The 57054-nt window shown below is 59.7% G+C and carries 52 protein-coding genes (1 of these 52 only partly in view); 39 read left to right on the forward strand and 13 right to left on the reverse strand.

Annotated elements, in window-relative coordinates; all coding sequences use genetic code 11:
* From glmU to FHS78_RS09510, 4 genes are all read left to right on the forward strand, one after another.
* A protein-coding gene (gene glmU / locus FHS78_RS09495; protein ID WP_167093548.1) for a bifunctional UDP-N-acetylglucosamine diphosphorylase/glucosamine-1-phosphate N-acetyltransferase GlmU crosses the window boundary here: on the forward strand, nucleotides 1–439 show its end. 923 nt of this gene lie to the left of the window's left edge; 439 of the gene's 1362 nt are visible here — the last part of the coding sequence; the start codon falls outside the window, past its left edge; it ends in the stop codon at nucleotides 437–439.
* A gap of 3 nt (nucleotides 440–442) precedes the next feature.
* Complete coding sequence (gene glmS, locus FHS78_RS09500) at nucleotides 443–2266, forward strand: glutamine--fructose-6-phosphate transaminase (isomerizing) (protein ID WP_167093550.1); 1824 nt, start codon at nucleotides 443–445, stop codon at nucleotides 2264–2266.
* 103 nt (nucleotides 2267–2369) lie between these two features.
* Nucleotides 2370–3356 (forward strand): UDP-glucose 4-epimerase GalE, encoded by a 987-nt coding sequence (gene galE / locus FHS78_RS09505; protein ID WP_167093552.1) that lies wholly within the window; start codon nucleotides 2370–2372, stop codon nucleotides 3354–3356.
* A gap of 254 nt (nucleotides 3357–3610) precedes the next feature.
* Nucleotides 3611–4714, forward strand: coding sequence for a glycosyltransferase family 4 protein (locus tag FHS78_RS09510; protein ID WP_167093554.1), 1104 nt, complete (start codon nucleotides 3611–3613; stop codon nucleotides 4712–4714).
* An 83-nt stretch (nucleotides 4715–4797) separates the two neighbouring features.
* Here the strand turns inward: FHS78_RS09510 and FHS78_RS09515 are convergent, their stop codons facing one another.
* On the reverse strand, nucleotides 4798–5304 hold the full coding sequence (locus FHS78_RS09515; protein ID WP_167093555.1) for a transcriptional activator RfaH: 507 nt from the start codon (nucleotides 5302–5304) through the stop codon (nucleotides 4798–4800).
* A 383-nt stretch (nucleotides 5305–5687) separates the two neighbouring features.
* Between FHS78_RS09515 and FHS78_RS09520 the strand changes: the two genes are divergently transcribed.
* The 22 genes from FHS78_RS09520 (at nucleotide 5688) to rfbA (ending at nucleotide 27194) form a co-directional block, all read left to right on the forward strand.
* Nucleotides 5688–6050, forward strand: coding sequence for a MarR family EPS-associated transcriptional regulator (locus FHS78_RS09520; protein ID WP_167093557.1), 363 nt, complete (start codon nucleotides 5688–5690; stop codon nucleotides 6048–6050).
* A gap of 24 nt (nucleotides 6051–6074) precedes the next feature.
* Nucleotides 6075–7088, forward strand: a complete 1014-nt coding sequence (locus FHS78_RS09525) for a GDP-mannose 4,6-dehydratase (protein ID WP_167093559.1) — start codon at nucleotides 6075–6077, stop codon at nucleotides 7086–7088.
* A 4-nt stretch (nucleotides 7089–7092) separates the two neighbouring features.
* Entirely contained in the window at nucleotides 7093–8367 is a 1275-nt protein-coding gene (gene tviB, locus FHS78_RS09530) for a Vi polysaccharide biosynthesis UDP-N-acetylglucosamine C-6 dehydrogenase TviB (protein ID WP_167093561.1), read from the forward strand.
* Nucleotides 8367–8921, forward strand: coding sequence for a GNAT family N-acetyltransferase (locus FHS78_RS09535; RefSeq protein ID WP_167093563.1), 555 nt, complete (start codon nucleotides 8367–8369; stop codon nucleotides 8919–8921). Before tviB ends, FHS78_RS09535 begins: the two co-directional genes overlap by 1 nt.
* On the forward strand, nucleotides 8918–9679 hold the full coding sequence (locus tag FHS78_RS09540) for a WxcM-like domain-containing protein (protein WP_167093565.1): 762 nt from the start codon (nucleotides 8918–8920) through the stop codon (nucleotides 9677–9679). Before FHS78_RS09535 ends, FHS78_RS09540 begins: the two co-directional genes overlap by 4 nt.
* Nucleotides 9676–10773 carry a DegT/DnrJ/EryC1/StrS family aminotransferase gene (locus FHS78_RS09545; RefSeq protein WP_167093567.1) on the forward strand — a complete coding sequence of 366 codons (1098 nt, stop codon included), beginning with the start codon at nucleotides 9676–9678 and terminating at the stop codon, nucleotides 10771–10773. Before FHS78_RS09540 ends, FHS78_RS09545 begins: the two co-directional genes overlap by 4 nt.
* Nucleotides 10763–11653 carry a sulfotransferase family protein gene (locus tag FHS78_RS09550; protein WP_167093569.1) on the forward strand — a complete coding sequence of 297 codons (891 nt, stop codon included), beginning with the start codon at nucleotides 10763–10765 and terminating at the stop codon, nucleotides 11651–11653. The genes FHS78_RS09545 and FHS78_RS09550 overlap by 11 nt, the downstream gene beginning before the upstream one ends.
* A complete protein-coding gene (locus FHS78_RS09555; protein WP_343041950.1) occupies nucleotides 11650–13167 on the forward strand; it encodes an O-antigen translocase in 1518 nt (505 codons plus the stop codon). The genes FHS78_RS09550 and FHS78_RS09555 overlap by 4 nt, the downstream gene beginning before the upstream one ends.
* Nucleotides 13164–13310 (forward strand): hypothetical protein, encoded by a 147-nt coding sequence (locus FHS78_RS09560; protein ID WP_167093571.1) that lies wholly within the window; start codon nucleotides 13164–13166, stop codon nucleotides 13308–13310. Before FHS78_RS09555 ends, FHS78_RS09560 begins: the two co-directional genes overlap by 4 nt.
* 957 nt (nucleotides 13311–14267) lie before the next feature.
* Nucleotides 14268–14516 carry a hypothetical protein gene (locus tag FHS78_RS09565; protein WP_167093573.1) on the forward strand — a complete coding sequence of 83 codons (249 nt, stop codon included), beginning with the start codon at nucleotides 14268–14270 and terminating at the stop codon, nucleotides 14514–14516.
* The gene (locus FHS78_RS09570; RefSeq protein ID WP_167093575.1) at nucleotides 14509–15588 is read left to right on the forward strand and encodes a glycosyltransferase family 2 protein; all 1080 of its coding nucleotides are present in this window, start codon (nucleotides 14509–14511) and stop codon (nucleotides 15586–15588) included. Before FHS78_RS09565 ends, FHS78_RS09570 begins: the two co-directional genes overlap by 8 nt.
* 185 nt (nucleotides 15589–15773) lie before the next feature.
* Entirely contained in the window at nucleotides 15774–16220 is a 447-nt protein-coding gene (locus tag FHS78_RS19595; RefSeq protein WP_167093577.1) for an acyltransferase, read from the forward strand.
* Complete coding sequence (locus FHS78_RS09580) at nucleotides 16213–17208, forward strand: glycosyltransferase (RefSeq protein ID WP_167093579.1); 996 nt, start codon at nucleotides 16213–16215, stop codon at nucleotides 17206–17208. Before FHS78_RS19595 ends, FHS78_RS09580 begins: the two co-directional genes overlap by 8 nt.
* A 38-nt stretch (nucleotides 17209–17246) precedes the next feature.
* Nucleotides 17247–19226 carry an asparagine synthase (glutamine-hydrolyzing) gene (gene asnB / locus FHS78_RS09585; RefSeq protein WP_167093581.1) on the forward strand — a complete coding sequence of 660 codons (1980 nt, stop codon included), beginning with the start codon at nucleotides 17247–17249 and terminating at the stop codon, nucleotides 19224–19226.
* The gene (locus FHS78_RS09590; protein WP_205305267.1) at nucleotides 19226–20554 is read left to right on the forward strand and encodes a glycosyltransferase; all 1329 of its coding nucleotides are present in this window, start codon (nucleotides 19226–19228) and stop codon (nucleotides 20552–20554) included. Before asnB ends, FHS78_RS09590 begins: the two co-directional genes overlap by 1 nt.
* A gap of 39 nt (nucleotides 20555–20593) precedes the next feature.
* On the forward strand, nucleotides 20594–21679 hold the full coding sequence (locus tag FHS78_RS09595; RefSeq protein WP_167093583.1) for an NAD-dependent epimerase/dehydratase family protein: 1086 nt from the start codon (nucleotides 20594–20596) through the stop codon (nucleotides 21677–21679).
* Nucleotides 21676–22590, forward strand: a complete 915-nt coding sequence (locus tag FHS78_RS09600; protein ID WP_167093585.1) for a glycosyltransferase family 2 protein — start codon at nucleotides 21676–21678, stop codon at nucleotides 22588–22590. The genes FHS78_RS09595 and FHS78_RS09600 overlap by 4 nt, the downstream gene beginning before the upstream one ends.
* Before the next feature lie 159 nt (nucleotides 22591–22749).
* The gene (locus tag FHS78_RS09605; RefSeq protein WP_167093587.1) at nucleotides 22750–23820 is read left to right on the forward strand and encodes an EpsG family protein; all 1071 of its coding nucleotides are present in this window, start codon (nucleotides 22750–22752) and stop codon (nucleotides 23818–23820) included.
* A 36-nt stretch (nucleotides 23821–23856) separates the two neighbouring features.
* A complete protein-coding gene (gene rfbC / locus FHS78_RS09610) occupies nucleotides 23857–24411 on the forward strand; it encodes a dTDP-4-dehydrorhamnose 3,5-epimerase (protein ID WP_167093589.1) in 555 nt (184 codons plus the stop codon).
* A gap of 10 nt (nucleotides 24412–24421) precedes the next feature.
* Nucleotides 24422–25474 carry a dTDP-glucose 4,6-dehydratase gene (gene rfbB, locus FHS78_RS09615; RefSeq protein ID WP_167093591.1) on the forward strand — a complete coding sequence of 351 codons (1053 nt, stop codon included), beginning with the start codon at nucleotides 24422–24424 and terminating at the stop codon, nucleotides 25472–25474.
* Nucleotides 25471–26325: a dTDP-4-dehydrorhamnose reductase gene (gene rfbD, locus FHS78_RS09620; RefSeq protein ID WP_167093593.1), complete on the forward strand. Its 855-nt coding sequence runs from the start codon at nucleotides 25471–25473 to the stop codon at nucleotides 26323–26325. The genes rfbB and rfbD overlap by 4 nt, the downstream gene beginning before the upstream one ends.
* Entirely contained in the window at nucleotides 26322–27194 is an 873-nt protein-coding gene (gene rfbA, locus FHS78_RS09625; protein WP_167093595.1) for a glucose-1-phosphate thymidylyltransferase RfbA, read from the forward strand. Before rfbD ends, rfbA begins: the two co-directional genes overlap by 4 nt.
* 403 nt (nucleotides 27195–27597) lie before the next feature.
* On the opposite strand, the gene FHS78_RS09630 is transcribed toward rfbA, so the two are convergent.
* The 7 genes from FHS78_RS09630 to phnC form a co-directional block, all read right to left on the reverse strand.
* A complete protein-coding gene (locus tag FHS78_RS09630; RefSeq protein ID WP_167093597.1) occupies nucleotides 27598–28917 on the reverse strand; it encodes a UDP-glucose dehydrogenase family protein in 1320 nt (439 codons plus the stop codon).
* Between the two features lie 205 nt (nucleotides 28918–29122).
* Nucleotides 29123–30013, reverse strand: coding sequence for a UTP--glucose-1-phosphate uridylyltransferase GalU (gene galU / locus FHS78_RS09635; RefSeq protein ID WP_167093599.1), 891 nt, complete (start codon nucleotides 30011–30013; stop codon nucleotides 29123–29125).
* A gap of 154 nt (nucleotides 30014–30167) precedes the next feature.
* Entirely contained in the window at nucleotides 30168–31028 is an 861-nt protein-coding gene (locus tag FHS78_RS09640) for a LysR family transcriptional regulator (RefSeq protein ID WP_167093601.1), read from the reverse strand.
* A 3-nt stretch (nucleotides 31029–31031) separates the two neighbouring features.
* Complete coding sequence (locus FHS78_RS09645; protein WP_167093603.1) at nucleotides 31032–32048, reverse strand: NAD(P)-dependent oxidoreductase; 1017 nt, start codon at nucleotides 32046–32048, stop codon at nucleotides 31032–31034.
* A 40-nt stretch (nucleotides 32049–32088) separates the two neighbouring features.
* Nucleotides 32089–32904, reverse strand: a complete 816-nt coding sequence (gene phnE, locus FHS78_RS09650; RefSeq protein ID WP_167093605.1) for a phosphonate ABC transporter, permease protein PhnE — start codon at nucleotides 32902–32904, stop codon at nucleotides 32089–32091.
* Between the two features lie 65 nt (nucleotides 32905–32969).
* Entirely contained in the window at nucleotides 32970–33821 is an 852-nt protein-coding gene (gene phnD / locus FHS78_RS09655) for a phosphate/phosphite/phosphonate ABC transporter substrate-binding protein (protein ID WP_167093698.1), read from the reverse strand.
* Between the two features lie 15 nt (nucleotides 33822–33836).
* Nucleotides 33837–34643 carry a phosphonate ABC transporter ATP-binding protein gene (gene phnC, locus FHS78_RS09660; RefSeq protein ID WP_425500295.1) on the reverse strand — a complete coding sequence of 269 codons (807 nt, stop codon included), beginning with the start codon at nucleotides 34641–34643 and terminating at the stop codon, nucleotides 33837–33839.
* 249 nt (nucleotides 34644–34892) lie between these two features.
* Here phnC and FHS78_RS09665 point away from each other — a divergent pair, with 249 nt between their 5' ends.
* The 8 genes from FHS78_RS09665 (at nucleotide 34893) to FHS78_RS09700 (ending at nucleotide 45698) form a co-directional block, all read left to right on the forward strand.
* Nucleotides 34893–36323 carry a mannose-1-phosphate guanylyltransferase/mannose-6-phosphate isomerase gene (locus FHS78_RS09665; RefSeq protein WP_167093607.1) on the forward strand — a complete coding sequence of 477 codons (1431 nt, stop codon included), beginning with the start codon at nucleotides 34893–34895 and terminating at the stop codon, nucleotides 36321–36323.
* A gap of 186 nt (nucleotides 36324–36509) precedes the next feature.
* Complete coding sequence (locus FHS78_RS09670) at nucleotides 36510–37013, forward strand: hypothetical protein (RefSeq protein WP_167093609.1); 504 nt, start codon at nucleotides 36510–36512, stop codon at nucleotides 37011–37013.
* Between the two features lie 590 nt (nucleotides 37014–37603).
* Nucleotides 37604–39106: a plasmid recombination protein gene (locus FHS78_RS09675; RefSeq protein ID WP_167093611.1), complete on the forward strand. Its 1503-nt coding sequence runs from the start codon at nucleotides 37604–37606 to the stop codon at nucleotides 39104–39106.
* Between the two features lie 46 nt (nucleotides 39107–39152).
* Entirely contained in the window at nucleotides 39153–40106 is a 954-nt protein-coding gene (locus FHS78_RS09680) for a plasmid recombination protein (RefSeq protein WP_167093613.1), read from the forward strand.
* A 297-nt stretch (nucleotides 40107–40403) separates the two neighbouring features.
* Nucleotides 40404–41852: an AAA family ATPase gene (locus FHS78_RS09685; RefSeq protein ID WP_167093614.1), complete on the forward strand. Its 1449-nt coding sequence runs from the start codon at nucleotides 40404–40406 to the stop codon at nucleotides 41850–41852.
* Nucleotides 41853–42122: 270 nt separating this feature from the next.
* Nucleotides 42123–42980 carry a hypothetical protein gene (locus FHS78_RS09690; protein ID WP_167093616.1) on the forward strand — a complete coding sequence of 286 codons (858 nt, stop codon included), beginning with the start codon at nucleotides 42123–42125 and terminating at the stop codon, nucleotides 42978–42980.
* A 62-nt stretch (nucleotides 42981–43042) separates the two neighbouring features.
* On the forward strand, nucleotides 43043–45052 hold the full coding sequence (locus FHS78_RS09695; RefSeq protein WP_343041955.1) for a DUF1302 domain-containing protein: 2010 nt from the start codon (nucleotides 43043–43045) through the stop codon (nucleotides 45050–45052).
* Between the two features lie 268 nt (nucleotides 45053–45320).
* Entirely contained in the window at nucleotides 45321–45698 is a 378-nt protein-coding gene (locus FHS78_RS09700) for a hypothetical protein (protein WP_167093620.1), read from the forward strand.
* Here the strand turns inward: FHS78_RS09700 and FHS78_RS09705 are convergent.
* Nucleotides 45653–46531 (reverse strand): metal-dependent hydrolase, encoded by an 879-nt coding sequence (locus FHS78_RS09705; RefSeq protein ID WP_167093622.1) that lies wholly within the window; start codon nucleotides 46529–46531, stop codon nucleotides 45653–45655. The two genes, FHS78_RS09700 and FHS78_RS09705, sit on opposite strands and share 46 nt — an antisense overlap.
* Nucleotides 46532–46718: 187 nt before the next feature.
* Here FHS78_RS09705 and FHS78_RS09710 point away from each other — a divergent pair, with 187 nt between their 5' ends.
* Both FHS78_RS09710 and FHS78_RS09715 read left to right on the forward strand, forming a co-directional pair.
* On the forward strand, nucleotides 46719–47852 hold the full coding sequence (locus FHS78_RS09710) for an FAD-dependent oxidoreductase (RefSeq protein WP_167093624.1): 1134 nt from the start codon (nucleotides 46719–46721) through the stop codon (nucleotides 47850–47852).
* 156 nt (nucleotides 47853–48008) lie between these two features.
* Complete coding sequence (locus FHS78_RS09715; RefSeq protein WP_167093626.1) at nucleotides 48009–48389, forward strand: VanZ family protein; 381 nt, start codon at nucleotides 48009–48011, stop codon at nucleotides 48387–48389.
* Nucleotides 48390–48942: 553 nt separating this feature from the next.
* Here FHS78_RS09715 and FHS78_RS09720 read toward each other — a convergent pair.
* Complete coding sequence (locus FHS78_RS09720) at nucleotides 48943–49578, reverse strand: hypothetical protein (protein WP_167093628.1); 636 nt, start codon at nucleotides 49576–49578, stop codon at nucleotides 48943–48945.
* 253 nt (nucleotides 49579–49831) lie between these two features.
* Between FHS78_RS09720 and FHS78_RS09725 the strand changes: the two genes are divergently transcribed.
* Nucleotides 49832–49984, forward strand: a complete 153-nt coding sequence (locus FHS78_RS09725; RefSeq protein ID WP_167093630.1) for a hypothetical protein — start codon at nucleotides 49832–49834, stop codon at nucleotides 49982–49984.
* A 367-nt stretch (nucleotides 49985–50351) separates the two neighbouring features.
* Here the strand turns inward: FHS78_RS09725 and FHS78_RS09730 are convergent, their stop codons facing one another.
* Nucleotides 50352–50645, reverse strand: a complete 294-nt coding sequence (locus FHS78_RS09730; RefSeq protein WP_167093632.1) for a hypothetical protein — start codon at nucleotides 50643–50645, stop codon at nucleotides 50352–50354.
* 590 nt (nucleotides 50646–51235) lie between these two features.
* Here FHS78_RS09730 and FHS78_RS09735 point away from each other — a divergent pair.
* The gene (locus tag FHS78_RS09735) at nucleotides 51236–52891 is read left to right on the forward strand and encodes a hypothetical protein (protein ID WP_167093634.1); all 1656 of its coding nucleotides are present in this window, start codon (nucleotides 51236–51238) and stop codon (nucleotides 52889–52891) included.
* A gap of 27 nt (nucleotides 52892–52918) precedes the next feature.
* On the opposite strand, the gene wbaP is transcribed toward FHS78_RS09735, so the two are convergent.
* Complete coding sequence (gene wbaP / locus FHS78_RS09740) at nucleotides 52919–54493, reverse strand: undecaprenyl-phosphate galactose phosphotransferase WbaP (RefSeq protein WP_167093636.1); 1575 nt, start codon at nucleotides 54491–54493, stop codon at nucleotides 52919–52921.
* A gap of 262 nt (nucleotides 54494–54755) precedes the next feature.
* Here wbaP and FHS78_RS09745 point away from each other — a divergent pair, with 262 nt between their 5' ends.
* Nucleotides 54756–55472, forward strand: a complete 717-nt coding sequence (locus tag FHS78_RS09745; RefSeq protein WP_167093638.1) for an SDR family NAD(P)-dependent oxidoreductase — start codon at nucleotides 54756–54758, stop codon at nucleotides 55470–55472.
* Between the two features lie 7 nt (nucleotides 55473–55479).
* Here the strand turns inward: FHS78_RS09745 and FHS78_RS09750 are convergent, their stop codons facing one another.
* Complete coding sequence (locus FHS78_RS09750; RefSeq protein ID WP_167093640.1) at nucleotides 55480–57009, reverse strand: sensor histidine kinase; 1530 nt, start codon at nucleotides 57007–57009, stop codon at nucleotides 55480–55482.
* Between the last annotated feature and the right edge of the window lie 45 nt (nucleotides 57010–57054).

Raw genomic sequence — 57054 nt, forward strand, 5'->3', positions numbered from 1 at the left:
TGCCGATGCAGAAATCGGTCCGTTTGCACGTATTCGTCCGGGATCTTCCATCGGCACGGGCGCCAAGATCGGCAATTTCGTGGAAACGAAAAAGGCCGAGATCGAAGAAGGCGCGAAGGTCAGTCACCTGTCCTATATCGGCGACGCGCGTGTCGGCGCTCATGCCAATATCGGTGCGGGCACAATCACCTGCAACTACGACGGCTACAACAAGTTCTTCACCGATATCGGGGCCGGGGCGTTTGTCGGCTCCAACTCTGCGCTGGTCGCACCGGTGAAAATCGGCGACGGGGCCTATCTCGGATCGGGCAGCGTCATCACCAAGGACGTTACGCCGGATGCGCTCGCCTTTACGCGGCCAAAACAAATCGAGAAGTCCGGATGGGCCGCCACATTCCGTGCAAAGAATGAATCTCCCGACAAAAATACGAAGGACTGAGCTATGTGCGGCATTGTCGGGATCATTGGAAAACAGGATGTTGCGCCGGTCATACTCGAGGCCCTGAAGCGTCTCGAGTATCGCGGCTATGACAGTGCAGGCATCGCAACGCTCGACAACGGTCAGCTCACACGGCGCCGTGCGGAAGGCAAGCTCTTCAACCTCGAAACAGCGCTTACAGCCCAGCCCCTTCATGGAGAGCTCGGTATCGGCCATACGAGATGGGCAACTCATGGTGCGCCGACCGAAAACAACGCGCATCCACATGTGACCGACCGGGCTGCTATCGTCCATAACGGGATCATCGAAAACTTTCGCGAATTGCGGCAGATGCTGCTGGAGAAGGGGTTTTCTTTCTCTACCGATACCGATTCCGAAATCATCGCCCATCTGGTGACCGATCATCTGAACCGGGGTAAGGATCCCCGGAAGGCCGCTGCCGATGCGTTACGCGAGCTGGAAGGCGCATTTGCCGTTGCCATCATTTTCTCCGGCGAGGAGGATTTGATGATCGGTGCGCGGAGGGGTAGCCCGCTTGCCGTCGGCTATGGCGACAATGCGATGTATCTCGGTTCGGACGCGTTTGCGCTGGCCCCGATGACGAACCGCGTCTCCTTTCTGGAAGAGGGGGATCGCGTCGAACTTAGCCGCACAGGCGCTGTCGTTTACGACGCGGCGGACCAGCTCGTAGAACGTCCCGTCAAGATCACCGATGTTTCCGCCGCGCTGGTGGACAAGGGAAATCATCGTCATTTCATGGCGAAGGAAATCTTCGAGCAGCCTGAAGTGATCGGTCATACGCTGTCTGAATATCTCGATCTGGTGAACGAAAAGCTTCATCTGCCGGATTTGCCGGTCGACCTTGCCACGGCACCGCGCATCACGATCATCGCCTGCGGGACAGCGTTTTATGCCGGGCTCGTCGCTAAATACTGGTTCGAAAAGCTTGCGCGCATTTCGGTAGAGGTCGATATCGCGTCGGAGTTCCGCTATCGCGAAGCCGCATTGCCGGAAGGCGGGCTCGCGATTTTCATTTCGCAGTCCGGTGAAACCGCCGACACGCTGGCCGCGCTTCATTACTGTAAATCGCAGGGCCAGAAGACTCTGTCCGTCGTCAATGTGGTGGAGTCGAGTATTGCGCGCGCATCGGATGTCATCCTGCCGACTTTTGCCGGGCCGGAAATCGGAGTGGCTTCGACCAAGGCCTTCACTTGCCAGCTCGCCACGCTGGTCGTGCTCGCGGTTAGGGCTGCCATCGCACGCGGACAAATCGATACGGAAGAAGAACGCCGGATCGTTCATACACTGATCGAAACGCCGAGACATGTCGCGGAGGCGCTCGGAGCCGACGACGCCATCCGGGACCTGAGTGTCGATCTCGCGAAGGCGCGCGACGTGCTCTATCTCGGGCGAGGCCATAATTATCCGATTGCCCTTGAGGGGGCGCTCAAGCTCAAGGAAATCTCATATATCCATGCCGAGGGCTACGCTGCGGGTGAGCTCAAGCACGGCCCCATCGCTCTCATCGACGAGAACGTGCCCGTGATCGTGATCGCGCCGATGGACCAGCTCTATGAGAAAACAGTGTCCAACATGCACGAAGTCATCGCGCGCGGCGGCAGGGTGCTTTTGATCGGCGACAAGGCCGGGATCGACCATGCGGGCGAAGGATTGTGGGAATCGATAGAGATTCCGTCGGTCGATCCCCTGATCGCTCCTATTATCAACGCCATTCCGGTGCAGCTCTTGGCCTATCACACGGCCGTTTCCAAAGGCACCGATGTCGATCAGCCGCGAAATCTGGCAAAATCCGTCACAGTAGAATGAGGTATAAGAGCTTGTGCTGGGTTCGGGATCATCATCGGTTTGAAGCTTCACAAGCTCTATTTTGGAGTGTCTCTGGTATGGAAATTGAAGCCGAGGGTAGTGCGTGACGACACTTGTAACAGGTGGTGCCGGCTATATCGGCAGCCATGCGGTGATTGAGCTCTTGGAGGCAGGTGAAGAGGTCATTGTGCTCGACAACTTCTCCACTGGCTTCGAATGGTCAGTGCACCCTGATGCTCGCGTCGTTCAAGGCGATGTTGCAGACCGGGCCTTGCTGGACCGTCTGCTTGCTAAGTCTGCCATTGATGCGGTCCTGCATTTTGCCGGTTCTATAGTGGTGCCTGAATCGGTAGAGAAACCACTTGAATACTATTCCAACAACACCACCAAATCCCGCGATTTGATCGCAGCATGTGTCGATTACGACGTGCGGCATTTCATTTTCTCCTCGACCGCCGCCGTCTATGGAACACCTTCTGCGACCCTAGTTACCGAACGCGAGCAGCCGCATCCGCAATCGCCCTATGGACGCTCAAAACTCATGACCGAGTGGATGCTAGCTGATACGGCATTTGCGCACCCGATGCGATTCGTCGCCTTGCGCTATTTCAACGTGGCCGGAGCAGATCCCAGGGGGCGCACAGGGCAGTCAACGGCTAATGCTACACATTTGATCAAGGTGGCTTGCGAGACGGCCCTCGGCCAGCGCGGCCATATCGATATTTTTGGTACGGACTATCCCACTCATGATGGGACCTGTATTCGGGACTACATCCATGTAGCCGACCTTGCCGCTGCGCATCGTCAGGCGCTCGACTATTTGCGCTCGGGCGGCGAATCCCTGATTGCAAATTGCGGCTATGGACACGGATTTTCGGTTCGGCAGGTTCTGGCCGCCGTGGAGCGTGTTTCGGGTAGAACGCTGGACATAAGAGAGGGACCAAGAAGGGCCGGCGATGTTACCGAGATTGTCGCTGACCCGAAACTTGTTAAGGACAGGCTCGGATGGACGCCGGCTTTTGATGATTTGGACCGTATCGTTTTTCATGCGCTTTCTTGGGAAGAAAAGCTTGATGCTCGAAACACTTGAATAGTACCAAAAGCGGCCGGGTCATCGGGGTCGACAGGGAACTGTTCTGTCGATGCCGGTCGAGATTTTTCGTAGCAGGCTTTTCTGGCAACGGGTTTGAGAATTTGAGCTGCTATCTTTAATTGCGGTGTGTCCATCGGGTTTTGGAGGCACTCTAATCCTCTCCAAAAAGGTACGAAGGAGGCCCGCCGCAAAGCGTATAATCCTTGATTTGGTAAAATCATCTGTAGGCTGATTGACTTATGCATATCCTTATGACGGCGAATGCAGCCTGGAATATCTGGAACTTTCGGAAAGCGGTTGTGCAGAATCTGATTTCTGAAGGGCATGACGTGACCATACTTTCACCGGCGGATGACAGCGTCGCTGATCTGGAAGCTATTGGATGCAGGTTTATGCCGCTCGAGATGAGCGTTAAGGGGCTGAACCCGATAAGCGATCTGGCGCTTATGCGCCGATTCAGGCGCGTCTTCAGGGTTGCGCGTCCTGACGTCGTATTAAGCTACACAATAAAGAACAACATATACGGTGCGTTTGCTGCACGTCTTGCTGGTATCCCGTTTGTGCCCAACGTAACAGGGCTTGGTACCGCTTTTCTTTCCGGAGGTTGGCTCCAAGGGATTGCCGAAGCGCTCTATCGAACTGCTTTCAGTCGATTATCTGTCGTCTTTTTTCAGAATGAGGATGACCGGGATTTATTTCTCGGGCGACGCCTCATAAGTTCGGATCAGGCTCATCTCCTGCCAGGTTCCGGCATCGATCTCGCTCATTTCAACGCGGTTCCTCTGCCGCCGGCAGAGGAGGGCGTTTCCTTTTTGCTGATCGCTCGGCTTCTGCGTGACAAGGGGGTTGTCGAGTTCGTGGAAGCGGCAAGAAAGATAAAAGCGAGTCGACCCGATGTGAGCTTTCGGCTTTTGGGGGCGGCCGGATCCCAGAACCGATCAGCAATTGATAGAGCGACTGTTCAAAACTGGCAGGAAGAGGGAGTTATTGAATATCTTGGAACCACAAAGGACGTAAGGCCATTTATCGAAGCGTCAACGTGCATCGTGCTTCCGTCCTATCGGGAGGGAGCGCCAAGGACGTTAATCGAAGCCGCATCGATGGCTCGTCCTGTGATCGCCACCGATGTGCCTGGCTGTCGAGCGGTTGTGGAGCATGGCGAAACCGGCTTTTTATGCGTGGTCCGAAGTTCGGAAAGCCTGGCGCGTATGATGGAGCGGTTTCTCGGGCTCTCCCGCGAGGCACGTGTCGCGATGGGGCAGGCCGGTCGCAATAAGATGGAGCGCGAGTTTGACAAACATCTTGTCGTCGAAGCCTACCGCAATGCCATTTTGAAAACTGTGCAGTTGCGGTGACAATTGACCTGCCACTGAACTTTCCCCCAGGAGGGATTAGAGTTTCGGCATATTACCTGACAGGCCGATGACGTTCCCTTGCCTCATGCAGGCCTCAACGCGTTCGCCGCAATGGTCGTCCGCGTGTTGCCACCCATTACCTCCATGAGGATCCAGATCCGCTGGTCGGATTCCAGCGTTTCTATTGTGGTGATCATCTCTGCGAACGGGCCTTTCGTCACGCGAACCAGATCGCCTTCTTGCAGCTTTGCTGTTGACTGAAACAGGCCCGTCGCGTCGCAGCGCGCCATCAGCTCGGAGATCAGGGGCGACGGGACTTCCGCGGGCTCTCTGCCGAAGCTTACGAGGCGTGTTATGCCGTGGGTTGCATTGATTGCGGGCCAGCGTGCGTCCTTCTTGTCGAATGCCACAAAAATATATCCGGGGAAGAGTGGTGCCGGGGCTGTGACGAATTTTCCCCGGACCCGTCGTGTCTTCTCCTCCCTTGGAAGAAAGGAGCGGAAGCCTTGTTGCCGGAGATTGCGTTCGGCAATCCGTGCGCTGTTCGCCTTGTGCTGGGCGACAAACCAGTTTTCACCTTGCGATTGCATGGTTCCCCCGTTGCTTGTTGATCTCGCCGTTTGAACAGGGCGACGGCCTTTTCTTCTGGCTAGGACTATCGGCGCACCTCGATTTGGAGTTTGCGATCGCAATTAAGTCTGATGGTCTATTTCAATATTTTAATATTTTAAAAATCTTCACCTAAGACTATGAAGTATTTATGATCTCCTTCCTTCGAATTGGTCCTGCTCACCAAGATCCCACTCTCAAAAATCTTAACCATGGACTTGAATAGTGGCTTCTCAGGCACGTCGAGATATGGTAACGCTCATACTTGAGCAATTATGGATATATGTGGGCACATTGTAAATCATTCTTCAGGGGCCCCGCCGGGGGACTCCTTGTGCGGTAGCTATGGGTGAACCGTCCTTCCATGGTTGACCGGTCCGACACAGAAGATGCGCAGTTCCGAATTCTGCGCTTGCTTGAAAACAATCCGGAACTCTCCCAGCGCGAACTTGCAAATGCTGTCGGCATCAGCAACGGCAGCGTGCACTATCTTCTCAAAGCATTGGTTGAGAAGGGTCTTTTGAAGTTCTCGAATTTTTCCTCATCACGGGACAAGCGACGCTACGCCTATGTATTGACGCCTCAGGGACTTGCGCAGAAGGCGGTCCTCACAAGACGCTTTTTGACTCGGAAGCTCGATGAATATGAGGCGCTCAAGGCAGAAATAAGGGCCTTGGAAAAAGAAATAGTGTCCGACCCTGTTGGCGACACGAAGAGCGGAGACTGAGTTGAAAAAAGGGGATGTCCTCGAATGACGCGCAAGGTCCTTGTGACCGGAACGGCCGGATTCATCGGCTATCACCTCGCCAAGCTGTTGCTCGCAGAAGGCTTTCGGGTTCATGGCTATGACGGGATGACGGATTACTACGATGTCACTCTGAAGCAGAAGCGCCACTCCATGCTGCTGCAGCACCCGAACTTCTCGGCAGACGAAGGGATGCTGGAAGATGTCGTATTGCTGGACAGGGTTGCGGACGAATTTTCTCCCGATATTATCGTCCACCTCGCCGCTCAGGCTGGCGTCCGCTACAGTCTGGAGAACCCCCGGACCTATATTGACGCGAATGTTGTTGGCACCTTCAACGTGATGGAGGCAGCTCGCCGGCTGAACGTACAACATCTTCTCATGGCCTCGACCAGTTCAGTGTATGGGGCGAATGAGAGTATGCCGTTCACTGAGACGGAGAAGGCCGACACGCAGCTGACGATCTATGCGGCGACTAAGAAGGCCAATGAAAGCATGGGCCATGCCTATGCCCATCTGTGGAACCTGCCCACCACGATGTTCCGTTTCTTTACGGTCTATGGCCCCTGGGGGCGGCCCGACCTCGCGCTGTACAAATTCGTCGATGCGATCCTCGATGATCGGCCCATCGATATCTACAACCATGGCGACATGTACCGCGACTTCACCTATGTCGATGATCTCGTGCGCGGCATTCGCCTGCTCATCGACTCGGTGCCCGAACGACCCGAGGATGGTGTGGTGCCCGGGGGAGACAGCCTGTCGCCAGTTGCCCCCTTCCGCGTCGTAAATATTGGCAATTCCGACAAAGTGCGGCTGCTCGACTTTGTCGACGCAATTGAGGAGAGCCTCGGGAAAAAGGCGATCCGCAACTACATGCCGATGCAGATGGGCGACGTGCCCGCCACCTGGGCGGATGCCACGCTGCTGCAAAGGCTGACAGGGTATCGCCCGCAGACAGATTTCAGGGACGGGATTGCACGGTTCGTCGATTGGTTCCGCGATTACTATGGGAAGTGATTGAATGGCTCTGTCTCACGACACCATCGCCGTCATCGGCCTTGGCTATGTCGGACTGCCGCTGGCGGTCGAATTCGGCAAGCAGCGAGCCGTCATCGGCTTTGACATCAACGCAGCCCGCATCGCCGAACTGCGCGCGGGCAGCGACCAGACGCGCGAGGTCTCGCCAGATGAGCTGGCCGAGGCGCGACACCTGACCCTGACAGCGGACCCTGGCGATCTGGCTGCTGCCACGATTTTCATCGTCACCGTCCCCACGCCGATCGACGCGCACAAGCGGCCCGATCTGACCCCGCTCATCAAGGCATCCGAGACCGTGGGGCGTGCGCTTAAGAGGGGCGACACCGTCATTTACGAAAGCACAGTCTATCCCGGTGCAACGGAGGAGGATTGCGTGCCTGTCCTCGAACGCGGCTCGGGTCTGATCTACAACGTCGATTTTTTCTGTGGCTACAGCCCCGAACGGATCAACCCCGGAGATAAGACACACCGGCTGACCACGATCCGTAAGGTCACGTCCGGCTCCACCCCCGAGGTCGCCGAGATGGTCGATGCCCTCTATGCCGGTATAATTACCGCCGGCACCTACAAGGCCGAAAGTATCCGCGTGGCCGAGGCAGCCAAGGTGATCGAGAACACGCAACGCGATCTCAACATTGCCTTGGTCAACGAACTTGCCATCATTTTCAACCGCATGGGCCTTGATACCGACGCGGTGCTGCGCGCGGCGGGGACCAAGTGGAACTTCCTCCCCTTCCGGCCCGGCCTTGTCGGTGGTCACTGCATCGGCGTGGACCCCTATTACCTCACCCACAAGGCCGAGGCTCTGGGGTATCATCCGCAGGTGATCCTTGCCGGACGGCGGATCAATGACGGGATGGGCGCCTACGTGGCGGGCCAGATGGTCAAGGCCATGCTGAAACGGCGCATCCAGGTGGATGGCGCGCGGGTGCTGGTGCTGGGGCTGACCTTCAAGGAAAACTGCCCCGACCTGCGCAACACCCGCGTCGTTGATGTGGTGGCGGAGCTGCGAGATTATGGCGTGCAGGTGGATGTGCACGACCCTTGGGTCGATTCGGAAGAGGCCCGCGCCAATTACGCGCTGGATCTGGTGGCCAACCCCGAGGCCGGCACCTATGACGGCATCGTTTTGGCAGTCGCGCATGACGCGTTCTGCGACAAGGGCAGTGAGGTGCTGCGCCGCTATGGCCGGGACGCCGCCGTATTCTGTGACCTGAAAAGCGTCTTCGCGCCGCTAGACAGCGATCTGAGGCTGTGATGGTTTCCGAGACCCTAGCCCGGGTCGAGGGCCCGAACCTAACGCTGCGCTTGATCCAGCCCGAGGATGCGGAATATGTCCACGGCCTGCGCACCGACCCGGCCTACAACCGCCATTTGTCCGAGGTGCGTGGCACGGTCGAGGACCAGCGCCGCTGGATCGAAGCCTACAAGGCGCGCGAGGCCGCGCTGAGCGAGCTGTACTACGTGATCGAACGCAAGGACGGCACTCGCTGCGGCGTGGTGCGCCTCTATGACATTGTGACCGACAGCTTTATCTGGGGCAGCTGGATCCTCGATCAGAACAAGACGCCGAAGGCGGCGCTGGAAAGTGCGGTGCTATCCTTCGGCATCGGTTTCGACGGTCTTGAACGATCCTTGGCGTATGTCGATGTACGGATCAGCAACGCGAAGGCCTATGCGTTCTACGTTAGATTTGGCATGACCGAGATCTGCCGTGACGACCGCGACATCTGTTTTACCTACCCGCGTCAGCGCTTTGAAGCCGACCACGCCGGATATTTGGCAATCCTTGAAGGGGGGGCTGAGGGATGATCGATAACACCCTGGATTGCATTATCCCGGATAGCGCGAAAATTGCGGAAGGGGTGACACTCGGCCCTAGGGTCGTCCTTGCCGGAGACGGAGTTGTGCTGGGACAAAATGCACGCATCGACGCGGCTGCCGTGATCGGTGCTGAGGTGACAATCGGACAGGGGGCATGGGTCAAGGCAGGCGCGGTCGTTCTTCGGTCTGTTCCGCCAAACGCCATCGTCGAAGGAAATCCCGCCCAAGTCGCAGGCTATCTTGACGGCGATGGCGCATGGCGGAAGCCAGATCCGAAACATGTCGATTTTCACAGCTTCAAACATTTGGCGCGTCCCTCCAAAGTCGAACTGGGTGTTGGCGCTTCCACACTGTTTCTTATGCGGCGCATCACCGATGCGCGGGGGGCGCTGACTGTCGGCGAAGTACCGAACGAGGTGCCGTTTTCTCCTGTCCGCTACTTTGTGGTGTTCGATGTTCCTTCGATGGAGCTTCGGGGTGAACACGCCCACAAGCAGTGCCAGCAATTCCTGATATGCCTGCACGGTTCCTGTCGTGTGCTGCTCGATGATGGCTATAATCGCTGCGAGGTCACCCTCGACAGTCCGGACATGGGGGTGTTCATGCCGGCAATGATCTGGGGCACGCAGTATCGCTACAGCTCGGACGCGGTTCTGCTGGTTTTCGCCTCCCGGACATATGAGCCGGACGACTATCTTAGAACCTACGACGATTTTCTCGCAGAGCTCGAAGGGCGCAAGGCATGACTATCCCCTTCCTAGACCTTGGCGCGGCCTATCGCGAACTCAAGACGGAGATTGATGCCGCGATCCATCGCGTTCTCGACTCGGGCTGGTACATCCTCGGCCCCGAGGTCGAAGCTTTCGAGGCAGAGTGGGCGGCCTATTGCGAGGCGGATCATGCAGTGGGGGTCGCCAATGGTCTGGACGCGCTGATCCTTGCACTCCGTTCGCTGGATGTAGGCCCGGGCGACGAGGTAATCGTACCCTCGAACACCTACATCGCCACGTGGCTTGCTGTGACGGCAGTGGGCGCGAGGCCAATACCAGTCGAGCCCGATCCGGCCACCCACAACATCGACCCGACTGGCATCGCGGAGATGATCACTCCGTCAACGAAGGTCATCCTACCTGTTCACCTCTACGGCCAGCCAACCGATCTTGACCCGATCCTCGCGCTTGCGCGCAGCCGCGGGATCGCGGTGGTCGAGGATGCCGCCCAGGCCCATGGTGCGTGCTACAAAGGGCGGCGCATCGGTGCGCATGGCGATGTGGTTTGCTGGAGCTTCTATCCCGGCAAGAACCTCGGCGCGTTGGGGGATGGCGGGGCGGTGACGACCAATCGAGCCGATCTGTCCGACCGCATCCGCGTACTGCGCAACTATGGCAGCCGAGTGAAATACGTAAACGAGGTCCAGGGCGAGAACTCGCGCCTCGACCCGATCCAGGCAGCGGTGCTGCGGGCCAAGCTGCCCCACCTCGACGCCTGGACCGAGCGACGGCTTGCGATCGCCGAGGCATATGCGGACGGCCTCGCGGGTCTCGGTCTCATCCTGCCGAATGTGCCGAACTGGGCCGACCCCGCCTGGCACCTCTATGTGGTGCGCACCAAGAACCGTGCGGCGCTTCAGAAGCGTCTCGCCGCAGTCGGCGTCGGTACGCTGATCCACTACCCGATCCCTCCGCACATGCAGGCGGCTTATGCCGATCTCGGCCTTGCGCCCGAAGCTCTGCCGATCGCTCGCGACCTCGCCGAGGAAGTGCTGAGCCTGCCGATAGGACCGCAACTCGACCTGCCGGCGGCGCAGAAGGTCATTGCCGGACTAGTCGATGCCCTCTGATTATCTCTGCAACCTTGTCGTGCCCGGCGCAGCTAAGAGCGGCACCTCGTCGCTGCACGACTATCTCGGCGCACATCCGATGATAGCCATGAGCGCAGAGAAGGAACCGCACCATTTTTGTCGCGACGACCGCTATGCCCGCGGCGCCCAGGCCCACAACGCCTTGTTCACTTCAGTCCCTAGACTTCGCTACTATGGCGAAAGTTCCACCGGCTACCTGCCGTGGCCGGTCGCGGCCCAGCGTGTCGCGCACGACCTCGACGATCCGAAGGCGCTCATCGTGCTGCGGCATCCGGTTGCGCGCACGTTCTCTCACTACCGCTGGCGTTACCGCCTTGGCCTGGAGCGCCGCAGCTTCCTCGAAGCGCTGCACGCCGACGGATTCGGCTACGACCCCGACCGACCGGACCGGTTCGGCTACATGGCGTATCTCGAATTCTCGCAATATGCTCGCCAAGTCGAAGCCTGGGAGGTTGCGCTGGGCGCCTCCAACTGCCTGCTGATCTCCGCCGGAGATCTCCAATCCGACCATGCCAGCACGATGGCGCGCTGCTTCGGTTTTCTCGGCCTTCCCCCGCTCGAGGACGTTGCTGCTCGCCCGGACGGTGCGCCTCGCAGCAACGTGACCGCCGTGCAGGGGCGCCGTCCACCCAAGGCGATGGCCGCGCTGGCGCGTGTCCTGCCGAAGGGGCTCAAGGATATGAGGCTCTACAAGAGCCTCAAGCTGGGGGCGCTCCGCGTCGGCGCGCCGGTGCCACCGGCCATGATGACAGATGAAGAGCGCACCTTCGTCGAAACCGCGCTCGCCGACGACATCGCCTGGTTCGAGGCCAAGTTCGGGGCTCGCAACGGAGTGTCGAAAGAGATGGTCGACACGTGACCGAAACTCCTGCCCACAGCTACCGCACCCTCCTGCGCTCGTCCTCGATCATGGGCGCGGCCTCTATGCTCAACATCCTGTCGGGCCTGGTCAAGATGAAGGTCGCTGCCCTTCTGCTCGGCCCCGCCGGCGTCGGCCTGATCGGGATTTACCAGAACCTGATGCAAACCGCTTCGACCGTCTCGGCGCTCGGGTTCAACAATATCGGCACCCGCCAGGTGGCCTCGGCCAGTGCTGCCGGCGAAGACGACGCCCTCCTGCTAGTGCGTCAGGCGCTGCTGTGGGGGACAGTCGGACTGGCGCTCATTGGCGCCGGCGTCGTCTGGCTCACCAGCCCGTGGATCGCGCGCCGCATCCTCGACGATCCGGGCGCTGCGGGCGACGTCGCCTGGCTCGGGCTCGGTGTCGCGCTGACCGTCGCGGCCGGGTCGCAGACCGCCTATCTCACCGGGCTCAGGCGGATCGGCGACGTCGCGCGGGTGAACGTGCTGTCCGGCGTGGCCGCCGCCACGTTGGGCATTCTCGCGATCTGGCTCTGGGGCCACCCCGGCGTGCTAGTGTTGGTGCTGATGGTGCCGACCACCGGCTTTCTCGCCGGGCACTGGTTCGTGTCGCGGCTCGAACAGCCGGCGGGCCGCCAGCCGACCGCCGCTGAACTCGCGGGCGAATGGCGCAAACTGGCCCTGCTCGGCGCCGCTTTTATGTTGAGCGCGCTGGCTATGACGGTCGCGCAGCTCGCCGTGCGCAGCCTCGTGCAGCACCGGCTCGGCGTTGACGCGCTCGGGCAGTTCCAAGCCTCGTGGTCAATCGGGATGATCTATCTCACCTTGATCCTCGGCGCGATGGCTACCGACTATTACCCGAGGCTCGCCGGCGCCATCGCCGACCACGCGAGCGCCGCCCGGATCGTCAACGAACAGACCGAGGTCGCTCTCCTGCTGATCGGTCCGGTGCTGCTGGCGATGCTGTCGCTCGCACCCTGGGTAATCCATCTGCTCTATTCCGCCGAGTTCGCGACCGCGTCCGGCATCCTGCGCTGGCAGATTCTGGGCGACATCCTCAAGGTCGTGACCTGGCCGCTCGGCTTCGTCGTCTTGTCGATGGGTGCGGGGCGAGTCTTCATCCTGAGTCAGTCGCTGGGCGCCCTGGCTATGGTCGGGGTCACCTGGGCCGCCCTGCCGCTGATGGGCGTCACCGCCACCGGCGTGGCCTTCATCGCGATGTATGCAGTAATCCTGCCGATCAATTTCGTCGCCGCGCGGGTCTGGCTCGCGTTCCGCTGGACGCCCACAGTGCTGATCCAAGTCTGTGTCCTCACGCTGGCCGCCGTCCTCGTGACCGTTCTCGCCCGCCGCTCCGATATGCTCGCAGCCGCCGTGGGTGTCCCGCTGTCGCTCGGCTTCGGGATCCACGCCCTGACGCGGCTCGCGAAGATGGCAGGCCTTGGCGGCAGGGTCGGCAAGATCGCCGAAGCGAGCAACCGGTTCTTCAAGCGCATCGGACTGGTCAGATGACCGACCGCCCTTCCCCCGACACCCGCCCGCGCGTCACTCTCGGGGTGTTCGTCTTCCACCAGGAGGCGATCGTCTGCCAGGCGATCGAGAACGCCTTCGCCCAGACCTATGCGTGGCTCGATATCATACTGTCCGACGATTAGTCGAACGAAGGGACCTTCGCGATCATGCAGCAAATGACGGATGCAAACCGTGGGCCGCGCAAGGTCATCGCACGGCGCAACGATTTCAACCTCGGCACCGCGCTGCACGTACAGTCGGCGTTCAGCGCCTCGTCCGGCCGGCTGTTCGTGATCGCGGCCGGCGACGACGTCTCGACGCCCGACTGGCTAACCCGAGGGCGCGGTGCATTCCGGTCGCGAAAGTTTCTGCCACGGCCAGAAACTCACGCGGCTTCCGGCAAAACCCTACCACTTCTTCGATTGCCTTCTAGAAGGTTACTCCCGTGCCTACTGGCTTCCCGCGGCCCAACGTGCGCCTATACGCGTGGGGTTTTCGAGCATTTCGGCCCGTTGAGCGGCGGCAGCATCATCAAGGATAATCCGTTGCGGCTTCGCGCTGCGCTGATCGGTGAGTTTGTCGCCTGCGATCAACTGCTGGTGGCCAGCGCATGCGCGACGACAATACCGGCCCGGCTACACGAGCGCGTTGCCGGCGGCGCTGAAACCGGTTCATCCAGAGCAAGGCGACCGCGTTCCGGACGATGCAGAAGGACCTCGCCAACGGCACGGCAGAGATCGACCCAGCTTTGCAGCAGAGGATTGAGCGGCGCCCGCGCTGCTGTTCGACGAACAAACCGAGGTCGCGCTCCTTCTCTGTGCTCCGGTCCTCGTTGCGACGTTGGGCTGCGCGCCCTATGCGATCCGCCTGCTCTATTCGGCCGGGTTCGAGCCGGCGGTCGAAATCCTGCGCTGGCTACTCCTCGGCGACCTGCTCGGGGTGATGGGCTGGCCTTTGGGCTTCGTCATCCTCATCGCGGGGGCGGGCAAGACCTTTGTCCTGACCGATTCGCTAGGGATCGGCGTCATAGTCTTGGGCGTCTGGGTCGGCCTGCCGATGCTTGGGGTCACGGGACCGGAGTGGCGTTTTTGGCGCTTTACATGGCCTATCTGCCCCTCGTCTGGTGGTTCGGAGGCCGCATCGGTTTTGCGTGGAGCCGGGCGGTCAAGGTGCAGGCGCTGTCGGTGGAGGCAGCGGCGCGGCAATCGGATCTGGGTGGGGCTGCGGCGGGCCTGGTTCTGGGCGGTGCGCTCGGGCTCTGGTCACTGGTGCAGCTTGCGTCTCGAACGACAGCGGGCGGTAAGCTCGGTCGGATTGCGACTGTGGGAGAGAGGGAAAAGGATGGATAACACCGAAATCCTGAAGACATACGGCAACATCGGCTTGCCCGATGGGACAGAGAATCGCCCCCTCGTGACCTTTGTGGTCTTTGCCTACAATCAAGAGAAATACATCTGCGAGGCGGTAGAGGGCGCGTTTGCCCAGCGATATTCGCCGCTCGAGATCATCCTGTCGGACGATTGTTCCAGCGACCGCACCTTCGAGATAATGGAGGAAATGGCGGAGGCATATAAGGGGCCGCACAAAGTCAGAGTGAGGCGGAACGCTTTTAACCTTGGAACAGCTTTGCACGTGCAGTCAGCGTTTGTGGTCTCTACGGGAAAGCTGTTTGTCGTCGCTGCTGGCGATGATATCTCGATTGACAATCGCGTGTCGGTTCTGGTTGATGCTTGGGTCTCCGCCGGTAGCCCTGAAGGTGCAGTCCATTCTGGGCGTGAGCTCTTCCGCAATGATCAGACCATCAAGACCGTGCCAGCCAACCACCACCGCTATTCCGATATTGTGTTGGACGGCTATGCGCACGGCTATTGGCTGCCCGCTGCGGCACCGACTTGCGCCTATACACGGGGTGTGTTTGAGCGCTTTGCCCCATTGATCGGGGGCTCGATCATCGAAGACGCGCCGTTGCAGCTGAGAGCGGCCTTGCTGGGCACGTTACTCCCATGCGACGAAGCACTCGTGCGCACACGCTTGCATGATGACAATTCCGGCACTGGATATGACATCAGCCAACCCGCCCGTTGGAATCGTTTCATTCAGAGCAAGGTCATCGCGTTCCGCACAATGCAAAGAGACCTTGCAAACTGGCAAGGGCAGATTGATCCAGCTCTGCGTCAGCGGATTGAACGTCAGGTCCTCGCCGTCCTGCATTCAACTTCGGGGCTAATGCTACCCGAAACACGCTCTGTTGGCCCGCTCGAACGGAGCCTTCTCGCATTGCGAATGGCGACGGCGCTCGCAGTCGCAAGCAATCTTCGGCTGCGCGTCGAATATGCACTGAGTTTTTTAGGGTTCGAGGCTCATGTGCGCCTCAAGAACTACATTCGGCAGCTATCAAAACCAAAAACCACGCAGTTCTGACACAGAGCGGTGTGCTGATTTGTCGTGCCGTGACAATAATGGCCTAGTGATCGATCTCTCAAACCATTGTCTTTGAATGCCTGAAAAAATAACACATCTGACTTCCAGTGTACGCGACGGGTGTTTGTTTATGACGTTTTTGACAATACCGACACCGGGCGCCCCGAACTCCAGTAGGTGCTAGAATGATTAGGAAAATCCGACACATTCTTCTTCAACTGAAGGGCAGGTATACCTTCGGCAAGAAGGTCGGGATTTTAGGAGATTTCACTGTCGTGAATCCCCAAAAAGTGACCATTGGCAACCATTGCGGGGTTAACCACGGCGTCTTCATTCTCGGTCATCACAAGGTGGAAATCGGCTCCTATGTGGTGCTGTCCGCGCGGTGCATGCTAATCGATACTGGCCTCGATAAGCATGAGTTCCTCGAAAAGGACTTTCCGAAGCACTTGGACGGCCCGATCCGGATCGAAGACGGAGTATGGATCGGGGCCGGGGCTATCATACTTGCGGGAGTAACTGTTGGCCGAAAAGCCATAATTGGGGCCGGGGCCGTCGTGACCCGCGATGTGCCACCATATTCGATTGCAGCGGGCAACCCGGCGAAGGTCATAGGTCGGACCGATGCCTGATCCGGTCTCCGTTGTCGTCACATGTTACAACCTCGAACGCTTCATCGGCGAGGCGATCCGTTCGGTTCGAGAGCAGGACTACGAGGGCGAAATTCAAATTGTCGTGATCGATGATTGTTCCACAGATCGGAGCCTCAAGATTCTGGCCGACACACCCGGCATTGAGATCGTGCAGCATATTGAGAACGGCGGGGTCATGCGGGCAATGATCTCGGGGTTGCGCGTAGCGCGGCACGACATGGTTTTTTTTCTCGACGGCGACGATGTCTGGCACCATAGAAAACTGTCGTGTTGCATGGCGCAGGTAACTGCCGAGACGAAACTTTGCACCCACGATTTATGGTACTTAGACAGCAATGGAAAACAAATCCCGCGACGGAGCCGGGTCGGCGAAGTGTTAGGTCTGGCGGAACCGCTTGACCGCAGCGGTCTGATCGAGAAAGGCCTCCTCGAACACGGTGATTACGTTTGGCTGGGCAGCGCTTTCGGCGTGTCACGGTCGCGAGGCGACGTTGACGCGTTCATAGCGTTCTGCGAGCAGCGGGACTACCTCGACACATGCTATCAGGATTGGCCCCTGGCGGTTTGGGTGGCGCTCGAGCCGGGCGGTGGGATGGCGTTTGCCGAGGAGAAGCTGTTCGGCTACCGGCTTCACGGCAACAACTACAGTGGCGCGAGCCAGACACTCGAGAAGTTGCGGCGAAACCTTGGCAAGTCGCGCGACACCTTCCGGCTAATCGAAGAGATGGTCATTGAGAAAGGTGGATCACAGGCTGTCGCTCGGACCTATCAGCAGGTAACGGCGCATTACGACCTCCGTCTCGCCTCTACGGAGCCTGGACGAGGACGCCTGATTGGTCACCTTCTGCGGAACGTCCCAGCGCTCCGGGCGGACCGTGAAAGTGTGCTTCTCCTGTTACGGGCCGCCCTGACGTTGATCCTCGGCCCCCAGCGCGCGCACTGGGTTGTGGAACGCCGGACGAAATGACTAGCAGCCGTAGAACGTGTATCGAGGAAGCGAATTGAATGTGTGGGTTGGCTGGGATACTCGATGGAAACAGGTCCAACGACACGCTGCGATCACGCATCGGTCCTATGATTTCCGCGCTCGAACACCGGGGGCCAGACGATGAGGCGGTCTGGGTTAAGGACGGGGTCGCGCTTGCGCACCGGCGGCTGTCAATCATCGAACTTTCCAAGGCTGGAGCGCAGCCTATGGTATCCGCCTGCGGGCGATACGTTCTCGTCTACAACGGTGAGATCTACAATCACCTCGACCTGCGCGAAAGGCTTGCGGCTGAGGGCGCCGCGCCCGAATGGCGCGGCCATTCCGACACAGAGACGCTTTTGGCCGGGATCGCACATTGGGGTCTCGATGAGACCCTGCGCAGGTCCTACGGCATGTTCGCGCTCGCCCTTTTCGATAAGCGCGAGCGGCGTCTTTCGCTGGCGCGCGACCGGATGGGAGAAAAACCGCTCTACTGGGGCTGGGCCGGCCGGGCGCTTGTGTTCGGCTCGGAGCTGAAGGCGATCCGTAAACACCACGACGCCACGAGGGAGATTTGCCGTGAGGCGTTGGCCCTGTATCTCCGCTTCGCCTACGTGCCCGCGCCGCGCAGCATTCATCCTGGGATCTTCAAGCTCGAGCCGGGCGCGATTCTGGAAACCCCGATGTCTTTCCCCGCGACCGCGCCGGAGCAGGTGTTGCGGCCCGGCGATCGTCACGGCGAGCTTACGATGCGCCGGTACTGGTCGATCGAGGACGCCTTGGCTGCAGGCGCGGCGCGGCGGTTTGCCGACGACGCGGACGTGACACCTGAGATCGAACGGACCCTCGGCGATGCCGTCGAACGGCAGATGCTGTCCGATGTGCCGCTTGGCGCCTTTCTGTCGGGCGGAATCGACAGTTCGCTGATTGTCGCCCTGATGCAGCAGCGTTCGGCGCGCCCGATCAAAACCTTCACCGTTAGGGTGGAAAACGCCGCTTACAACGAAGCGCCACACGCGGCCGCGGTTTCTGCCCATCTCGGCACCGACCACACCGAGGTGATGGTCACCGAGGCCGAGGCGCAGCAGGTCATCCCGCGGCTACCAACCCTCTACGACGAACCGTTTGCCGACAGTTCGCAGATCCCGACGTTCTTGGTGAGCAAGATCGCGCAGTCGCACTTGGCCGTCGCGCTATCGGGGGATGCCGGCGACGAACTGTTCTGCGGTTACGACCGATATTTCTGGGGCGGCAGGATCTGGAGCCGCCTTGCCTGGATGCCCTACCCGGCGCGAGCCCGGCTGGGCGCGTCCATCGGCGCGGTCCCGGTCGCGGCCTGGGACCGCGCCGGGGCACTCCTGAAGCTCCGCGGTAGCCGCCATGCCGGCATTGGCGACAAGGTGCATCGGCTTGCGGTCCGGATGCAACGGGTGCGCACGCTCGATGACCTCTACCGAAGCCTGGTCACAGAATGGCCGGACGGCACGTTGGTGCCCGACGTCGGCGCATGCCTCGACAGCCGGCTGAACGACCCGGTGCCCGAGGCGCTTGCCGATGACCCGGTTGGACGGATGATGTTGCAGGACATGCGAACCTACCTGCCCGGCGATATCCTTTGCAAGGTGGACCGGGCGGCGATGGGCGTCGGCCTCGAAACGCGGGTGCCGTTTCTCGACCCCGAGGTGATCGATATAGCCGCACGTTTGCCGGTGTCGATGCGCGCGCGCGACGGGCGCGGCAAATGGGCGCTGCGACAGGTGCTCTACAAGCACGTGCCTCGGGAGATCATCGACCGCCCCAAGTCGGGGTTCGGGATCCCGATCGGCGCCTGGCTGCGGGGGCCGATGCGGGAGTGGGCCGAGACGCTTTTGGCGCCGGGAGCACTTGCCCGAGCGGGCTACCTCGAGCCGGCGCCGATCCGTGATGCGTGGCGCGAGCATCTGTGCGGGCAGCGGGACTGGACCAACAGGCTCTGGATCGTGCTCATGTTCCAGGCGTGGCTGGAGGATATGCGGTGATGCTCGAAACAGTTGCTAAGGTCGAGCGTCCCGAAGTCGGAGCTGACGCAAGCTTGCCCCCCACGCTCTATCTGTCGCGCACCGGCATGCTCGAACCGCTCGGGCAGAGCCAGGTGCTCGCCTATCTGCGCGGGTTGTCGTCAGACCATGCCGTCACGCTAATTAGCTTCGAGCGCGACGCTGACCTAGCCAACCGTGCTCACCTCGCCCAGATCGAGGCTATCTGCTCCGCGCATGGGATCCGCTGGGTGCGTCTGCGTTACCGGAGCCGACCGCGGCTCCTAGCCTCGGCTTGGAATCTCGGCGCGCTTTTCTGGCATAGCTGGCGTGAGGCGCGGCGTCGCAAGGTACGACTGATCCACGCGCGCTCCTACATCCCTGCCGCGGCTGCTTGGGCGGTTTCACGGCTGACAGGCATACCCTATGTCTTTGATATGCGCTCACTTTGGCCTGAAGAACTCATTACCTCGCACCGGCTCCGCCGCGGTTCTTGGCTGCACGGAGTGATTTTCCGGGCAGAAAGACGTCTGCTCGCCGATGCTGGCATTGTCGTTTCGTTGACCCGAGCGGGGGCGCGTTATCTTTGCGACGTACATCCTGGTGCGCTCACAGATGAAAGGCTTCGGGTGATCCCCACCTGTGCCGATCTCGACCGATTTCGCCCCGCGCCCGACACGCGCGAAGGTGGACCGCTCATTGGATGCCACGGCTCGCTTACCAGTGGCTGGTTCCGGGTAGATCTGCTGGCAACGATGTTCGACCTGATCGCCGAGCGCCTGCCGAGCGCCCGATTCGAGATCATCACCCGCGAGGATCCCGCGGAGGTGCTCCGGGCCCTCGATACGTCGCGGGACCGCGCCGCCTCCAGCGGGGCTGGCGACGTGACCCCCGGCAGAGCCCCCAACTGGCGTTCCGGACTATCAATTAGTGCGGCCAAGGCCTCCAACATCCATGAACGGCTGCAACGGCAGGATCTATCGATGTTATTCTACGCCTCAGGTGCGGCTTCAGAACTCGGACGTTCCCCGACCCGGATGGGCGAGGTGCTTGGCTGCGGCGTGCCGGTTGTTACCAACGATGGGATCGGCGACGTGACCGAGATCGTGCGTGGTGGCGGAGTCGGCATTGTAATTGATAGTGAGGATCCCCCGGCGCTGGTCCAGGCCGCCGACGAGGCAGTTGCGCTTCTGCAAGACCCGAAAGTGGTCAGGCGCTGCCGGCAGGTGGCTGAAGAAAACTACTCGCTTGAAGCGGGGATCGATGGCTACCGCGAGATTTACCGCAGGCTTAGTTCGGCCGATGACCAGAGCGGTCGTGTGCCCAATTGAATAGTTAGCTTAAATGATGTGAAAGACTGGAGTAGAGCATTGTTGAATGTACTCATTACGGGAGGGGCCGGGTTCATCGGCAAGCGCCTTGCGCTATCGTTGAGCGGCGCCGGCCACGGCGTTGCCGTGTTCGACAATCTCCAACCACAGGTGCATCCAGACCCAGAGGGCACGGTTCAAGAACTTAGACAGGCTGGGGTAAGGTTCACCGTGGGCAACGTACTGGACGGCGCTGCGCTTACCGAGGCAATTACGGCCGCAGATGCGGACATGATCGTCCACCTCGCCGCCGAGACCGGCACGGGCCAATCCTACGAGCTGCCGACGCATTACTGCGACGTTAACGTCACGGGCACTGCACGGCTGATTGAAGCTATCCGCGCGGCGCGGAACAAGGGCACCGAAGTACGTCGTGTGCTGCTCGCCGGGTCACGCGCGGTGTACGGTGAAGGTGCCTGCCGCGATGCAATCGGGCGCGAGATCACCGCAGTACCGCGTCTATCGGCCGACCTCGCCGCTGGCGATTTCGCCCCAAAGGACACCCGCGGCTGTCGGCTCGATCCAGTACCCAGCCGCGCCAGTACCACCGTTCCGGCCCCTGCTTCTATCTACGCCTCAACCAAGCTCATGCAGGAATATCTGCTGCGCCAAGGTCTCGAGCAATCCGGGGTAGAAGCCGCAATCCTACGTCTGCAAAACGTCTACGGAGTCGGCCAGTCGCTGTATAATCCCTACACAGGCGTGTTATCGATCTTCGCCCAGCAACTACTTGACGGACAAACCCTGAACATCTACGAAGACGGCGAGATCACGCGCGACTTCGTCTATGTCACCGACGTTGTCGCGGCCTTTCATCGCCTGTGTGAGCTCGCCGACGTACCGAACGAGACATTGGATATCGGCTCCGGTCAAGGTGCTACTATTTTCAATGTTGCCTGCATGATGATTGCTGAGCTTGGCCTCGATAAAGATCGCCTCAAGATCAGCGGTCAATTCCGCCCCGGAGATATCCGCTTTGCTGTGGCCGACATCTCCGCCGCAGAACGGGTCCTCGGCTGGACCCCAAAAGTCAGCCTGAGCGACGGCATCGGCGCGCTGGTAAATTGGGCGCGCGAAACGGCATGACAAATTCGGTTTCCATCGCAATATCGGCGTTCCGGTCCGATGCCGCGATCATCTCACTTCTTGAAGAGATATTCACCGATCCGCACCCAGAAGTAGGTACGGTCATCGTAGTCGACTCGCTAGGCAGCGGTATAATCGCGGAGATCGCTGCTGCCAAAAAATGGCAGCTACACTATGAAAACGCGAATACCAATCTTGGCTCGGCCGGCAACCTTGCGCGGCGTATGAAACTCGCCGCAGAAACCGGGGCTGAGTGGTGTCTGTGTCTCAATCACGACGCCAACTGGGACGCCGCCAGATTATCAGCACTGTTGTCAGCGGCGCGTTCTCGCCCGCGAGTGGGCGCAGTCTATCCCGTGCTGGACCACAGCCCTCGCGAACCTCGCTGGGAGGATGGTCGGCGGCATTTCAGGCCATCAGCTGGAACTAGGATGTATGAGATCCCTAAGGACCATCCGACTGCAGAAGTTCTCTGGAGTAGCTCGAATTGTGCACTGTACTCTACAGCACCCATTTCAGAAAATATTTACATTATGCCTGCGCTATGGATGGGCTACGAAGACTTAGCATACGGAATTGCCCTTCGCAAAGCGGGTTGGCTTCAACTTTCTTGCCGCTCGGCTCGATTGACACAAGTATTTGATTATGCCCCCCGTAAGCTTCTTGGCCGCACTTTTTACATTCCAGACAAACCAGTATGGTACTCTTATTACAACATTCGCAATCTTGTATTGATATGGCGCCAGTACGGGTCTGACGGGCTATCTCTAAAAACGATTCTATGGAAGTTGATACAATCAACTATTCGAACACTATTATTTGAGCACGATAAATTTACGCGACTCAAATTGCTATATTTAGGGGTAAAAGCAGGAATTAGGGGCGAAACCGGCAAGGGTCTTTATCCATGATGAATATTTTGGATATCAAATATATTCATATTCCAGAAGCTTACATCCTGCAGGATCGCATTATTGGTCTAAGTACTCAACCGGAATTAGTTCAGTTGTTTTGGTCCACTGGTTGGTGATTGTCTTGCGAGATTTGGAAGGTGGCAACGGGGGCCCCTAATGTTTTATCTCAGTTTGACCACCTCTCTTTTTTTTCTGAGATACGTGCTTGCTGGGCGCGATGGCGCTCGTGTCCAGATCTACTACCCTGTTCTCTTCGGTCTCTTTCTGCTCTCAGCGTTTCGGTATCAGGTTGGCTGCGACTGGTCGGGATATTATTTCCAATATGCTAGAGCGGCCGATTTCGACTGGTCCACCCTCACAAGCATTCGGGAACCCGTGTGGTGGGGCATTCTTGCATGGATCAATACCACCGGTTTGCCCTACCCGGTCGCAAACGTCGTTTCGAGCGCGGTCTTTTTTGTCGGAGTTCATGTCCTTGCGCGTCGGCAGCCTGACCCCCTCGGCTTTCTCGTATTGCTGTTCCCGATCCTGATCGTCAACATGCCTATGTCAGGCATTCGGCAGGGCGCGGCCATCGGGCTGCTTTGCGTCGCGTTCACCTCGTTCATCGACCGACGCCCGCTACGATTTGCGCTCTGGGTTGTACTGGCGGCCGGATTTCATGCCAGCGCTCTCATCTTTATGTTGCTCTTGCCCGTCGCGACAGGCCGCTACACGCGCGGAAGATTGGCTCTTTCCGCGATCCTCGCGCTTCCCGGCGCCTATTTCCTTGGTTTGAGCGCGGCCGCCGAGTTGGCGGCCAGCCGCTACGTCGACAGCGGAATCGACGCTGCTGGCGCCGCCTTTCGGGTTGGTGTTCTGGGTCTGTCCGCGTTGTATTTCTTCCTTTTTGTGCGCCGTAAATGGCTATCCGCATGGCCGAAAGATTACAGCCTTGCCAGTATCGGTGCGATCGGGATGGCGCTGGCGTTCCTTCTCGTTCCTATCTCGACCGTGATCGGAGACAGGTTCGGTTACTATCTCATTCCGATCCAGACCTTGATCTTTGCCCGCCTTCCCTATCTACCTTTCCGCAAGAATGCTGAGCTGCATTCTGCGCTTCCATATCTTGGCTTACTGCTTCTGTTTGCAGTCTGGTCGCAACTTTCCTGGCACTTTCAGCAATGTTACGTCCCCTACCAGACGTGGATTTTCGGATTTCCTGGCGGTGATCCGGTCGGGTTTTGACATTCGGGTCGGCAACAAGGAAAGGAATTGCCGCAGATGAAGATTCACGAAACCCGCTTGAACGGTGTGTTGGTTATCGAACCGAAACGCCACAGCGACCACCGTGGCTTTTTCGCAGAAACCTACAGCCAGCGGGCTTATGCAGCGCTGGGTATTGATGCCAGTTTTGTGCAGGATAACCACTCGCTGTCAGCGGCTGTGGGCACCGTGCGGGGCCTGCATTTTCAGGCACCGCCGCATGCGCAGGCCAAAATGGTCCGCTGTGGCCGGGGCGCGATTTTTGATGTGGCGGTCGATATTCGGCACGGCAGCCCCACCTATGGGCACTGGGCGGGCTATACGCTCAGCGCAGAAAATGGCGCGCAGCTGTATATTCCGGTGGGCTTTGCCCATGGCTTTGCCACGCTCGAGCCTGACAGCGAGATTATCTACAAATGTAGCGATTATTACGCCCCCGAAACCGAGGGCGCGCTGCGCTGGGATGACCCGAATATCGGCATCGATTGGCCCATCACTGGCAGGGCGGCGTTGAGCGAGAAAGACGCCATCGCACAGCTCCTAGCCGATTTTGACAGCCCATTCACCTTATGAAGGATAACAGATGAAGCTACTGGTTACAGGCGGAGCGGGGTTTATCGGCTCGGCCGTGGTGCGGCTGGCGGTGGAGCGCGGGTATCAGGTGGTGAACCTTGATGCGCTGACCTATGCCGCAAATCTGGCCAATGTGGAGCCGGTGGCGGATAGCCCGCTTTACGCCTTTGTGCAGGCCGATATTCGCGATCGCGGGGCGCTGGATGCGGCCTTTGCCGCGCATCGGCCGGATATCGTGCTGCATCTGGCGGCGGAATCCCATGTCGATCGCTCCATCGATGGGCCCGCCGATTTTATCGACACCAATATCACCGGCACGTTCAACATGCTGGAAGCGGCGCGAAAATACTGGCAGGCGGCGGGGCGGCCGGATGGGTTTCGCTTTCACCATGTCTCGACAGACGAGGTGTTTGGCTCGCTGCCCGCAGACCCGGCTGTGCAGTTCACCGAGGCCACGGCCTACGACCCGCGCAGCCCTTATTCGGCCTCGAAAGCCGCGTCAGACCATCTGGTGCGCGCCTGGTTCGAGACATACGGCCTGCCGGTTGTGCTGAGCAATTGTTCAAATAATTACGGGCCCTACCACTTCCCAGAAAAGCTGATCCCGGTGGTTATTCTGAACGCGCTGGCGGGGCGGCCGCTGCCAATTTACGGCGATGGCAGCAATATCCGCGATTGGCTTTATGTCGAAGATCACGCCGATGCGTTGCTTTTGGTAGCCACCAAGGGCGCGATGGGGCGCAGCTATAACATCGGCGGCGAGAACGAGCGCACAAACCTGCAGTTGGTGCGCACGATCTGCACCATACTCGACCGTTTGCGCCCGCGGGGCAGTGGCGCCTATGCCGATCTGATCACCTTTGTTGCTGATCGGCCCGGTCATGATGCGCGCTATGCGATCAACCCTTCGCGCATTCGCGATGAATTGGGCTGGCGCCTCAGCGTGACGGTGGAAGAGGGGCTGGAACGGACCGTGCGCTGGTATTTGGATAACGAGGCATGGTGGCGCCCGCTGTTGGCCCGGCAGGGTGTGGGCCAGCGGCTGGGCAAAGGCGCGCCATGAACGATGTACTGGTCTTTGGCAGAACGGGCCAGGTGGCGCGCGAGCTGCAGCACTTGGCGCCGGTGCTGGCCTTGGGGCGTGATGCGGCCGATCTGGCGCAGCCCGGCGCCTGCGCTGCAGCTATATACGCCCACCATCCCCGCGCCGTGATCAATGCCGCTGCCTACACCGCTGTCGACCGCGCAGAAGGGGAAGAGGGGCTTGCCACCACCATCAACGGCACGGCGCCCGCTGAAATTGCTGCCGCTTGTGCTGCGCTGAACGTCCCCCTAGTGCATATCTCCACCGATTACGTTTTTCCCGGCAGCGGCCAGGCCCCTTGGGCGCCAGATGATGCCGCAGCCCCCGCCAATGCCTATGGCCGCAGCAAATGGGCGAGCGAGCAGGGCATTCGCGCCAGGGGCGCCACCCATGCCATTTTGCGCACCTCTTGGGTCTTTTCCGCCCATGGCAATAACTTTGTCAAAACCATGCTGCGCCTGTCAGACACCTGCGATGAGATCAGCGTGGTCGAGGACCAAATCGGCGGCCCCACGCCCGCGCGTGCCATTGCGGCGGCGTGCCTGTCCATCGCGCAGCAGCTGCAGGACGCGCCAGATAAAACCGGTACCTATCATTTAAGCGGCGCGCCCGATGCCAGCTGGTACAGCTTTGCCCGCGAAATAATCACAGCCGCGGGCCGGCCAACCCGTGTGCGCGGCATTCCTACCAGCGCCTATCCCACGCCTGCCGCGCGCCCGCTGAACAGCCGCCTCGATTGCATCGCCACCACCGCCACATTCGGCCTGCCCCGTCCAGATTGGCACGCAGGCCTAAAGGAATGTTTGACAGAGTTAGGGGTAATCACATGACACAGCGCAAAGGCATTATTCTGGCAGGCGGCTCTGGTACGCGGCTTTACCCCGTCACTATGGGTGTCTCGAAACAGCTGCTGCCGATCTATGACAAGCCGATGGTCTATTACCCGCTGACGGTGCTGATGTTGGCTGGCATTCGCGAGATCATGATCATCACCACCCCCCATGACCAAGAGCAGTTCATCCGTACCCTAGGCGACGGCAGCCAATGGGGCATCTCTCTGGAATACAAGGTGCAGCCCAGCCCCGATGGGCTGGCGCAGGCCTTTATTCTGGCAGAAGACTTTCTGGCGGGCGCCCCGGCGGCGATGGTGCTGGGCGATAATATCTTCTTCGGCCATGGGCTGTCGGACCTTTTGCAAGAGGCCGGCAAAAACACCACAGGCGCCACTGTCTTTGGCTACCGCGTCTCCGACCCTGAGCGCTATGGCGTGGTGGATTTCGATTCAAGCGGTACGGTAAAAAGCATCATCGAAAAGCCGCCCGTGCCACCCTCGAACTATGCCGTCACGGGACTTTACTTTGTCGATGGCACAGCGCCCGCGCGCGCTCGCGCCGTGCGCCCTTCGGCCCGCGGCGAGCTGGAGATCACGACACTCTTGGAAAGTTACCTACAGGACGGAACGCTGATGGTCAAAAAAATGGGCCGCGGCTTTGCTTGGCTTGACACAGGTACACATGCGTCTCTTCTGGACGCTGGTAACTTTGTACGTACACTGACCGAACGTCAGGGTCAGCAAGTAGGCTCTCCTGACGAGGTGGCTTTTGAAATGGGTTGGATTGGCGAAGACCAGCTTCGAGCGCGCTCTCTGCAGTTCGGAAAAAACGACTACGGTGCTTATCTAAGTCAGCTTGGCGGGTAGGAGATTCTGGCGGGTCGGCGCATTGGGACGAAAGGTTGGACGTTTGGCAAGGCACATGCGGGGCCTTGCGAAGTGGCTCCGCGGTTTTATTCAACGGCCAATTGATGGGCTAGCTTTTGAACAAGGCAATCATGGCCCGCACGGCTTGTTCTCACTAGGCTGATGACAGATGCGTGAAGATTTGCTTCGCGGGTTGATTTTTGCCGGGACCCGTTCTCCGAACATCCGCTTCTCCCGCTGACCAACTAGCTGCTACGGATCGATTAGTTTCGAATTCTGTGGCTCAAAGTGTTGCGTCAAGCAAGCAACCCTTCAGGGTGAGAACATGCGTACGTTGTGTCAATTCTTGATGCAAAAACTGTCCGGATGTCCGGAAGATCATGTCGGTTGGGAAGTGTTTTATCTATCGGAGAGTCCGCGGCCGACCGACGGAATAGTAGGCGAAGCCTGAATCTTCCATCTCCGTGCGGCTGTAGATGTTACGTAAGTCGATCAGTATACGTTGTTTCATGAGCTTTGATAGGTGACCGAAATCGAGTGCGCGATACTGGTTCCATTCCGTCACGATCACTGCAGCGTCGGCATCTTGGGCGGCCTCGTAGGGGGTTTCCGTGTAGAGGACGGTATCGGGCAGCAGGCGCTTTGCTTCTTCGATGCCTTGCGGGTCGTGTGCACGGACTGTCGCCCCTTTTCTGAGCAGCTCCGGCACGATAGCCAAGGAGGGCGCATCTCGCATATCGTCTGTTTCGGGTTTGAAGGTCAGGCCGAACACTGCAATCGTTTTGTCCTTGACCGAGCCGCCGCATGCCTCTTCGATTTTTTCGACCATGCGGAGCTTGCGGGCTTCGTTCACACTCACCACAGATTCAACAATTCGTGTCGGTGCGCCATGCTGCTCTGCTGTCCGGACAAGGGCGAGCGTGTCCTTGGGGAAGCACGAGCCTCCATACCCCGGACCGGCATGCAGGAATTTTGAGCCGATGCGCTTGTCCAGCCCAATTCCGCGGGCAACATCCTGCACATTGGCGCCTGTCTTCTCGCAGATATCCGCGATTTCGTTGATGAAGGTGATCTTGGTGGCAAGGAAGGCGTTGGCCGCGTATTTGGTGAGTTCGGCAGTTCGGCGGTTTGTGAAAACGATAGGCGTCTCGTTCAGGAACAGGGGGCGGTAAAGAGAGCGAAGCACGTCGCGGGCTCGCTCGTCTTCCACGCCAATCACAACACGGTCAGGTCTCTTGAAGTCGTCGATGGCCGCCCCCTCTCTTAGGAATTCAGGATTGGAAGCAACGGCGTAATCTGCTTCGGGGACCGTCTTTCGGATTATCGCTTCGACTTCATCTGCGGTTCCCACAGGGACTGTAGATTTTGTCACAACTACGGTAAAGCCAGTTAGAGCCCTACCGATCTCTTCTGCGGCGGCATAGACATAGGAGAGGTCGGCATGCCCGTCGCCCCGGCGCGTCGGGGTGCCAACGGCGATGAAGACGGCGTCCGCTTCGGCGACCGCCTCGGCAAGGTTGGTGGTGAAGATGAGACGATTGGCGAACCTGTTGCCATTCACGAGTACATCAAGCCCGGGTTCATAAATCGGGATTTCTCCACGCTCGAGCATGGCGATCTTCTCAGGGTCTTTATCGACGCAGACGACGGTGTGACCGAAGTCCGCGAAACAGGCCCCGGAGACAAGGCCAACATAGCCTGTTCCAATCATAGCGACGCGCATACGGAGCTTCCTTCAGGATTGTTGCTTGGGACGGGAACTTGACGACACCCTTTTTGCCAAGACATTGCTAAAAACTCCAGCACTGTCTTGGTTCTCGATATCAGCCATCACCGGAGCGAAGTGGACTTCAGTCGAAGATGGATCTGTCCCACGGTTTCAGCGCCTTCGCCGAGTAATATCGAGGTCATTTCAAGGTCTGAACGGGTTACTTTTCCGCAAAGCTCTGAAGGATCGGCTTGAATGCCGGGGCGATGTCGTCGCGATCCAGCGCATAGGCCAGGTTGGCTGCGAGATAGCCGACCTTGTCGCCGCAGTCATAGGTTGTGCCCTTGAAGCGATAGGCGAAGAAATCCTGTTCTTTCAGAAGGGCGATCATGCTGTCGGTGAGCTGGATCTCACCGCCGGCGCCGGGCTTTTGTTTTTCCAGCTTGTCGAAGATTTCCGGCTGCAGGATGTAGCGGCCTGAAATGATGAGGTTGGAGGGCGCGTCTTCCAGTTTCGGCTTCTCGACCATGCCGATGATGCGATGCGTGTCTTCGTCGTAGCTCTCGCCGAGCGCCAGAATGCCGTAGCGGTCCACATGACTTTCCGGAACTTCTTCCGTGGCGACAATGTTCCCGCCACGGGCATTATAGGTCTCGATCATCTGAGCCAGCGCGCCCGGGCGCCCATGGATCAGCATGTCGGGAAGCGTCACCGCGAAGGGTTCGTCGCCCACAAGTTCGCGCGCGCACCAGACAGCGTGGCCCAGGCCCAGCGGTTCCTGCTGCCGGACGAAGCTTGCGCCGCCCGCGACGGGCCGGCTGCCTTCCAGCATCTCGAACGCCGCCGTCTTGCCCCGAGCCTTCAGCGTCGCTTCGAGTTCGTAGGCCATGTCGAAATGGTCTTCGATGGCGCCCTTACCGCGTCCCGTTACGAAGACGAAATGTTCGATGCCCGCTTCGATGGCCTCTTCCACCGCATACTGAATGACCGGCTTGTCGACCACGGTCAGCATTTCCTTGGGAATGACCTTGGTGGCGGGCAAAAAGCGTGTGCCGAGCCCGGCGACGGGCAGAACCACTTTGCGGACTTTGCGGGGAGAGGAATTGTTCATTGCGTGTTTAAACCTGCAGCACTCGAGGTGTGAACGGCCGAATGTTACTCGATCCTGACAGACCGGGCCCAAAAGTTTTGGCACTTATAGCGAGGGCGGACAAGAGCCGGTGCAGGCGCAAACGCCGTCATCCAAACCGCAAAGCGGAGGATGATTATGCCCGATGCGTGAGGAAGTCGACGAAGCCTTCGGTCCGATCGGGTGCCATATCGGAGATACGCCGGACCGCGTAATAGGTTTTCTCGAGTTTGCGCCCCGACAAGGCAAGAGCGACCAGGTGGCCCGACGAAAGTTCGTCGCGTACTACGCTGGTCCCGACCACGGAGATTCCCGCGCCCGCCTTCACCGCCTCCTTGACCGCCGCCGTGCTGCCGAGTGTTTCATCGACTTCAAGGTCATTGCCCAGCGACTTCAGCGCCGCGCGCAGGATGCGCCCGGTTCCGGTGCCGCTTTCGCCACCGATCATGCGCTCATTGAGCAGCTGGCGGGGCGTGATGCGCGCGTGTTTTGCGAGGGGGTGGGAGGGGGCGACGATTGCCACCAGCGGATCCCGGTACCATGGCGTTGCCATATAGCCGGGGCGGTCGTCCCACCATTCGGTCAGCGCAATGTCGGATCGGCCGTCTTCGACACGCTCGATCGCTTGCGGATTGCGGCCGATCCAGATGTCCAGCGGGACCGTGCCACAGGTCTGGCGGTAATCCTGCGCCAGCGGCTGAAGGATATAGGTGCCGATATTGCTTGCGGCGGCTATCCGGCAGCTCAGGCCGGAGAGTGCCTTGCGGGCGTCGGAGGCCAGCGCCAGCATGCGTCGGGCAATCGGGACGAGGGTGTGACCTTCAAGCGTCGGGCCGCCCGATCCGCCCCGCTCGATCAGCGGGGTGCCCAGTTCGTCTTCCAGCGCGCGCAGCTGATGAGACAAGGTCGGTTGCGGGCGGCCAAGCTTTGCCGCCGCCCCGCCGATGCTGCCGGTGTCGATCACGGCCAGAAATGCTTCCAGATGCTTGAGGTTCATCGCCTAGACCGCCTCTGCCGATGCCGGGCCGATAGCGCCATCGGGCGTTTCGCCGCGAAAGAACTGGGCGAGGTGGCGGACGGCCGCTTTCGTGATGTCGCGCCGGACCTCGTCGACGGCGGAGCCGAGATGCGGGGTGAAAACGGTCCGGTCCGTCGCATCGAGCAGGTCTCTTGGAATGGAGCGCGGGCGGTCGGGAAGACGCCAGTCTTCCATCGCAAATACATCGGCGGCGTACCCGGCGAGCCGGCCGGATTTAAGCGCATCGCCGATGGCGAGTTCGTCGGCGACCGATCCGCGTGCCGGATTGATCAGATAGGTTCCTGGCTGCATCTTCGCGATGGCATCCCGGTCGATCAGGTGATGCGTTTCCTGAACGAGCGGAAGGGCGAGGATGACGATGCGGCTTTCGCTCAGCAATTCGTCGAGGGAGATGCCCTCGAAGGTACCCCATGGATCGATCCGGGCCCGGTCGACCTGCCGGTCATGGAAAATGACATTCGCCTCGCAGGCGAGCAGTCGCTTTGCAATGGCCCGGCCGAGGCCCCCCATGCCGACGATGCCGACCGGTGTGCCGGCAAGGCCGAGCCCATAGAAATGCGGTCGCCAGCCTTCAAAGTTGCCGGAACGCACATAGCGGTCTGCCGGCAGCATATGACGTGTGAGCGCGATGATCGCACCGAGCGTCAGATCCGCAGTCGGTCCCTGCAGGAGGTCCGGCACATGCGCGACGGTGACGCCGCGTCGGATGCAGGCGTCGATATCGAAATTGTCGTACCCCCGTACGGCGCAAGAGACTGTTTTCAGGTTCGGCATCTCCCGCAGTAATGCGTCGTCGACCATGTCGGTCATGAAGGCGAGCAGGCCGTCCGCATCGGCGCCGCGCTCGAGGATGTCTTCGCGGGACCAGGGCGTGGTGCGGTCCCGATTGGCGATGCAGATCGCGAACTCCTCGATCTCGGCCAGAATGTCGTCGTGAATCCAGTTAGTAATGACGATTTTCGGTTTGTTCCAGGTCATGTTTTTCCGGATGCGTTTGGTCGACGGGGAGTTCACGGTATTAGTGGAGGCGTTTGCGCAGCCGCGCACCGACGCCATCGACGATCGTGACAAGGAGAAGAATGGAGAGGAGGATCGCGGCTACTTCCCGGTACTGCATCAGGCGCAGAGAGGACATCAGCTCAAGGCCGATACCGCCGGCGCCGACCATGCCCATCACGGTGGAGGCGCGGAAATTGTATTCCCAGCGATAGAGCGTCACATCAGCGATCTGCGGAAAGACCTGCGGCAGGATCGCGTGCTGGATGATCTGAAACGGCGAAGCGCCGGCGGCCTGTGCGGCCTCGATCGGACGGTGGTCGACATGTTCGATCGCTTCGGCAAAAAACTTCGCCACCATCCCGATCGAGTGAAAACCGAGGGCGAGGACGCCGGGAAGCGGGCCGAAGCCGACGGCGGCCACGAAAACGATGCCCATGATGAGTTCGGGAATGGAGCGCAGAATGTTCAGCAGAAGACGGCTCAGCCGATAGACCACGATATGGGGCGTGGTGTTGCGGGCGGCGAGAAATCCCAGCGGCAGAGAGAAGATCACGGCAAGGGCGGTGCCGGCGATGCTCATTGCCATCGTGTCGACGAACGGCTTCACCCAGTCCCGCCAGTTCGCGAATTTCGGCGGCATCATATCCATGAACAGAACGCCGATCGCCTCGGGCGCTTCGATCAGCCGGGTCAGGTTCAGCATGCCGGTGGTCTGCGCACTGAGTATGACGAAAAGCGCGATGACGCCGAGAACGAGCAGGTTTCGACGTCCCTGACGCGTCTCTTCGCGCAGGACGGCATCATAGTCGATGAGGGGTTCGGTAGCCGATGTCATGATGCGTCACTCTCGTTGAAAAAAGGTCCGGCGGGCTATTGCAACCCGCCGGACTGTCAGCCCGGTCAGAGACCGAGCTTCGCCTGAAGATCGCGAACGACGTCGTAGTCGGCATCGCTGACCGGTGCGAAGCCGCCCGCCTTGAACGCTTTGAGAACGGTCTCATCCTTCATGTTGAGGAAGGCGTCCCGGATCTTCTGCTTCAGTGTCGGGTCGAGATTGCTGCGCATGGTCCAGGGATATTCGGGAAATGCCTTCGAAACCTGGAGTATGCGGACCTTTTCGGTGCTGATCAGGCCGCGCTTGACGAGGCTTTTGAAGATCGGCTGGCTGAGCCCGCCGGCCTGGGCCTTGCCGTTCTGCACGGCGACGGCGACGGCGTCATGCGCGCCGAGGAAGTGTTCCTGGTAGTCCTTTTTCTCGGTGAGGCCGTTGGCCCGCAGGATCGACTTCGGAATGAGATGGCTCGAGGTCGAGGCGGTATCGCCCCAGGCCACGTCCTTGCCCTCGATATCGGAAATCTTCTCGATGCCCGCCGCGATATTTCCGATCAGCACGGAGTGATATGTCGGCGAGCCGTGCTTGAGCGGGGCAGCGAAAGCTTCGATGTCGCTCTTGGATTTGGCAAGCGTGTAGGAGAGCGGGCCGAAATAGCCCAGTTCGAGGCGTCCGAAGCGCATGGCCTCGATCATCGACGAATAGTCGGTCGTTACAACGAGTTCGACTTTCTTGCCCAGCTTTTCCTCAAGATAGTCCTTCAGGGGCTGGTTCTTCTTGATGATGGTTGCCGCGTCTTCGTCGGGCAGAAGGGCGACGCGGAGCGTGTCCGGATTGGCTTCGGCGGCGTGGGCTGCGCTGCCGAAGAGGGCGCTTGCGCCGAGAACGAGCGATGCGCAGAAAGTGGCAATCTTCTTCATCATGCTACCTGTTGGTTAGGCGGTAAGTGGGATCGGGTTCCAGCTGGAGTCATCTTCGACCGCGCTTTCGGGGTCCGGATCGCCGGGAGCCTCCTGCCGGTCGTAGATCTGGTCGAGCGCGCTTGCGTCGAGCTGCTGCGGTGCGCCATCGAAGACAATCTTGCCGTCGCGCATGCCGATGACGCGGTCGGCGAATGTGCGGGCGAGGTCAACCTGGTGAAGGCTCACAAGCGCGGTAATGCCGTCCTGTTTGCATACCGTGCGCAGCAAGGTCAGCACGCGATGGGCGGTGGCCGGGTCGAGGCTTGCCACCGGTTCGTCTGCGATCAGGAATTCGGGCCGCTGGGCAAGGGCGCGGGCAATGCCGACGCGCTGCTGCTGTCCGCCGCTCAGTTGATCGGCGCGCTTCAGAACGAACTCGCCGAGACCGACGCGTTCGAGGCAGTCCATCGCAAACCGTTTTTCGTCGGGGGGCAGCGGAAGGAGCGAACGCCAGCTGCTGTAGTATCCCAGCCTTCCGGTCAGCGTGTTGGCCAGTGCGGAGACGCGGCCCACGAACTGGTGCTGCTGGAAGATCATGGCAGTCCGGCGGCGATGTGCGCGAAGCGCCGCACCGGAGAAGACAAGCGGTTTGTCGCCGACAAGCACCTGGCCGTCGCTGGGTTTGACGAGACCGTTAAGCGCTCTCAGAAGAGACGACTTGCCGGCGCCGGAGGGCCCGAGGAGAACGGAGAAGCTACCTTCGGTGAAGGACAGCGAGACACCGTCCACCGCGGGGCGGGCAGGGCCGTAACGGACCGAAATATCGATAGTTGAGAGCACCGGGGCACCATTCATAAAATCAATGAAAAAGACATTTTCATTGATTTTCTTATTCCACTGGCTTGTGACGCCGGCATAACGCGGTCTTGATGATTTGATGACGCGCCGGGAAACGCCGCCGCTGAACGACGGCGCGGCGCCCCGTCCGGCAGCTCTTAACCTTTGGATGAAATTGCTACTGAAAACATCGGTTTGGCACGCTAGGATGCGGCTCAATCGACGACACAGTGGCGCTGAACGGGGACAAAGATGATTTATCCGGTAATTCTGTCGGGCGGGGTTGGATCGCGGCTCTGGCCCACATCCCGTGCCCTCTACCCGAAGCAGCTGCTGCCGCTCGTCTCGGAGCGCGCCATGCTGACCGAGACGGCGATTCGCGTGAGTGGACGGGAAGGCTTTGCCGCCCCCATCATTATTTCCAATGACGAGCACCGCTTCATCATCGCCCAGCAGATGCAGGAAGCCGGGCTGACGCCGCTTGCCCATATCCTGGAGCCGGAAGGCCGCAACACGGCACCGGCCGCGGCGGCCGCGGCGGCCTTTGTGCGGGACCACGATCCTGAAGGCATATTGCTGGTCCTGCCGGCAGATCATCACATCGCCGATATAGAAGCGTTCCAGCGGGCGGTCGGGATCGGCGCCGCGCTGGCCGGCAAAGGCAAGCTTGTCACCTTCGGTATCGTGCCGTCGGGGCCGGAAACCGGCTATGGCTATATCCGCAAGGGCGGCGCGCTTGCCGACGGCGCTTTCGAGGTGGAGCGGTTTGTGGAGAAGCCCGACCGGGCGACGGCGGAAAGCTATCTCGCTGACGGGGATTATTCCTGGAACTCGGGCATCTTCATGTTCCGGGCCGACCGCATTCTCGATGAAATGCGGGCGCAATGCCCGGAGATCGCCCGCTGCGCCGAGGACGCCGTCGAAAAAGGCGTCCGAGATCTGGATTTCCTGCGCCTCGAAACAGCTTCCTTCGGCGCATCGCCGTCGGATTCCATCGACTATGCCGTGATGGAGCATACGAAGGATGCCGCGGTGGTACCGGTCGATATGGGCTGGAGCGATATCGGCTCCTGGTCGGCGCTTTGGGAGGTCGGCGACAAGGACCAAGCTGGCAACGTGCTTTCGGGCGACGTCATCACGCATGATACGCGCGATACCTATGTGCGGGCGGAATCCGGCCTTGTGGCGACGCTGGGTGTGGAGAACCTCGTCGTGGTCGAGACCGGAGACGTGACGCTGGTCGCGTCCCGCGACCGTGTGCAGGATGTGAAGAAAATCGTCGAGACGCTCGCGCTGGATGGACGCAGCGAGCATCAGAGCCACACCCGCGTCTACCGTCCCTGGGGCTTTTATGAAGGGCTCGACGAGGGCGACCGGCATCAGGTGAAACATCTGATGGTTCATCCGGGCGCATCGCTTTCGCTGCAGCTTCACCACAAACGGGCCGAGCACTGGGTCGTGGTGAAGGGGCAGGCGCGCGTCACCGTCGGGGATGACACCTTCCTCCTTGAAGAGAACGAATCCACCTACATCCCGATCGAGACCCGGCATCGTCTCGAAAATCCCGGCACGGAGCCCCTGAGCATCATCGAGGTGCAGTCAGGCTCCTATCTTGGTGAGGACGACATCGTCCGCTTTGACGATGTTTATGGTCGCGATGTGAAAAAGCCCGCAGCGGAGTAATTGCCCGCATTTAGGGAGAAAGGCCGCCCCTTGAGGGCGGCTTTTTTGTTGCGCGCCGATAATATTTCCACACCTTATTAATTCTAAACCAGATTCCTTTCTTGCAGATTTAGCGGCGAGCCTCCGGTCATTCCAGGGAGGTCCGAAATCCTTCGGCCTCCTTGTGAAACAAACACGGAGGCAGCGATGTCCAGCTATTTCAAGCGTCGGAAGCTCACCGATGGTCAGCGTTCCTGGGAGCACTTCCCCAGGATTCTCAAAAACCTCGAAGCGCTTCGGCAGGAAGGGTTCATGTTTTGGATCGGAAAGCGGCCCAATCGGCGTGGGATCACCACCATGCTCGGAAAGGCCAAGGGGGTCGCAATGACCGGGCCCTATATGCGTTGGAGCCAGCATCCGTGCCTGACTTGGGTTGAGTTCGGCGTAGCCCGCAATGAGGTAGATTCAGGGTCGGTCGATGAAAACGCATTCGATGCAAAATACATCGAAAGCGAGTGCGTCCGGCTCGCGCGACTGCTATGGGGTCCAACGCTTCTGATGCTCGCGACGAAGTGTTCCGACACCGGTATCGAGGTGCGTGCGATCGTGGTTCACATTCAGTATCCCTCCCAGGCAACGCCGGATGTGATCTTCTCGACTCTGTCCGATGAAAACCTTGGGGTCGTGCTGCAGAAGCTGTTCCCGGTTTGATATCCGGTGTTCCTTTAACGTCTTCCCCCTCCTAAAGGAGGGGGATTTGCATCAGGCCACGACGCGCGCGTTCTGACGAGATTCTCGGTTCATCAGACCCGCAACGGTGCCCTCCCCGAAAGCCGCGTTCCGGCCTGGAGGACGTTCCGCGCCGCTTGGTTCTCGCGGCGAGGTCCGATGGCATTGATATGGACACCGGTCGCGCAAATGCAAATTGAGGGGCGCTTTCCTCTCCGCCCTGGACGACGGGGCTTCCCGCGCGAAGTTGGGTGAATGACGTTTCAGAGGCATGAGCCCTGAGTATTGCGCGGCATCTTCAACAAAAAGTTTCAGCAACATAACGCCTGCGCCGGCTCAATTCCTTGAACCTGACGCTGGCCGCAAACTTCTCGTTTTGGGACGTCCTTTCTTGCAAAAACTCGCAGGAAGCTTGGTCGCGAAGAGGAAGAGGTGGTGCCGGCTGTCATCTACGACCCGCCCCGCTTCCTTAAGCCTGACGCACACTGAGATTTTTTCTCTTATGCGTCTTTCTTGCAAAAGGTCGAGGGAGACTCGCTTCCGACGGCCAGCATTGACCAAGGGAGACAGACATGCCGGATATTCGGCCAGTCCTGAAGATCAAAAAGTATCACATCAGGCAGGAGATGGAGAGCGGCCACACTTATCGCGTGGGTCGATCCGCCTCGCGGCAGCCGGCCTGGACGAACCCGCAAGGGAAAATCCTGGCGGCGAAGGGTGGCAAGGGATTCGATCACTTTCTCATAGAGCTTGTTTGTCTGTTTATGAAGCGTCGGATCAAGCCGCGCAGGAATTCGGTGCTTGTCGTTGAAGTGGTCCTGAGTGTCTCTCCGCTGTTCTTTTTCGATCCGCTCGCGTTCGGAGAGGATGTTGCAATCAACGAGGGTCGTGTGAACGCCTTTGTGAGGGCGGCCGTGAAGTTTTTGAACGGCAAATTCGACGGCCAGATAGGGGATGCTGAGCTTCATCAGGATGAGCAGATACCGCATATGCATAACCTCGTTGTCCCGATTACATCGGACAATCGGCTAAGCGCCCGAGACGTTTTCACGCCGAAGACCCTGGAACAGATGCACACCGATTATGCGGAACACTTGAAGCATCTCGGCATTTCCCGCGCGGTTCGCGGAAGCAAGCGCATCGCGACCGAGCCTCGCGATTTCCGGAAGACATGCGACGCACCCGGCTTTGACCTTCCCATGTTGCCACTTGTGCGGCCGGCCGAAAGTCTTGTGATGCAGAACAGGGAAGTGGACCGGTGGAATGCGCAATATGCGGTCGATCGGGTCACATCCATGTTCCGCGCGCTGGAAAGCAAGGAATACGAGCGGGTGCTTTATGGCTCGACGCGGGCCCAACAGCGAACGGACCTCTACGGGCCAGACCCCGTGTTCCCGCCGTTTCCACTCGCGACCTGGTCGGATCTTTGTACGAGGGCTGAAAAGATCAGGTCGGTGCGGCGACGCCATGAAGAGATGCCGCTCCTGCCCAAGGCGGCGCTTGAGCGGATCTTTCTCTCCATCAAGGACACCATCGAAAAACGCACCGATCAGTGCGTGGAGGACATCTTCAGCCCTCATGACGTCCGAAGCGCCGTGGGCGTCGTTTTGTCCGGCCTCTTCGAGGAATTCAACGAAAAGCCTGAAATGACCTTCGACCGGATCGTGAACGGCATTCAGGCGAAATTCGACCGGACCCATGACGCGCCGGATCCAGCCTTGGACGATGACGATGAGTCCGAGCAGGAGGCAGCACAGGTTCTGCGCCCCCAGGGGCCCATGGCTTCCGGAGACGACGCACCTGTCGAGCAACCGCGCTCTCCGCGAGCGCCGAAGGATACCGCGACGCCGCGCATGGAGCCGGTCCATGAAACGCCCCACCCCGATTTTCCGGAACGCCCCGTGGGGAAGAAGCGAAAGAAAATCATGGACGACCCGTATGTCACGATCCCTGAGCGCATCAGGAAGGCGCCTGAAGACATCGAAGCTGACGAGGAGTTTCGTCAGGACAATACGGATGCACAGGAGCGCCGGCCGGATGATGAGGATGACTTCAGTCCCGGATTCGGAATGTAAGAGATCAGTATACGAAATAAATGGAATTCAATTGGAGTGATGGAGAATGACGCATCAGGTTCAATTCGACTACTGCACCTACAAATCCGGAAATGATTTCTGGGTATCGAATTGGTGCAGGGGGAGCGTTGGTTACGCTGGCCATGTCACCATCGTGGCTGTCAGGGATAACAAGGCGGTTCCCCCGTCTCGGCGAATAGCCGATCTGGTTTATGACCGTATTGCTGCCAAGGGCGCGGAAATTGCAGCCGGGCAGGTTCATGCGATCGATCTGTCGTTGATCATGCGAAAGTCTGCTGCCGGAGCTTCCTGCGGCGACGATTTCGGGTTCTATGTCGACCATGTGAAAGGCAATTTCTATCGTTTTCTGAGCGAGGAGTATGAGGGCAATTTTGTCGCCTTCATGCTGGAGGAAGCCGAGGAGTGGGTCATGCTGAGCGGGCTGGTCGTGCCGCTGGACAAATCCCACAAGCTTTCTTACCGGAGCATGTTCAGCAAGGAGAAGCTCGGGCGCATCGAGTCCAGGCTGCGCAGGTTGATGCGTGAGCAGGGGTTTTCCTCCGCCAAGCGAAATCATGATCCGGATTTTCACGACGTGGGCGCGTTGCGAAAAGCGCCCTATCATGAAACGCCATATCTCGACCGGTTACGTCCGCCGCGGGATCATTTGGGCTCTCTTGACGAGCTTGAGAAATGGAGCCAGCGCGAGCGGAGCCGTCTCTACGACGCCTACGAGGTCGCCGCCAATCAGGGGCGCATGATCTCGCTGCACGAGCGGCAAAACCCGGAAGAGACCTGGCCCGACAGCCGTGCCAAACTCATCGCAGGTCGTCACCCGGGCGCGCTGCCGGATGTTCTAAAGGATCTGGCAAATACGGAAGTGCTTGAGATCGCGATCAAGCGCTCTCTCGTGGATGAGGGCTTTCTTCCTGAAGATCCCGTGAGCGACGAGATCGTGCGGCTTCTTATCGATGGCGTTCTGGATGCCTTGCTGTCTTGACGGGTGGGGATGCGAACGACGCGCAGTACGGCGTCGAGGCGTGTCGGTCATATGTCTCGTTGAATGTCCAAAGAGCGGATTGAATCAGGAAGAGGTTCTTGACACCGGCGGGATAGAGGCGTAGACCGCTGCTCCGTTTTAGAGAGGAAATCCGAATGGTATCGAACAATTGCACCGGAGCAGACCTGTGTGTGTCGAAAGACATATGCAGTGATTGCGCGACTTGATACCTGACGGAGCCCGTGTGCCGCTGAGCCCGCCGTCAGGTGGGCTTTTTTGTTTTGCGGAGACGGGAAGATGTCTCACTCTTTTCTGGAATTATGGCGCCGCTACGAGCCGAAGAACTATCGCCTGAGCACCCGTGTCGGACCGTTTGTTCATCGTCTCGTGCGCGAAATCCAAATGGATCGTCGGCGCCGGGATCTGCCTGTATCCGCGGCCGAGAGCAGGATGCTCGAGCGGTTGCAGGATCCCGCATATCGCATGCAGCAGGCGATTCACGCGCTGAAGCTGGCGGCCTCCTTGCGCCGCCTCAGCGATCACGGGCGTGTGGCGTATGACGACATCGTGATGTCATTGATCTTTGTTGCCGCGCGCTTGCGGAGCCAAACCGCGCGCCTTGAGCTTGGCGCCCGGTTGCGCGAGCGCATGGCAAATGAGGATGTGTCCGCAGCAGAGGCGGCGCGACTGTTGCGTCTTGCCGAACAATGGGAAAGTGGCGTGAACGACTATCTGTTCAATCATGCCGACTTGCACCGCGAGCTCGGTGAACTCGATGACGATCTCGAGGATGAAGACGCGATCGATGTCGAGGCGGACCGGCCATGGCAGGACGCGCGTGGGGTCATGGTCCGGGATGGTCAGCCCTTCCTGCAGGTGCTGGATTCGGTCGGTGAGGATCGGAGCCATGAAGGCAAGAGGATCGTCGGGCGGTTCCAGGCATTGCTTCAGCCGCTTCCGCTGGCCGGATTTTCCAGCTCGATCGAGCTTCTGGACCTGGCACTCAAGAGCGAGTTCCCCTGGTTCGAGGAACTGATCGATGCGGTTTGCGGCACGCTCCGATTAAGGTCGATGGCGGGCGAACCCTGGTTTCGTCTGTCGCCGATCCTGATCGTCGGGCCGCCGGGTTGCGGGAAGTCGCGGTTTGCCCAGCGTCTGGGGGATCTGAGCGGGGCCGGGTCGGCTCTCGTGTCGGTCGCCGGGGCGTCGGACAATCGCATGCTCGCCGGCACGGCGCGGGGATATGCAACGGCTCAGCCGAGTTTTCCGCTGATCGCCATCGAGAGACATCGGACCGCGAACCCTGTGCTGGTTGTCGACGAGATCGAGAAGGCAGGGGGCAGCGCCCGGAACGGAAACGTGCAGGCGACGCTCCTCAATTTCCTGGAACCGGGGACCGCCCAGAGCTATTTCGACGAATGCCTGCTCAGCAAGGCGCGTCTTGCCCAGGTTTCCTGGATCGCGCTGGCGAACTCACTCGAGCATATTTCGGAGCCTTTGCTCAACCGCTTCGAGGTGTTCAGGGTTGGGGGACCGGAGCCGGATCATTTCGATGCGGTGATCGCATCCCTCCGGCGCGATATCGCAACGGATCTTGGCCTGGAGCCTGATCTCTTGCCGGCGTTTTCCGCCAGGGAAAGGCGCCTCTATCGGGAGGCCTTCGAAAAGGGCGTGTCGGTTCGCAAATTGCGATCGCTCATGATGGGATCCTTTCGGATCGGCCCTCACGGGCCACCGCTACAATAACGGCTCTCGCGGTCGCAAGATCGCGAGAGTTCTTGCTATCTGCCATTCGCGACAAGTTGCTGCAGAAGTGTCCTTTGGACGCGACCGACTTTCAGGCATGACCATCATCACAACGTACCCGTGAGCGGCTTACTCGGCGAATACTACGCGGGGAAACGATCCGGCTATGCTGCGCTGCGACATTCCGCCGCATCACAATTCCGAACAAAAGCCGACGCATCGCCCCTCCTTTTTGGACCTACCATTTTGTCAGTAGGGGAGGAGGAACCCATGAAACATTTTGCAGGTCTTATCATAAGCGCTGCTCTTCTCGGCGGCTGCACGGCCAGCGGTACGCCGAATGTGTCGAGCCAGCCCGCGGGGAGCGCGGCGCCCGACAGCATCGAGCTCGGGGTCTCGGGCGATGGCGGTGTGTTGAGCACTGCCGGCGCTGATGTCGTCACGCCATTGCTGGGGAACAGTGGTGCCCTGGGGAATCTCCTCGGGGGTGGTTCCGAGGGGACGCTGGGCGGCATTGCTGGCGATGCGCCCTCAGTGCCGACGGGCGGCGCCTTGCCTTTGGATCAGTTGACCGGTGCGACCGGCTCCGTGCCGTCGCTTGGCATCAGCGGTGCCGGCGGGCTTGGCGAAGATCTATTGGGATATGATGCCGTCGGCGGACTCATCGGAACGGAAGTTGGGCTCGTGCCCGTTCTTCTGTCGGGTGGCAGTGACGGCCCTCTGGGCGGCGCGGTGCCGGCTGGGGCAGCTCCGCTTGGACCCGTCGGCGATGGTCTTGAAACGCTTGTCAGCAGCCTTGGTGCTTCCAGCCGGGACAACAATCTGAGCGGTCTGTCGCCTATTCTGACGCCTATCCTGTTCGAACTGGCAGGCGCGTCGGATGACCATGGCGGTGGCGGGCCGTTCGGTCTGCCTGTTCCGCTGCCGGATACCGCGATCATCATCGATCCGCTGGAGCCGGTTCTCGTTCCGTTGACGGGTGCGGTCTACGACGTGGCAGGGACGCGGCTTCCCACCGGGCAGACCGTGGGCGAACTGATCAATACCGGCGCGACGGCTTTTGGGGTGGTGAACAATCTCGTGCCGCTCACTGTCGTGACACAGCCGATTGCGGACGCGCTGCCTTAAGGGAGAGGCAACGCGCTCCTTTTCAAAACTACATTCAGGGGAATAGGGGAACGAACATGACCATGGGGAGGATCAAGCGGACACTTGCGTGTTTGCTGGTGTCAGGAGCTGTCGCTTTCACGGCAAGTGCGGTGCGGGCGGCTCAAATGGAAATCGGCGAGGTCAATTTCAACTTCGCAACCACCTTGTCGATGGCAGCCAGTGTTCGCGCCGGGGCGCAGGATTGCCGTTACATCTCCATTTACAATGGCGGTTGTGAGGGTGCCGGCGGCACGGATTTCAGCACCAATTCCGATGACGGCAATGTCAATGTGGAGCAGTGGGAGCCGATTTCCACACCTGTCAAAGGTATCTCCGAGGTCGAGGCGACCTGGCGCAATTACGGCGTCTTCGTGCGCGGCAAGGCCTATTACGACTATTACGGTGACCGACATCTGGGAACGGGCGGCGGCAAATATGGGCCGGTCAACGCGCCCTACGATCAGCGTCGGCCTTTGTCGGATGCTCTTCGTGGCGACGATGCGGCGAACCTTCAGGCCCGCGGCGCGGAACTCCTCGATGCTTTCGTCTACGGCAATTTCAATCTTCTCGACCAACCGCTCACGGTACGTGTGGGTCGCCAGGTCGTGAACTGGGGTGAAAGCCTCTTCCTGCCAGGCGGCGTGTCGTCCTATCTGCCTTTCGACGTGGCGGCGCTGACAAAGCCGGGTCTTGAGCTCAAGGAGCTTTATCGCCCGCAACTCAGCGCCTATGCGAGCATGGCTCTGCCTGCGGGATTCACCTTCGAAGCGATGTATACGGCGGACTGGACGAGATCACGTCTTCCCGCATGCGGCAGTTACTTCGCACCCGACGACAGTCTGGTCGATGGATGCGCCTATGGTCTGGCCGGCGGCGAGGTCTATCAGCGTTCGGATGGGAGCACCTACTCACCGTCGACGACGATCGAACGTATCGCCTCGCAGGAGCCCAAGGATCAGGGGCAGTATGGTTTTGCGCTTCGCTATTATGCGGACTGGCTCAATCAGGGCACGGAAATGGCGGGGTATTTCACGAATTTCCATTCGAACCTGCCCATCGGGACGACCACGGCGTCATTCCCCGTTTCGACAAACCCGGCTTTCATCGCGGCGCGTGCTTTCTGCCCACCGGGGCAGGGAACGCTCAAGGGTCCCGGATGCACAGCCGCTTCACCGGCTGTGGACGACAATGGCAATCCGATCACCTATGGCCAGGCGATCTTTGCACTGTCAGCCGGCGATAACAAAAAGCTGCTCGCGCAGTTCCCCGAAGACATCAAGATGTTTGGCGGTAGTTTCAACACAACAATCAACGTCCTGAACGGGACCGCGCTGTCGGGCGAACTGGCCTATTATCCGGAAATGCCGTTCCAGGTGGACCCGAACGAAATTCAGGCCGTGGATGCCGTGAATTTCGGATATGAGCCCGCACCGGGAGACGAGCCCTACTATACGGGTCCGCCCGCTGCCCCGGGCGAGGTGATACAGGGATATCGCGAGACGGATGCATTGCACGGGCAGCTCTATACGCTTTCCACGTTGTCGACGTCCCACCCGGTCACTTCTTTCCTCGATTCAGATCTTCTGATCCTGATCGGTAATGTCGGGTTTCAGTGGGTGCCGGATGCGGACTCCTATCACCTGGCGATCCCGCGCTCGGGCGAGACCGCCTACAACCCGGGCATCGCGGCCACGTTCGGCGACAAGTGCCAGCTCCGGTCCAGCGGTGCCTGCAATATCCCGATCGAATATGCGAGCCAGTTCTCCTGGGGATATCGTCTTGTCGGCGTGCTGCAATACAACAATGCCTTCAATACGGCCTGGACGCTGTCGCCGAGGATTGTCTGGAGTCATGACGTGTCCGGCTATTCCGCCGGGCCCATCGGCCCCGGTTTCGTCGAAGGCAAGATGTCGGCTGCACTTGGCGTGACAGCGGATTACCAGTCCAAATACAAGGTCGGCCTCGACTACACGATGAATTTCGGGAACGAGTACCGGAATAGCAGCAACGACAAGGACTTCATGAGCTTCTCGGCGTCCTACACCTTCTAGGGCCGGATGCTTCTCTGAACGGAATATGGGGTGTCGTCCTCCCGGTTGAGCCCCATACCGCTCCCCGCAAGACGTTGTGGCTTTGCCTTCTTAGCCACAGCCGTCTTGTGGGGAGTTTTCGTTTGCGCAGCCTTTTCTCCGGGTTCGGATGAAGACCGGGAGCGAATGAACACAAAATCTCACACCCGCGTGACCTGGCGCCCGGCAACATGATGAACGGCGGACAAGCCGTGTCATCAGTCCTTGTGTTCGGGAGTTCGAGGTCGGTATGCGCAAGCGAACAGTTCTTCTCCTGCCCGTGCTTCTGGCGCTGGCAGCCTGCGGGGAGCCGTCGGAGAGCGATCTGCAATCGGCGGTGAAAGAGGATCTTCATGCGCGCGCCACGGCTGCGGGCAGCACCTCGCAGGCTGTGGACGATTTGATGATCGTTCGGGTCGCCAAGCATGAATGCCACCCTTTCGAGGATGGCTATCTATGTTCTTTCACGCTCAAGATGAAGACGCCGCTTTTTGCCACGCGCCCGGTCGAGGCGGAGCGCTATTTCGTGCGCAACAGCTGGTTCGGCGGCTGGCGTCTTGAGGATGGCAGGGTGGCGGAAGGTCAGGCCGCCGCCGCGTCGCCTTCCGGCTCGAGCTTCTCGCCCTGACCGATTTTCCAGCGCTCGACCAGCTCACGATTGTCGTGATCCCAGGGGTGGAAGCTCGGACGGAACCAGTCGAGATACTCGCCGATCGACTTGCGGACATGACCGGGCTTGCCGAACATGTACCAGACCCAGCGGCCCCAGGCGCGCGGGCTCCATTGCAGGCCGTCGGCACGAAGCAGCAGCCACATATTCACGACGAGCCCGATATTGAAGAAGAGCGTGGTCATGAGGATGGCGCGGACGCGGTTGATGTAGAAGCCGACCGGTGAACTCACCGCCTTCAGCGTGTCGAAGGCGACGGCCTTGTGTTCGGTTTCTTCCACCGCGTGCCACATCCAGAGCTCGTAGTCTTCCGGCTTGGCCTTTTCGGCCATCTCGGTGTCGCGCAAAAGCTGGTTGGCCAGCATGGCGGTGAAGTGCTCCAGCGCGCAGGTCTGGCCAAGCTGCCATTTGAGCGGCAGCCGGCGGCGCGCGATCTTGAGGCCGTATTGGGTCAGGCCCTCGAGCTTGTCCATGGGATAGCCCTGCGCTTGTATGCGCTCGTTATAGAGCTTGTGTTCGCGCGAATGGACCGCTTCCTGGCCGACGAAGGCGGAGATTTCGGTCAGAAGCTTCGGATCGGTGATCTTGTCCTTCTGGGCGCGGACGCTGTCGCAAAAGAAACGTTCGCCATCGGGAAACATGCTGGAGAGCGCATTGTAATGCGCGGTGATGACCGGATCGCCGCCATACCAGTGACGGTCCTCGCCGCTGGCGAACCGGCGGTTCCTCACCTCGAAGGCCAGCTTGCTGCCGCTCTGGAGGGCAGGGGTCTCGTTCAGTGCAGTATCCATATCTTCAGCCGCTCCAGTTCATGGTTTCGCGTCAGCGACGCAACGTCTGCCTACATTTTTGTAATCAAGCGCCGCGCTTCAAGAGCGGATACAAAACTCGACATTTCATGGGGCGTGATCTCCATCTCGTGCCGGGGGCGGAAATCGGCTAATCCTCATCTCTCGGGCGATCCGGGGAAGGAGTTTTGTGAGCGACGTTTACGAGATCGAGACAGCGGTGATCGGCGCGGGCGCGGTCGGGCTTGCCTGTGCCCGCGCGCTCGCCATGACCGGTCGCGAGGTGGTTGTGCTGGAACGCGCAGGCGCGATCGGCACGGAGACCTCTTCGCGCAACAGCGAGGTCATTCATGCTGGTATCTACTACCCGGCCGGGAGCCTGAAGGCGCGGGCCTGTGTCGAGGGGCGACGTCTTCTCCATGCCTATCTGGAGGCGCACCGGCTGCCTTACCGCCAATGCGGGAAGTTCATCGTTGCGACCGACGAGGCGCAGGCGGAGGCCCTGCCGGCGATTGCCGCACGGGCCCGCGAAAACGGCGTGGAGGGAACCGAGGAAATCGATGCGGTCCGCGCCGTCAAAGCAGAGCCGCAGCTTTCCTGTCTGGCTGCGCTTCACTCGCCGGTGACGGGCATTCTGGATTCCCATGCCTATATGCTGAGTCTGCAGGGAGAGTTTGAGGATCATGGCGGAGTGATCGCGTTTCACGCCGAAGCGGAAGCGATCGAAGTCTGCTCGCCGGGCTTCGTCATTCAAGTCGGCGGCGATGCGCCGATGCGGCTCCACGCGCGCGAGGTCGTGAATGCGGCAGGCCTTCATGCGCCCGCGCTCGGCCACCGGATCGAGGGGCTCGATCCGGCCTTTGTGCCGGCGGCTCATTTTGCCAAGGGCAGTTATTTCGCTCTGTCGGGGCGGGCGCCGTTTTCGCGGCTCATCTATCCTGCCCCGGAACAGGCCGGTCTCGGCATTCATCTGACGCTCGATATGGGCGGGCAGGCGCGTTTCGGACCGGATGTCGAATGGGTCGAGCCAGGCGCGGATGGCGGGCTCGATTACAGCGTCGATCCGGCGCGGGGCGAGATTTTCTACGAGGCGATCCGGCGCTACTGGCCGGCCCTTCCGGCCGGGGCACTGGTACCTGCCTATGCGGGTATCCGGCCGAAACTGCAGAACCCCGGCGAACCGCCGCGCGATTTCTGTATATCGGGTCCCGACGAGCATGGGCTGGCCGGGCTCGTCAATCTCTTCGGCATTGAAAGTCCGGGGCTTACGGCGTCTCTGTCGCTGGCTGACTATGTTGTGGCTAGGTTGGATGAGGAGTATTAACCTCTTCCCGCCCGGCAGGACGAGGCTTGTTGCGTTTCTCTGGCAAGATAGATCCATCCTTTTGCCTTCTTTAACCCTGAGGCCTTAGCTTTTATGCGGAACTTTCTTGCAGAAGCTCCTGAACGGAGCGGACTGGCTAAGCGTGTGGATAGCGGAATGAACAGGTTTTGGGTGCGTGTTGTGTGGCTTGTCGGTCTTGGCACCGTGCTTGTCGGTACGCTTGATCCTGCCATGGCGCCGCCTTCATTTTTTTCCGGGTTTGATAAAGTGATGCATGGCGGCGCCTTTGCCGCGCTGGCGGCTATTGTTCCTTTTGCGGCCACTCGAACCGGCAGCCGCAGCATTTTGTTCGCAGGCCTTCTTTTGGTCGGCGCGGCAATAGAGGTCATTCAGAGTTTTATACCTGCCCGTTCCGCTTCATTCTTAGACTTTTCTGCCGATGCGCTGGGTGTTGTTCTCGGCGCACTTGTCGGCTTGTGGTTCTATCAGCGTCTTGCCGGATATTTCAGTGCAGGGGCCACCGGTGCGGGCAGGTAGTCGACTTCATCGGAACCATCCTTCCGCTCGGTGATTGCAATTTTCTACAAAGTGCGAACGATGGAAAGTCCGAACCTCGGCGTATCTTCTGCCAGATCTGATTTGCAGAAAAGGCTGGCAATGGCGGATATTTCGGACAGACGCTTGCGCGCGGGCCTGAAGATCGGTCGCTTCAGGCTTCCGGTTCCCCGTAGCCGTGCCGGACGCATCGGCGCTGGCGCTGGTCTGGTGGTTCTCGGGTTCATTCCGGGCCCGCCGGGGCCGGGCGCCATCCCGGTAGGGATCACCCTTCTCACGATGGATCATGCGCCCTCGCGCCGTTGGCGCAGGAAGATGATCGTCCGGGCAGGCAGAAAATGGCAGGCTTTCAAAAGGCGGTCTTAACGCTCTCCCCTTCCTTCAGCTGGGAAAGACGTCGACGCGCGCGCCTTCGTCGATTGCCTTTCCGGCTGGATGTGCATGTCCATCGGAGCTCTTCTGCAGGCTAACCGGTTTGGGCACCAATCAGCTTCCAGGCTTCAGTCCCGGTGAACACCCCTCATGGACTGCATAGCTAGTCCGCGGCGAGGGCCGGCCGCATTATCGTTGCGGAGGCCGGAACGCGGTCGTTCTGTCCTCTGGGCACGGGTCGCCCGCGCCGCCGCATCTGCATCAGGGCCTCCGTGGCCGCCATGAAACCTGCGAGCATGTTCGACGCATCGGCCCCGGCGTCATGGATCATGCGCGCGTCGTCCAGAACTGCCCGCACCACATGTTCGTTAACGCCCATCTGTCGGGCAAGCAGCTCCGGTGCCCGGATCTCGAGCACTCCATAGGTGAATCCGGCCGCCTGGACCAGAAGGCGCAGCTGATCCGCGACAAAAGGCAGGCGAGCGCTATACGCGATCTCCTCGCTCTCGAGTTCCATGATCAGAAACATCAGCGCATCGGCCGGGGCGAGGCCGTGCTCGGCGATATCGATTGTTCCAAGACCGCGCTGGCGTGCGAGATCGCGACACCAGGTTCGATCGCAAAGCCATGACGGGTCCGGCGCCACAACGACGGAGCCCTTTCTGATCTTGCCTTCAACCGACCGCGCCCAGCCGATCTGGGCCGGGAACGCCCGTGCCGGATCGCTGCAACTCATCCCGACATCAATGAAGAGCGGGGAGCGATGGAGCAGCTCATCCGTATTCGAAGCATGTGCCATGACGGGGACCCGCCCAACTTGTTCCGCTTACGTCCTTTCAGTTTTTCAAACTTTTCCATAAGGTATCCAGTCGAAAACTGTAACAAACTCGTAGACCCAACATCTCGTTCACGCTGGTTCATCACGCCAAAATCGAGGCAAGCAGGGCAGTTCGAGAAGCTCACGATTACTGGCGACGCAAGACCGATCTTTTGGCATGAAAACCGGGGAATGATGCTCGCAACGATGAAATCCAGCCGGAGACCGCCCGGGCTTGGCCCGCGAACTGGCCGAGATTTGGAAACTCCTCGCGCAGGCCTATGCGGACGGCGATTGCGATTATGTGCAGGACGTCGCGGCGGAATGCGCCGATGACGGCGAAGTCGTCGGCGCCTCGGGGAGATCGGCGATAGCGTGTTCGTCGTGATGACGGTGGAAGCATCGCCCGAAGGGGACGGCCCTTCGCCGGACAAAGTCGTCGGGCGCATGCGGCCCGACACGTAAGGTTTCGCCGATGTCGCCCGGGAAATTGAGTCAGCGCTCAGCGCCAGCCCGTCGCCGGGGGCAGCCGGATCTTGTCGTCTCACATCGGAATCTTCGCATGCCCCTGACCTCACTCCGGCCCGGAAGATCGTGATCTATAGCTTTAAGGGCGGGCTATGCCGCATTGCTCGCATGCGGGGCCATTTGCAAGAGTTCTTGCCCAACAATGATTTGTGAACGGGCGTTGCGCTGTTTGAGGGGTGAGTGGTGAACCGGAGCTTGGAGAAGCGGTTCAGGTTACCCCTGGGCGATCACTTTGCCTTGGTGTTACGAACCTGCTGAACCACTACTGCGCAGGCCACGACACCAAAAACAATAAAGACAAAACCGAGGCTGGGCCCCATCAGGCGCGACAGGTAAAGCAGTACTACGGCAATGAATCCACTGAAGAGCGTAAAGGGGGTGAGGCCGTAGCCCTTGATCGTAACAATGCTTGGTACTGACGTGCCGCGTTCCCGGATCTTTTGTTCCATCTTGGAGAGAACCATTGGTGCCAGAGCCAGGATGACCCCCATCACCAGAATCAGCCAACCATCCATCGTCATATGAGAGCTCTTTTCTTCGAACAGAAATTCAGAGAGTTATGTCGCGGTTTCGATCACATCATCGATCAGCACAAAACATAGCACAGATGCGCTTATCAATGAGCCGACCGCGACGCAGGGTTATTCACTTCTCAATTTGGTGCCTGTTCCAGCAGTTCCGATGCTCGGCTCGACCAAAGCATTGCCTATCCTGATCTTCGTCCAGGAATATTTTTGCTTTTTCATTGAAGCTTTCTCGTAATGCCTGTTTTATACTAGAAATAACGGGTTATTATTTGTGTTTTGTGTCAAATTGGCACTTAACATATCCTTCCGCATATTGGTGTTGGGGGAGGATGATTGTGATTGAGCATTCACAAAGTGGGGAATCGAAAAAAATAGGGGAACGACCGTCGAGGCTACGGCCTTTACTGCGGTCAGGTCGTCGACAAGTTGCATGGTTAGCCAAGTTTGCCGGTGTGGGCTCGTACAGCCTGGAGACGAAGTTCGTCATTCTTTGCCTATGGTATTTTCCTCTGGCGTTCCTCTTTTGGCCTGGAAATCTAGATGCTCTGGGGATTGCACTCGTTTCCGGGCTTGGAAGCGAGCGTATGGCCGAGGCCGTTGTCGCCATCATTGTTGGGGGCGCGCTGCTTGCGCCGGTTGTTGCCTCCCTTTCCATCATTATTGCCTGGTACGACGCATTGGGATTGCGCGGCAGTGTCGAGGCGGTTGAGCGATATCTGAATGGACTGCCCGAATTTTTAAGGCCTCAATGGCCTCGGCCAACCGTATATGCAGGTTTTGCTTTGATAGCTGCGCTGTTCCTGGTGCCGGTGTTCGCGCTCATTTTTTGGTATCTCGACGGCGCTCATTCTCAAGGTGAGCATGGCTGGTGGGCATGGCTGGGGTTCACTTGCGACGTCGTCGTTGAAAAGCTACTGATTTTTGATTTTTCCGATGTGTTCGGAAGATTCGGGTTTCCTCCGCGGTTCTCGTCTTTGCAGCCATCCACCTTCGCCGCCGCATCCGTCGATATGGGGCTGCGCCTCGTCATCGACGGCGCGATTGTTGCCGGTCTTATCGCGGGATTACGGCGAATGCTTCCAGCCCCAACAACCAGAGACCATATAACGGATATCTATTCAGATTCAGCTTATGGCTTGGCTCTTTCGCAATTTTGCGAGGAAGTTCGGGATTCCATTCTCGAGCAAACAAGTGGTGATGAAGCCGATGGAAATGATGAGCCTGGTCAAGCATATGGTCTTGATGACCATCTGCGGGTCTTGCACATATTGGACATTGGTGGTGATACAAAACCCGCCAAACAGATCTTTCAGGTGCCGGCAGACCCTGAAACCCGATACCAGGCAATGGCATGGCTCATTGAAGCCGGAGAACGCCAGACGATTGAGAATGAGGTGCTCGAAAAGCTGGGTGATGGCGAAGCGGGGCGGGCGTCGCTTATAAAGCTTCTTGCCTCGCGTCCGGAAGTCACACAAAGCACGAGAGTCACGGGCAAGCTAATCGATCTAATTGAGGATCAAAGAACGCCGGAAGACGTCGGTCTGGCAGCGACTGATGCCCTAAAACATCTTTATACTGATGACTTGGTTGATCGGTTGCTCTCGCTCATGAGCAGGCGTGAAATCGGGCCGGCTATTCTGGATGGAATTTTCGAGGTTTTTGCTGAAAACAAGAGCGACAAATCTGTTGAGCGCATTGTGGCGCAGGCGACAAGCCGTCCCTCTCAAGGAGAGCAATCGCAGACAAACGCCCGAGGGCGACAGGCGGTAAAGGTGTTGGGCGTCTGGGGGGGTGATGTTGCCCGGAATACCTTGCGTAGCGTTGCCCGGAATACGTTGCTCAGTGTTGTGCAGGATCCGCAATTGGATGGCCCCAGAAAACGCCTCGCGATTGAAGGCTTGGGGGCTCATCTTCGGACGTCAGGCAAAAAAGAACTCAGGAAAATCACTTCGGCGTTGCTTGATTACGAGGACAAGAGTGGAAGTTATACACCCGCCAGAAATATGGTTCTGAACGTTTTGGGAAAGGTTTTTTCGAACGGCGGAAGATCAACCCGCATACAACGCGTTGTCATTGACAGGCTGTACGCGCGCGCGAGAGACGAACATACACCGCGGTCCGTCAGGCGTCGGGCTGCCGAAGCCTTGTTGAGGATCAACACGCTTCGTGCTCGCAGGATTATTCGTCACTTGAAGAAGCAAGATGGATCACGGCAAATCGTCGAGGCCGTCCAGCGATAGTTTTTGTCGGAGGCTATTCCTATCCAGTCAGCAGGCGCCCTTGCGCGTGATCAGCACGGGCACGGTCTTGAAAAGGATCGCGATGTCGGCCCAGAGCGACCAGTTCTTCACATACCAGGCATCGAGCTGTACGCGGCGCACATAGGTCGTGTTGTTGCGACCGCTGACCTGCCACAGGCCGGTGATGCCGGGCTTGGCCGCCAGATAATATTCAGCGTCCTCGCCATAGCGGCGAACTTCGGCCTGGGTGACCGGACGGGGCCCGACAAGGCTCATCTCGCCACGCAGCACGTTCAGGAGCTGGGGCAGCTCGTCGAGGCTCGTCTTGCGCAGGAAGTGGCCGATGCCGGTGATGCGCGGATCGTTGCGCAGTTTCTGGTCGCGTTCCCATTCGGCGCGGGCCTCGGGGTTCTTTTCCAGCAGCTCCCTCAAAATCGCATCGCCGTCGGTGCGCATGGTGCGGAACTTCAGGCAGTTGAAGTCGCGGCCATTCTCGCCGACACGCGTATGACCGAAGAAGGCCGGGCCGCCATCGCGACGGATCAGGGCGCTCAGCACCGCGAAGAAGGGGGCGAGTGCCAGGAGCGCCGCCCCTGCCACGGCAAGGTCGAAGCTGCGCTTCACGAAACGGCTCATCGGCCGCGCCAGATTGTCCGCCAGCGTCAGCATGACGAGGTCATGGCTGAAGAAATTGCCGACATCCAGTGACATCGCCCCGATGCCCTTGAGCGGGGGAATGATCGCAAAGGGAATGCGGGCGCGATGGAGCGCGCGCAGGAGCGGGTCGAGATGGGCCATCTCCTCCGGCGAGGGCGCCAGGACGACGAAACGTGCCTGGTGCGTTTCGCAGGCCTGCAACAGCGCCTCGGAGAGGTCGCCGCCCGCGCGATAGAGGAAGCTCGACGGACGCATGGCATTCTCGTGATCCATCAGCTCGGCGGCCTCGGTCATGCCCGCGATTTCGTAGCCGAGATAGGGTTCCGATTCCAGAACCTGAGCGGCTTCTGCGGCGTTCCGCCCGGTACCGATGACGAGGACCGGGGCCATCCAACTGCCATGGCGCTTCAGGAAGACGCGCATGCCGATACGTCCCAGCGGGATCATGACGAGCGCGAGCGCCCAGCCCTGTAAAATCCAGAGACGGGAGAAATAGTCCTTGGTAACGAAGAGCAGGAAGCCGTCGAGCAAAGCGACGAGAAGCATGGCCTTGGCGACATCCTTCATTTCGCTCCAGAAGGGGGTGCGGCGGGAATAGTGCCCTTTCGCGCTCCACCAGATCATCGGCAGCAGGATAAGGGCTGCGACCCGCATGAACCGCTCGCCAAGGGCGTCGGCCTGAACGGCTTCGTAGCTGGTGTTCAGAATGTGCTGGTTGACGGACAGCGCCAGAAGGCCCGCCATGCCCTGAGCGAAAACCAGGGACAGCGTATCGCCCAGCATCAGCATCAAGCGATCGGCGATCGGCGTGAGCCGTGCGCTCAACCGGTCGCGATGCGGGCTGTTGCTTTTGCCGTAGGACGCCCCGGCAGGTTCCACGCGCGGGCTGGCCGCGGGGGCGGCGACCGGAGCGATCGGTGTGGTGTTATTGGTTGCGGCAGTCATTGGGGGGGCTCGCTTCATGCCTTCAATTCATTTGCGAAGACATGCGCAAGCCGCGTTCCAGCCCGATTCGTCCCATAGACGGCAAAAACAGGGTTAGCTGGTTCATATCGGGCCGGATTCCCGGGGGGTTCCCGATGGATGTTGCCCGAAACGGGACAGGACGTTGCGGCCTGTCTCAGAACCGGACGCGGCGGTGAACCATGCCGAAGCCCTTTCCGTATTGTGTGGCAGGCGATATGCGAGGCCGCGAACGGAGAGACGAATGACCGTGGAACAGGAAATATCCAGGGACGGCGGACAAGCCGTCGTCATCGGTTCCAGCGGGGGGATCGGTCATGCCCTGATGGACAATCTTCAATCCGGTGGCGCGTTCAGCCGCGTTACCGGATTCTCGCGATCCAGCAATCCGGCGCTGGATACCCTTTGCGAAAAGAGCATCGCGCAGGCCGCCGCCGAGATTGCCGGGCGGAACGAGCCTCTGCGCTTACTCATCGTCGCGTCGGGTTTCCTGCATGGCGAAGGGATGCAGCCGGAAAAATCCTTCCGCGATCTCGACGCGGCAGCGCTGGCACACAGCATGGCGGTGAACGCGATCGGACCGGCGATGGTGATGAAGCACTTCCTGCCGTATTTTCCGAGGCAGGGACGGGCGATCTTTGCGGTGCTGTCGGCCCGTGTCGGCAGCATCTCGGACAATCGTCTGGGTGGCTGGTATGGCTACCGGGCATCGAAGGCCGCGCTGAACCAGTTCGTTCGGACCGGCGCGGTGGAACTGGCGCGTCGTTCGCGAGAAGCGATTTGCGTTGCCGTCCATCCGGGGACGGTGGATACCGCGCTGTCGCATCCCTTCGCCAAAAAGGGATTGAAACTCCGGACACCGGACGAGGCGGTGGTGAATATTCTGGATGTGATAGGCCGCCTGGATCCGAGCGACAGCGGCGGATTTTTCAGCTGGGATGGACGCGAGATTCCGTTCTGAGCGGTGTTCAGCCCGCAGCGCGGCCCTGTTCGCGGGTTTCCGCTTCCGTATGATTTTCTTCCGAAGCGGCTTCATGCGGCAGGTAGACGCTCACGATCGTGCCTATGCCGGGCGTGCTTTCGATTTCCAGCCGTCCGCCATGCAATTCGGCAAGGTTCTTGGAGAGCGGAAGGCCGATACCCAACCCGTCATACTGGCGCCGGTGTTCCATGTCGATCTGACCGAAATGCTCCAGGGCTGCCGGTATCTGCGTCGCGGACATGCCGATCCCGGTATCGCTCACGCGCAGGACCGTCATGCCGTTCTCTTCGCTCAGGCCGAGTTCGATCTGGCCTTGTGCGGGGGTGAATTTGATCGCGTTGCCGACCAGGTTGATCAGGATCTGCTTGATGCGTTTCCGGTCTCCATAGGCTGTTACCGGCCCGGAGGGCGTGTTGTATGTCAGGGTCAGGTGTCCCTTGAGCGCCTCGATGTTCATCATACGGAAGACATCGTCGATCATAACCTTGGCGTCGAACTCTTCTGTTGTCAGTTCGAGATCGCCCGAGGTCGTGCGCACGACATCCAGTATGTCTGAAATGATGCCCAGCAGATGCTGGCCGCTCTTGCGAATGTCGCTTGCATATTCCCGGTAATTGGGATGTCCGAGCGGGCCGAAAGTCTGGTTTTCCATCAACTCCGCAAACCCGATCACTGCGTTGAGGGGGGTTCGGAGTTCGTGGCTTGTCTGGGCAAGGAAGGCGGTTTTCGCGCGGTTGGCGCTGGAGGCTTCGAGCAAGGCGGCTTTGAGTTTCTCGGACATGCCGCGAAGCTGTTCCTGTGACTCCTCGAGCTGGGAGACATATTTGCGCAGACGTGCCGCCTCTTCCTTCTCGCGCAGCACGAGGCGCCGGTCGACGAGCGAGATCGTGATCGCGATGATGACGATCGTGGCCGTCGTGATGGCAATGCCGACCGCGATCCAGTCGCCGGGGACCATGTTTTGGGGGAGGACGATACGAGGGTCCGGTGCGATGCTCATCGCCGTCATGCCGGTGAAGTGGAGTGCCATGATGGCGATCGCCAGGGCTGCCGTGCCGGAAAGTCGCCGCGAAAGGCTGTTGCCGCTGGTCATGAGGAGCATGGCCGGCACTGAAAACGCGACGGACGAGATGACGGATGCGACGACGAAGTCCCGTGACCATGTGATATGGGCAGCGATGTCCAGGCCGCTAACGCCCACATAGTGCATGGTCGATATGGCAAGGCCGAGGATCGCGCCTCCCGCTGCTATACCGGCCCGAGAGGTGCTGTGGCGCAGGGCGACCAGAAACGCCACCCATGAAAGCGCTATTGCGGCGAGCGCTGAAATCAGGGTGCGTTCGATGTCAAAACCGATCGAGAGACCCGGCGCGTAGCCGAGAATGGCGACGAAATGTGTCGCCCATGTTCCGCTGCCAGCAACGAAGGCCGCACCGCCTATCCATGCCTGAACGATCCAGCCATGCGCATCGCGCACACGTCCGATCAGGCTGACGGTTGTCAGGCAGGACAGCATGCATATGGTCGCAGCCAGTAGAACGAAGTCCGGACTATGTTGTGT

Origin of the sequence: Parvibaculum indicum (assembly GCF_011762095.1) — a bacterium.
GTDB lineage: Bacteria > Pseudomonadota > Alphaproteobacteria > Parvibaculales > Parvibaculaceae > Parvibaculum > Parvibaculum indicum.

What these genes read in the sequence shown, in the direction of transcription:
- FHS78_RS09545 (WP_167093567.1), top strand. Translation starts at nt 9,676, where the DNA reads ATGACTATCCCCTTCCTAGACCTTGGCGCGGCCTATCGCGAACTCAAG.
- galU (WP_167093599.1), bottom strand. Translation starts at nt 30,013, where the DNA reads ATGAACAATTCCTCTCCCCGCAAAGTCCGCAAAGTGGTTCTGCCCGTC.
- rfbD (WP_167093593.1), top strand. Translation starts at nt 25,471, where the DNA reads ATGAACGATGTACTGGTCTTTGGCAGAACGGGCCAGGTGGCGCGCGAG.
- FHS78_RS09515 (WP_167093555.1), bottom strand. Translation starts at nt 5,304, where the DNA reads ATGCAATCGCAAGGTGAAAACTGGTTTGTCGCCCAGCACAAGGCGAAC.
- FHS78_RS09705 (WP_167093622.1), bottom strand. Translation starts at nt 46,531, where the DNA reads ATGGATACTGCACTGAACGAGACCCCTGCCCTCCAGAGCGGCAGCAAG.
- FHS78_RS09730 (WP_167093632.1), bottom strand. Translation starts at nt 50,645, where the DNA reads ATGACGATGGATGGTTGGCTGATTCTGGTGATGGGGGTCATCCTGGCT.
- FHS78_RS09700 (WP_167093620.1), top strand. Translation starts at nt 45,321, where the DNA reads ATGCGCAAGCGAACAGTTCTTCTCCTGCCCGTGCTTCTGGCGCTGGCA.
- FHS78_RS09550 (WP_167093569.1), top strand. Translation starts at nt 10,763, where the DNA reads ATGCCCTCTGATTATCTCTGCAACCTTGTCGTGCCCGGCGCAGCTAAG.
- tviB (WP_167093561.1), top strand. Translation starts at nt 7,093, where the DNA reads ATGGCTCTGTCTCACGACACCATCGCCGTCATCGGCCTTGGCTATGTC.
- wbaP (WP_167093636.1), bottom strand. Translation starts at nt 54,493, where the DNA reads ATGACTGCCGCAACCAATAACACCACACCGATCGCTCCGGTCGCCGCC.
- rfbA (WP_167093595.1), top strand. Translation starts at nt 26,322, where the DNA reads ATGACACAGCGCAAAGGCATTATTCTGGCAGGCGGCTCTGGTACGCGG.
- rfbC (WP_167093589.1), top strand. Translation starts at nt 23,857, where the DNA reads ATGAAGATTCACGAAACCCGCTTGAACGGTGTGTTGGTTATCGAACCG.
- FHS78_RS09535 (WP_167093563.1), top strand. Translation starts at nt 8,367, where the DNA reads ATGGTTTCCGAGACCCTAGCCCGGGTCGAGGGCCCGAACCTAACGCTG.
- phnE (WP_167093605.1), bottom strand. Translation starts at nt 32,904, where the DNA reads ATGACATCGGCTACCGAACCCCTCATCGACTATGATGCCGTCCTGCGC.
- FHS78_RS09715 (WP_167093626.1), top strand. Translation starts at nt 48,009, where the DNA reads ATGAACAGGTTTTGGGTGCGTGTTGTGTGGCTTGTCGGTCTTGGCACC.
- FHS78_RS09510 (WP_167093554.1), top strand. Translation starts at nt 3,611, where the DNA reads ATGACGGCGAATGCAGCCTGGAATATCTGGAACTTTCGGAAAGCGGTT.
- FHS78_RS09590 (WP_205305267.1), top strand. Translation starts at nt 19,226, where the DNA reads ATGCTCGAAACAGTTGCTAAGGTCGAGCGTCCCGAAGTCGGAGCTGAC.
- FHS78_RS09750 (WP_167093640.1), bottom strand. Translation starts at nt 57,009, where the DNA reads ATGCTGTCCTGCCTGACAACCGTCAGCCTGATCGGACGTGTGCGCGAT.
- FHS78_RS09525 (WP_167093559.1), top strand. Translation starts at nt 6,075, where the DNA reads ATGACGCGCAAGGTCCTTGTGACCGGAACGGCCGGATTCATCGGCTAT.
- FHS78_RS09540 (WP_167093565.1), top strand. Translation starts at nt 8,918, where the DNA reads ATGATCGATAACACCCTGGATTGCATTATCCCGGATAGCGCGAAAATT.
- FHS78_RS09645 (WP_167093603.1), bottom strand. Translation starts at nt 32,048, where the DNA reads ATGACCTGGAACAAACCGAAAATCGTCATTACTAACTGGATTCACGAC.
- glmS (WP_167093550.1), top strand. Translation starts at nt 443, where the DNA reads ATGTGCGGCATTGTCGGGATCATTGGAAAACAGGATGTTGCGCCGGTC.
- FHS78_RS09560 (WP_167093571.1), top strand. Translation starts at nt 13,164, where the DNA reads ATGACCGACCGCCCTTCCCCCGACACCCGCCCGCGCGTCACTCTCGGG.
- FHS78_RS09695 (WP_343041955.1), top strand. Translation starts at nt 43,043, where the DNA reads ATGGGGAGGATCAAGCGGACACTTGCGTGTTTGCTGGTGTCAGGAGCT.
- phnD (WP_167093698.1), bottom strand. Translation starts at nt 33,821, where the DNA reads ATGAAGAAGATTGCCACTTTCTGCGCATCGCTCGTTCTCGGCGCAAGC.
- FHS78_RS09665 (WP_167093607.1), top strand. Translation starts at nt 34,893, where the DNA reads ATGATTTATCCGGTAATTCTGTCGGGCGGGGTTGGATCGCGGCTCTGG.
- FHS78_RS09565 (WP_167093573.1), top strand. Translation starts at nt 14,268, where the DNA reads ATGGCCTATCTGCCCCTCGTCTGGTGGTTCGGAGGCCGCATCGGTTTT.
- FHS78_RS09670 (WP_167093609.1), top strand. Translation starts at nt 36,510, where the DNA reads ATGTCCAGCTATTTCAAGCGTCGGAAGCTCACCGATGGTCAGCGTTCC.
- FHS78_RS09520 (WP_167093557.1), top strand. Translation starts at nt 5,688, where the DNA reads ATGGTTGACCGGTCCGACACAGAAGATGCGCAGTTCCGAATTCTGCGC.
- FHS78_RS09640 (WP_167093601.1), bottom strand. Translation starts at nt 31,028, where the DNA reads ATGAACCTCAAGCATCTGGAAGCATTTCTGGCCGTGATCGACACCGGC.
- FHS78_RS09735 (WP_167093634.1), top strand. Translation starts at nt 51,236, where the DNA reads ATGGCCGAGGCCGTTGTCGCCATCATTGTTGGGGGCGCGCTGCTTGCG.
- FHS78_RS09630 (WP_167093597.1), bottom strand. Translation starts at nt 28,917, where the DNA reads ATGCGCGTCGCTATGATTGGAACAGGCTATGTTGGCCTTGTCTCCGGG.
- FHS78_RS09690 (WP_167093616.1), top strand. Translation starts at nt 42,123, where the DNA reads ATGAAACATTTTGCAGGTCTTATCATAAGCGCTGCTCTTCTCGGCGGC.
- FHS78_RS09685 (WP_167093614.1), top strand. Translation starts at nt 40,404, where the DNA reads ATGTCTCACTCTTTTCTGGAATTATGGCGCCGCTACGAGCCGAAGAAC.
- asnB (WP_167093581.1), top strand. Translation starts at nt 17,247, where the DNA reads ATGTGTGGGTTGGCTGGGATACTCGATGGAAACAGGTCCAACGACACG.
- FHS78_RS09580 (WP_167093579.1), top strand. Translation starts at nt 16,213, where the DNA reads ATGCCTGATCCGGTCTCCGTTGTCGTCACATGTTACAACCTCGAACGC.
- FHS78_RS09605 (WP_167093587.1), top strand. Translation starts at nt 22,750, where the DNA reads ATGTTTTATCTCAGTTTGACCACCTCTCTTTTTTTTCTGAGATACGTG.
- FHS78_RS09600 (WP_167093585.1), top strand. Translation starts at nt 21,676, where the DNA reads ATGACAAATTCGGTTTCCATCGCAATATCGGCGTTCCGGTCCGATGCC.
- FHS78_RS09720 (WP_167093628.1), bottom strand. Translation starts at nt 49,578, where the DNA reads ATGGCACATGCTTCGAATACGGATGAGCTGCTCCATCGCTCCCCGCTC.
- rfbB (WP_167093591.1), top strand. Translation starts at nt 24,422, where the DNA reads ATGAAGCTACTGGTTACAGGCGGAGCGGGGTTTATCGGCTCGGCCGTG.
- FHS78_RS19595 (WP_167093577.1), top strand. Translation starts at nt 15,774, where the DNA reads ATGATTAGGAAAATCCGACACATTCTTCTTCAACTGAAGGGCAGGTAT.
- FHS78_RS09680 (WP_167093613.1), top strand. Translation starts at nt 39,153, where the DNA reads ATGACGCATCAGGTTCAATTCGACTACTGCACCTACAAATCCGGAAAT.
- FHS78_RS09745 (WP_167093638.1), top strand. Translation starts at nt 54,756, where the DNA reads ATGACCGTGGAACAGGAAATATCCAGGGACGGCGGACAAGCCGTCGTC.
- FHS78_RS09570 (WP_167093575.1), top strand. Translation starts at nt 14,509, where the DNA reads ATGGATAACACCGAAATCCTGAAGACATACGGCAACATCGGCTTGCCC.
- FHS78_RS09675 (WP_167093611.1), top strand. Translation starts at nt 37,604, where the DNA reads ATGCCGGATATTCGGCCAGTCCTGAAGATCAAAAAGTATCACATCAGG.